The organism is Demequina sp. B12, assembly GCF_028823635.1.
GTDB lineage: Bacteria > Actinomycetota > Actinomycetes > Actinomycetales > Demequinaceae > Demequina.
In genome coordinates this window covers 228174-284787 of record NZ_JAPEHU010000002.1, presented here as the reverse complement: position 1 = coordinate 284787, position 56614 = coordinate 228174, and the positions used below count along the sequence as shown (strand labels likewise).

The following is a 56614-nucleotide window of genomic DNA, read 5'->3' as shown; positions in this document are numbered from 1 at the left end:
ATAGCGCGGCATGGCAGGCCAGAACACACCGCGGGCGTGCTTGCCACCGATGAGCAAAAGGGCCGGCAACAGAGTCAGTGCCGCAACCAAGGCTGCCGCGATACCCAAGGCACCTGCCGGCCCGAGCGCAGCGTTGGACTTCAAGTCGCTCAGCAACAGGACCAGCAGTCCCAAGATCACGGTGATGGCCGATGCGGCGATCGGTTCGACCGACCGGCGCCACGCGCGTGCCATCGCGGTGTAGGGCGACGGCACGCGCAGCAACTCTTCGCGATAGCGCGCTACGAGGAGCAACGCATAGTCGGTGGTCGCACCGACGACGAGGATGAACATGATGCCTTGTGACTGACCGTTCAAAGTGATGATGTCTGCCTTGGCCATCGCGTAGACGGCGAGGATGGCGCCCGTCAAAGCGATCATCGACGTCGACAGGACCAGCAAAGGCAGCACGGGGCTGCGGTACACGATCAGCAGAATCACCAGCACGACGGCGAGCGCCACCACGAGCAAGATGCCGTCGATGCCAGCAAACGCTTCCAACAGATCAGCAAGGACACCCAGACCGCCAGTGAGGTGACCACTCAACTCGGTGTCTTGCTCTGCCCACGTCGCACGAATGGTGGTGGCGACAAGTTCGGCGAGGGCACTTTCACCCACGTTCTCCTCGGCGGCTGCCGCATCGACGCTGAAAGCCACCAGAACGGCCTCACCGTCTTCTGACGGGATAGCCTGCGGCATCTGCTCTACTGCCGACGGGGACAGGACGTCGCCCACGGTGCGTCCCTGCTCGTCACCTTCGATGGGAGCCGCGACCACGTCTTCAATGAACTGGTTGACCACGTCAAGATCTGACGCGGACTCAACACCGTCCACGACGAAGATCCCAGGTAGCGCCGTCACAGGCGAGAACTCGCTTTGCAGCTCAGCGGCACGAGTCGACTCTGCGGACGACGGCAAGAAGGCCGAGGCTTCGTTCTCCTGGACATCGGAGAGCTTGCCGAACGTCTGTCCGCCGGCACCTCCCACCGCAAGCCAAGCAACGATGACGACAAGAAGCGCGACGGGGCGCAACCAAGACAGACGCGAGTACATGGTCATAGCATGCACCAACGCAGACTTGCGAGGGATATTCCCGTCAACGACATCCTTCAGGCGGTATTAACCTGGTGTGTCATGGAGTTCGTCCCCCTCGATCTTGGAATGCACCTGACGCCGTACGCCACGGCGTGGGAGCTCCAACGTACGTGGCACACTGACCGCGTCGCCGGTCAGCGCCCCGACTCCGTCATGTGGGTGGAACACGAGTCGGTCTACACCGCAGGGCGACGCACCGCCACATGGGACCGTCCGGTGGATGGCACCCCTGTCGTGGACGTCGACCGCGGCGGACGCATCACCTGGCACGGCCCCGGACAACTGGTGGGGTATCCCATCATTCGACTTGCCGAACCCATTGACGTGGTGAAGTACGTCAGAGCCCTGGAAGAGGCCGTCATCGCGGTCTGTGCACACTACGGACTCGAAGCAGTCCGCGTGGAAGGACGCTCCGGGGTGTGGCTGCCCGCGACCCCCAGCAAACGAGAGCGCAAGATCTGTGCCATCGGTGTGCGCGTCGCAAAAGGCGTCACCATGCACGGCTTGGCACTCAACTGCAACCCCGACTTGGAAGCCTTCTCCCGCATCGTCCCTTGCGGAATCTCCGATGCGGACGTCACGTCACTCAGCCACGAACTTGGCCGCAACGTGACTATCCAGGAGGTCCTCCCCCTCGTGACCACCGCACTAGAAACGTCTCTCGCTCACGTACGCTGGGAGACTCAAGCGTCTACCGACGCCACCGTCACCGCACCACACAAGGAGACCGTGTGACCCTCGCACCCGAAGGCCGCCGCATGCTTCGCATCGAGGCCCGCAACGCAGAGACCCCCATCGAGCGCAAGCCCGAGTGGATCCGCACCAAGGCCACGATGGGCCCGGAGTACTCCGAACTCAAATCTCTCGTCAAGGGTGGCGGCCTGCACACCGTGTGTGAAGAGGCCGGCTGCCCCAACATCTTCGAATGCTGGGAAGACCGCGAGGCAACCTTCCTGATCGGCGGAGCGCAATGCACGCGCCGGTGCGACTTCTGCCAGATCGACACGGGCAAGCCCACTCCCCTGGACCGGATGGAACCCCTCAAGGTCGCCAAGTCCGTGCAGCAGATGGGTCTGAAGTACTCGACCGTCACCGGTGTCGCACGCGATGACCTGGAAGACGGCGGAGCCTGGCTGTATGCAGAGACAGTCCGCCAGATCCACGAGCTCAACCCCGGCACCGGCGTTGAGCTCCTCATCCCCGACTTCAATGCAGACCCCGATCAACTCGCAGAAGTCTTTTCCTCACGCCCTGAAGTCCTCGCCCACAACGTCGAGACCGTGCCGCGCATCTTCAAGCGCATCCGCCCGGCTTTCCGCTACGAGCGCTCCCTCCAGGTGATCTCCGAAGCTCAGAAGGATGGCTTCGTGACGAAGTCGAACCTCATCTTGGGCATGGGCGAAACGATGGAGGAAGTGCTTCAGGCCCTCCAGGATCTGCACGACGCGGGCACGGACCTCATCACGATCACTCAGTACCTGCGGCCAAGTCCCCGGCACCACCCCGTGGAACGTTGGGTGAAGCCTGAAGAGTTCGTGGACCTTTCCGACGCCGCGGAAGAAATGGGATTCCTAGGAGTCATGTCCGGGCCGCTGGTGCGCTCGTCCTACCGCGCCGGACGTCTGTGGGGTCAGGCCATGACCCGCAAGGGCCGCCCCATCCCCGAAGCCCTCTCCCACCTGGGTGAGCCTATGGAAGCCCGCCAGGAAGCATCGGCTCTTCTCAACCGGCCCGCGCGCCCCTCCTGCTAACTCCCGCACGGCTCTGCCCAGAACGAACGTGGGTCCACAAGGCCCTCGCGGGCGACTAGACTGTCGCGCATTATGGCGAAGGAACCTGAGAAGAAGCCGAAGATGCGCCACCTCATCAAGCAGGCGTATACCTCTACTGCCCCTGATGACAAGTGGCTGCTGCCGCTGCTGATCCTGATTCCGCTGGGAATCATTGGTGTGGGACTCGCGATCGGCCTGATCTCCGGCTCCACCTGGGTGCTCGTGTACTCGCTGATCCTCGCCATTCCGCTCGCGCTGCTGGCGGGCATGTACACGCTGACCCGCCGCTTTGAGCGCAACGCGTACATCCGGATGGAGGGCCAGCCTGGCGCTGCTGTCGCCATCGCACAGTCGATCCGTCGCGGATGGCTCTTCCAAGAGCAGCCGATGTCGGTGGACCCACGCGGCAAGGGCATCGTGTTCTACGGCGTAGGTAAGGGTGGTGTCGTGCTTCTCGCCGAAGGCGGCAACTCCGCCAAGAAGCAGGTCGAAGCGGCAACGCGCCGCATCACCAAGCTCGTCCCTGGGGTTCCGGTGGATGCCATCTACGTCGGCCCCAACGAAGGCCAGGTTCCGCTGAAGAAGTTGAACTCGACGATCAAGAAGCGCAAGAAGGCACTCAACAAGCACCAGCGTGAGCAGGTCATCGGACGCCTGCGCGCGATCGGCGGACAGAAGCTGCCGGTGCCGAAGGGCGTGGACCCCATGCGCGCACGTCCTGACCGTAAGGCGATGCGCGGACGCTAGAAGTCCGTGAGTCGACCTACGAGTCGGAAAACGTTAAGCGAAGGCGGCCGTCAACGACGGCCGCTTTTGCGTTGCTGAAGTCACCAATGCGGCGTTGCTGGTCAAGCACCTCGGAGCGCCCGCCTCCCACCACGACAACCTGACACCCTGCGGCCAGACCCGCACGGATGCCAGCATCGGTGTCTTCGAAGACCACGCAATCACCTGGCGCCACACCTAGGCGCCGTGCCCCTTCACGAAAACCCTCCGGGTCTGGCTTGCCGTGTGCCACGTCGTCTGCGCCAATCAGGACATCCGGCACATCAATGCCCACTGAGGCGATGCGTGCCCGAGCCGGTTCACGTAGCGCGGATGTCACGACTGCACAACGCTCACGCGGCAGCGAGTGGACGAACGCTCCCGCGCCTGGGATCTCCCGCACCACGTCGAACATGGTGGCTTCGAGGTGATGGATGTGATCAAGCCACCACTGGATCTGTTCTTCGTCGTCAAGGTGATGCGCAACAGTGGCGCGGGACGGGCGGCCGTGGGCGAACCTCCGCACCTCCGTCGCGTCAAGGTCATGCGCCGCAGAGAACTCATTCCAAATGACATCGACGAGTGCATTCGAATCGACCAACGTGCCGTCCATGTCGAACAGGACGGCGTCCACGTCAAGTGACCACGAGGTCATGAGGCGTCCTTGCGTGTGGACTCGACCCTGGTGCCCATCAGGCGGTCATGAAGTCCGCGGCCTTCCGAGTCCCACACCACAGCTGGAATCACCAACGCCAACAGCACGGTCCGGCCCGCTGCCTTGATGGGGCCCACGAAGCGTCCGCCATCCTCACGGACCACGCGCACTCCCGCGAGGCGGTGCCCGATGGTCGTGCCAAGAAGCGCGACCAGCACGAAGTGCTGCAGCGCCCAGATCGCCAAGGTCGCTAACGGGGACCCTGCCACCAGGATGCGCTCCAGACCGGTCGTGTCGACATATTCCGGCTGCACAAAGAACGCGGAAGAAATCACCAGGCAGAGGAACCAATCGAGGCCGATGCCCATGAGGCGGCGTCCCGCCAGAGCGCTAGCGGCATTGGTGGAGTCAGAATCGGTACGGTCGCTCACCGGGCAATCGTAACTGCGAGGGGTGTAGTGTCGAAAGCGACACCGATGTCGGCGCCTTCGTGGCGCACCCGGTGGCCCCATGAAACACTTTCGTAACATTGGGCGAATCTGAGGGAAATCCCATCGCCGTAGAGTGGCGCGTGCCATTCCAGGCCAGACCAATACTCACGAGGAGTACACGGATGTTCAAGAATGCCGAAGAGGCACTCGCATATGTGAAGGATGAGGCGGTCGAGTACATCGACATCCGCTTCTGCGACCTGCCCGGTGCCATGCAGCACGTCAACGTTCCTGCCTCGCAGTTCGAGACGGTGCTCGAAGAGGGTGCGGCATTCGACGGTTCGTCGATCCGCGGCTTCCAGGCCATCAACGAGTCCGACATGAAGCTGATCGCCGACCTCCAGACGGCGTACATCGACCCCTTCCGCAAGGCTAAGACCCTTGTCGTGAACTTCTCGGTCGTTGACCCCTTCACCAACGAGCCCTACTCGCGTGACCCCCGCAACGTTGCCATGAAGGCTCAGGAGTACCTGAAGTCCACCGGCATCGGCGACACCGCATTCTTCGCCCCCGAGGCCGAGTTCTTCCTCTTCGACTCGGTGCGCTTCGCGACCAACCAGCACGAGGGTTACTACCACATCGACTCGTCCGAGGGCTGGTGGAACACCGGTCGTGAGACTGAGCTCGACGGTTCGCCGAACCTCGGCTACAAGACCCGCTTCAAGGGCGGCTACTTCCCCGTCTCCCCCGGCGACCAGATGGCGGACCTCCGCGACGAAATCTGCACCGTCCTGGGTGAGGTTGGCCTGGACCTCGAGCGCGCACACCACGAGGTGGGCACCGCCGGTCAGCAGGAAATCAACTACCGCTTCAACACGCTGCTGCACGCAGCTGACGACATCATGAAGTTCAAGTACGTCGTCAAGAACGTGGCCTGGAAGAACGGCAAGACCGCCACCTTCATGCCTAAGCCGCTGTTCGGTGACAACGGTTCCGGTATGCACGTCCACCAGTCGGTGTGGAAGAACGGCGAGCCCCTCTTCTACGACGAGGCTGGCTACGGCGGCCTGTCTGACGTTGCTCGCTGGTACATCGGTGGAATCCTGAAGCACGCTCCGTCGCTGCTCGCCTTCACCAACCCGACCGTGAACTCGTACCACCGCCTCGTGCCCGGCTACGAAGCTCCCGTGAACCTCGTGTACTCGGCTCGTAACCGCTCCGCCGCGGTCCGTATCCCCGTCACCGGTTCGAACCCCAAGGCCAAGCGCATCGAGTTCCGCGCCCCTGACTCGTCCGGTAACCCCTACCTCGCCTTCGCAGCTCTGCTGATGGCCGGTCTGGACGGCATCAAGAACAAGATCGAGCCGCCGGCCCCGATCGACAAGGACCTGTACGAGCTTCCTCCCGAGGAGCACGCACAGATTCCTCAGGTGCCGGACTCGCTGTCGAAGGTTCTCGACGAGCTCGAGCGCGACCACTCCTACCTCACCGAGGGTGGCGTGTTCACGGAAGACCTCATCGCCGAGTGGATCGACTACAAGCGCAGCAACGAGATTGACCCGCTGCGTTTCCGTCCCCACCCGCACGAGTTTGAGCTCTACTACGACTGCTAAGTCTGTGTAGTCAGTAGCCCCCGACACCGCAAGGTGCCGGGGGCTACTGCTTTTCCCAGCACGTCGGCATTGAGGGTCGCTGGGATGCGGAACAATGTCGGCGTGGCACATACCTGGACTGGACACGGCGACTGGACTCTCTCCCAGGACGGTGCTCAGATCACCGTGACTACGCCGGACACGTCCGTGTCATACGCGGACGCGGAGCTGAGTCGTTTGAGCGTGCGCCGGCGCAGGCTACGCCTGCATCTCTTCTTCGATGCCACGCCTGTCCTTCATCTTGCCGGGCTCAAGACGCGGGAAGCGACACGTCTTCGCCGGACCTTGTGGCAACAGGCGACGCGGGCGCGTGTAGATTCCGCGCTGGAGGACACTGAGCGCTGCCAACAGGCTTTTGCCGCACTTCTTGAGCGACGTTCCAAGGAGGGCCGATGGATCGCCTACGACGACGTTGCAGCGGCACTTGACGGACTCCCCCGGCTGACCGACGTCACCGGTGAGTCGGCACTTGAGCGGGCCACTGTCGACAGGCTCCTTACTGACGCCGAGCGGGCCGCTCTCGCGTTCCTTGCCACCGACCACCGTGAGTTGGTTGCTGCGCGTAACCGGGAGATCATGGCGCGCGAGCTCAGGGACAACCGCGAGTTCTTCGCCAACGTAGAGAAGTCCCCGCTGACGGCAGAGCAAGCGCGTGCGGTGGTCACCTATGACAGCCGCGTCCGTGTGATCGCTGCAGCGGGCTCCGGCAAGACCTCTGTGATGGTGGCGCGGGCTGCGTACGCCATTGCGCGCGGCTTCACGACCCCGGATCGTGTCCTCATGCTGGCGTTTAATGCGGACGCCGCAGCGGAACTCCAGCAGCGTGTGGAGACACGGTTCGCGGCGCTTGGCTTGTCGTCTGAAGGGCTCAAGGCGGCGACTTTTCATTCGTTTGGTCTCGCCACCATCGGTCAGGCGACAGGGCGCAAGCCGCGGATCGCGCCATGGGTGGAACAAGGTAAGCAGGCGCAGAAGTTTCAGCAGATCGTCGATGAACTGCGCGACGGCGACCTCGACTTTCGGTTCAAGTGGGATCTGTTCCGCTTGCTGTATCGCAACGTCGCAGTCAGCCCTGACGGCGGCGAACCTGATTCGTACGACCGGGCTACCGCGACCGCAGGCTATGCGACCTACCGTGGCGAGACGGTGCGGAGCGAGGGCGAGCGACTGATCGCGGATTGGTTGTATCTCCACGGCGTCGACTACCGCTACGAACATCCGTACAGCCACGACGTTGCTGACGCGAGCCACGGCCAGTACCGCCCCGACTTCTACTATCCGAGCATCGACGTGTGGCACGAGCATTGGGCGCTGCGCGCTGATGGCACCCCGCCTGAGTCATTCGTGGGATATGCCGAGTCGATGGCATGGAAGAAACGTCTGCACCAGCACTACGGCACCACGTTGATTGAGACCAGTTGGCACTCGATCGTCGACCATTCGGGCTTCGAGGATCTCGCTCGCACGCTTGAGAAACACGGGGTGACGCTCGATTGGAACCCGGATCGCCCGATCCCTGGTGCGGAACCACTGGAGCATGAACGTCTCGCGGCAATGATGCAGTCGTTCATGAGTCACGTGAAGTCAGGTTCGTTGACCCCAGAGTCGTTGCGCGCACGGGTGGCAGCAAGCCCGGACCTCAACACCGTGCGCACCCGGCTGTTCATCGATCTCTACTGGCGCGTGCATCAACGTTGGCAGGCTGATTTGTACACGGCCGATGCTGTCGACTTTGACGACATGCTGGTGCGTGCCGCAGACCTCGTGGAACGCGATCCGCGCCTGGCGCGCTATGACCTGGTCATGGTCGACGAGTTCCAGGACACGAGCCGTACCCGTGCGCGGCTCACGAAGGCTCTGATCGCGAACCGTGGCACTCACCTGCTCGCTGTCGGTGATGACTGGCAAGCCATCAACCGGTTTGCTGGCGCAGACCTCTCAGTCATGCATGACTTTTCTTCATACTTTGGGCCGTCGCGAACTCGACGGCTTGAGACAACTTTCCGCTGTACCCAGACCACGGCCGATGTTGCTGGCAGGTTCGTCTCACGCAATCCTTCGCAGCTGGCGAAGGAGGTGCGATCCGCACACGGGGAGGGTGGCCCCGCGGTCACGATCGTCCGCGTGCCGTCATTCACAGCGCTGGCCGGTGCCATCGGCCGCCGTCTCGACGTACTCGCTCAGCGCTATCCGGGCGCTAGCGTGGACGTGCTGGGGCGCTATCGCGCTGACCGGGATGCGCTGCCCCCTCGACCACCATCGGGACTTCAGGTCGCCTTTCGCACAGTGCATCGTTCCAAGGGACTGGAGGCTGACCACGTCGTTGTGCCCCGTGTCACTCGCGGGCGCCGTGGTTTCCCCAGCACTATCGACGACGACCCGTTGCTGACGTTGGCGATGGCAAGCCCTGACACGTTCGCCCATGCGGAGGAGCGCCGTCTGCTGTACGTCGCGCTCACCAGGGCGCGACAGTCGGTGACGCTGATGACTGTCGTGGGATACGAGTCCCCGTTCATCCTTGAGCTCCTGGAAGATCCGGGCGTCATTGTGATTGACGGGGATGGCTCATCAAGTGAGGTGCGGGTGTGCGTGGCGTGCAGGCGCGGCACGCTGGTTCCACGGTCGGGAAAGTACGGCTCATTCTTGGGGTGCAGCGAGTTCCCCCGTTGCACGGCCACGGTCAAGACGTGAGTCGTCAGCAGTTGACGCGAGTAATCTCCACACGCCAGACGTCCGGGCCCTGCTCGCGGTACTCGAACATGCAGAAGCCGGGAACTTCCAGGTAGACCTCGTCGAGCAGTCCATCCATGGGTGCGTTGCTGGCCACGGTGACGCTCTCACCCGGAAGCAGGCTCGCGGTTTGCGCGAGGACGCGTACTTCGCGCTGGCGTGGAAGCAGATCCCGCAGGTCGATGTCGCGGGGCGCTCGTTGTCGCGCGGCGCGTGCTCCGCCTGGCGCGTGACCGAGGGCGATCAGGTCGATCTCGTCAATTCCGCCATAGGGAGCGAAGCCGGTGGCTGATACGCCATCAAGGCTAGGTCCGTGTGTGGTGGTGTCCATCATGACCTCCCTGCGACTTCATCACTCGCGAAAAGAAATCGGCGAGCGGCACAGTGTCCCCGGAGTGCCGCTCGCCACTTAAAAGATATGCCCGCGTCCTGGCGCTGGGACGGGACTATCGTCCCGTTTGGCCAGGAAAGTGCGCGAGGTTTCGCAGGTTTGTCACGATTCCATTGCAACCAGGTCGCGCAGCGGGATCCCGACCGCTGGTGGCTTGCACAGCGCTGTGCAAACGTTTACATTGGGCGTATCACCACGATGGCACCGGCGGTCTCCGCAGAACGCTTGGCGCACTTTGCTCAACGGAGAGGACGCGAGCCCCCATGACTTCCCCCGCCCCCGAATGGTGGCGCACAGCCGTCATCTACCAGATCTATCCCCGCTCGTTTGCGGACGCGTCTGGAGACGGCATCGGCGATCTTGGCGGCATCACCGCTCACCTCGATGACCTTGCAGAGCTCGGCGTCGACGCCATCTGGCTTTCCCCTTTCTATGTCTCACCCCAGAAGGACGCCGGCTACGACGTTGCCGACTTCACTGACGTCGACCCGCTGTTCGGCACTCTCGACGACTTCGATGCCATGGTGGACAAGGCCCATGCACTCGGCCTCCGCGTGATAGTCGACATCGTCCCCAACCACAGCTCCGACCAGCACGCATGGTTCCAGGCGGCCCTCGCAGCACCTGAAGGTTCAGCGGAGCGCGCGCGCTACATCTTCCGCGACGGCAAGGGCGAGCACGGCGAACTCCCCCCGAATAACTGGGACTCGGTGTTCGGCGGACCGGCATGGACTCGCACCACTAACCCCGACGGCACCCCAGGACAGTGGTACCTCCACCTGTTCGACTCCAGCCAGCCCGACTTCGACTGGTCGAATGAGGATGTCCTGAACGAGTTTGACCGCGTCCTGCGGTTCTGGCTCGACCGTGGCGCTGACGGCTTCCGCGTCGACGTGGCGCACGGCCTCATCAAGGCCGACGGTCTCCCCGACTTCTCGTACGACGACGACACCAACTCGATGGGTGGCGTCGAAGGCCCGACCGCGCCGTACTGGGCGCAGGAAGGTGTCCACGAGATCTGGCGCCGCTGGCGCCGCGTCATCGACGAATACGACGGCGACCGCATCCTCGCCGCCGAAGCCTGGGTAGTGCCGCTGTCACGCATGGCGAAGTGGGTGCGCCCAGACGAAATGCACCAAGCGTTCAACTTCGGTTACCTCGAAACCCCGTGGAAGGCCGATGCCCTGCGCACCATCATCGACGAGTCCATCGACGAGTTCGGCAAGGTCGGGGCGCCCTCCACGTGGGTGCTGTCCAACCACGACGTGGTCCGCCACGCAAGCCGCCTGGCACTGACTGCCGAAAATCCGCAAGGCCACGGCATCGGCCCGCTGTCCAAGGGCCTGCCCGACCCGGTCGTGGGTCTCCAACGCGCCCGTGCAGCGAGCACGCTCATGCTCGCCCTTCCCGGCAGTGCCTACGTCTACCAAGGTGAAGAACTGGGACTGCCAGAGGCCATCGACATCCCTGACGACGCCCGTCAGGACCCCACCTGGTTCCGCACGGAGGGTGAGCGCTACGGCCGCGACGGCTGTCGAGTTCCGTTGCCATGGCGCGCCGATGCGCCTGCCTACGGTTTCTCCGGCACAGGCGAAGCCTGGCTACCCCAGCCTGTACAGTGGGCGGAATACGCGCGGGATGCGCAGCGGAGCGATGACTCGTCGACGCTACGGACATACCAGCGGGCCTTGCATCTGCGCCGCGAACTCGGCCTCGCGACCCACACCCTGGAGTGGATCACGGATGCCCCTGCTGGAGTGGTCGCGTTCCGTTCAGGAGACATCGAGGTCTACTCGGTCGTCGATGCAGACGCTGCGATGACGTTGCCTGACGGCGAGGTTCTTCTGGCGTCCTCAGAGATCACCGATACGATTCCAGCGGACACGACTGTCTGGCTACGGCGCTAACTGTTACCGACCTACCACCGAGGGACCCTCACGATGGCAAAGATCCACAAGGTTGCGGAACTTGCCGGCGTGTCCACAGCGACCGTGTCGCGTGCCCTCGCCGGTAAGTCCACGGTCTCTGACGCCACCCGAGAGCGAGTGGAGGCAGCCGCCAAGGAGCTGGGATACGTTGTCTCGTCCTCCGCCTCCTCCCTCGCCTCGGGGCGCACCCGAAACGTGGGGATCGTGCTTCCCCACTTGCGCAGTTGGTTCTACATGGCGGTCCTGCGCGGGGCACAGTTGTCCCTCGCTGATGCTGGCTACGACGTCACGCTGTACCACTTGGCGGAAGATGACGACACGGCCGCCGAGGGGGACAACCCGCGACGCGCCCGCCTGTTCGACGAGTTCCTGCGCCGCAAGCGAGTTGACGCCCTCATCGCCATCAGTCTTGACCTGACAGAAAACGAAGTGGCACTCCTCGCTCAGTTGAGGCGACCCGTGGTAGGCATCGGCGGCCCGCTGCCCGGCATCCACACGATGAGCCTTGACGACACCGCTGTGGCGACCGCCGCAACGATGCACCTGGTGGAGCTTGGTCACCGCTCGATCGCCCACTTGTCGGGTGGCCCCAGCTTCGATGTGGGCTTCCACCCTCCGGCCAACCGTCGCGCGGGTTGGGAGGCTGCGTTGCAGTCCGCGGGGATCGAGCCTGATCCGCTACTTCTCCGTGAAGGCGACTTCACGATCAAGGGCGGCTACGACGCCACCGTTGCACTGCTCGACGACCCGCACGTGTCCCCCACAGCGATCTTCGCCGCATCAGACGAAATGGCCTTTGGAGCGATGATGGCGGTGCGCGACCGGGGCCTTCGAGTACCTGAGGACATGTCCGTCATCGGCATCGACGGCCATGAATTATCCGAGGTATTTGGATTGACCACCGTGGACCAGTTTCCCGAAGTGCAGGGCCGCCACGCGGCGGAGATTGTGCTGCACGAACTCGACAAGGCACACCACGAATCCATGGATGAGTCCCTGCCGTGGGAGCTGGTTGCCCGCCGCTCCACCGCTACCCGGCAGTAGTCCGGCGCCAGGGAACGGTCCGATGCAGGACGGCACACCTCCCGCGCCACGCATCCTCGTGGTGGGCCCGGTCGCGTGGAATCACCTCATCACGTTGCCGTGCCTGCCCGCGCCCACGCCGCACATGGAGATGGCATCACATGCCCGGTGGACGCTCGGCGGCACCTCCGCAGGAAAGGCGCTCAACCTTGCAGACTTGGGCGCCGACGTCCACCTCATCACGATGCGCGGCGACGACGAAGCCGGGCGCCAGGTGTCCCACAGCTTGCACCATCCACGCCTGACCGTGACATGGCTGGACTCCCCCACCACGGAATCCCACACCAACCTGATGACGCCACGCGGCGAGCGACTCTCGATCTACACGGCAACGCCAGGCGAGCCGTCCCCCACACAGGTCGCCCGCGTGGTGGACAGTCTGCAGGGAGCCGATGCCGTGGTCGCCGATCTGTCCCCAGTCACGTTGGCAGCACTGCCAGAGATCATCGCCAGCGGTCTCCCCGTCCTGGTGGATCTGCACGACTATGACGGAGACAACTCGTTCCATCGTCCCTTTCGTGACGCGGCAACCGTCCTCACCATGAGCAACGAGAAGTTGCCCCACCCGGAACCATTCCTGACCGACGTGGTGGAACACGGCGCCGCGCTCGCAGTCTGCACCCGTGGTGCCAGCGGTGCGGTGGGCGTCAGTAACGATGGCATCCACGAAACACCTGCCGCCGGCGCCCTGGTCGTCGACACGAACGGCGCAGGCGATGCCTTCGCCTCCGCCCTGTTCCTTGCATGGCTTGACGGAGCGACGCCTGGAACGGCGATGGAAGCTGGCGCAGCCCAGGCGGGGCGGGTTGTCGCTAGTGCGACTCTCCTGCCGTCGTAGCCTCTGATTCCTGCCGATCCTCCAACGTTGGCGACGGCTCATCGTCCTCCGTGCCGCCCGGAATGAACCTCAGGGCCAGCACAAACGCCAGCGCAATTCCGAGCGCCACAAGCCCCAAGGTCAGCAGGATGGTGGTGAGCGGCGCCAACGCGGCATCCGCGACAACGTCCTCAATCAACGTTCCCAAACCGCCTTCCGGACCACCAGGCACAAAAGCGGCAATAGTCCTGGGGCCCAGGTATTCCAAGGTCAGCGCGACACCCACGCCGATTGCTCCAGCGCCCACGAGCGCACGGGGCAGGAACCACTTCCAACGTGGCGCGATGGCGATCCCACCAGCGATGAGCGCCGCACCGATCCACCCGAACCAGTGCGCCGCCCACACCAAAGCTTGATAGCCGGATCGGACATCCTCAAATGTCTCCGCGTCGATGATGTCGACCGCAACCGGTTCAATGGTGATCTCCGGAGCCAACAGACCCACCACGGGGATCTCATTGATGCGGTCGTTCAACCGCGCACCGGGGTCGAGGTAGATGCCGAACGGAGCTGGCTCCCGCTCAGGGTCGGAGATCTCCGCCAGGAGCACGTTCTGCGCACGGTCAGCGCCTGTCAGCAACAGGTCCTGGAAGGCTTCTGACTCGACAGCATCCACAGTCAGATCGTGGATCTGCTGTTCGAGGAGGCCCAAGGCAAAGGTACCGATGCGGCCGTCAACCTGGTTTTCGAGCGCGAGCACTACGCCATTGGCGATGACCTCTGCTGTCTGCTCCGAACGCACCACGGACACCACCAGGTTCTCAGCGGCAGTGCCGTCCTCGATGCTGTCGGCGGCTTTCTGCGATAACGCCCACGCCACTACCAGCATGGACCCCAACACCACAAGGAAAGCCGAGGCGATACTCCGTACGTACTTCACTGGTGAACCCCTCCGGTAGTCCGCATGGGCCCAGGCTAGCGGCGAGAGCCCACGAGACGCCCCACCGCCGCCATCAGTACGCTCCCCGCGAGACAGGCAGCACCGATCAGCGCAGCACGGGTTGCCACCGAGCCCGCCTCATTCGACGTGACAGTGTCCTCCCACACCTGGCCGAGCATGCCGTCCAGGCCACCTGGTAGTACCGACATCACCGACTCCGGTCGCACAAAGGCCACCACAGCCGCGAACACCAGACAGAGGACACCCACAGCGAGGAGTGCCTTGCTCACAAACCACCGACGACGGTGGGACACCAGGACCCCAACAGCCAGGCATGCAAGGCCCGCCCACAAGCCCCAAGCAGCTAACCAGGCCGCGCCGGCGTACCCCTTCCTGGAGTTCTCCATCGCTTCTGCATTCAAGACCTGAAGCTCAACCGGTGCGACCGTGACATCAGGGGCAAGGTCACCGACTCGGCCGGCATCGTCAATGCGGGCGTTCACCAAGGACGACACGTCGACTGCAAGAACGAGTGGAGCCGGTTCTCGATCATCGGCAGTCAACTCGGCCAGGAACGAATCTTGGACCGCCGCTACCTGCACCATGACAGCGTCCTCGAATGCGGGAGATGTGACGGCACTGTCAACAGCCGAGCGCACCTCTCCCTCGACGCCAAGCGCATCGGCCTCGATCCCCCGCTCGCTCAAGGAATCGAGAGTCTGGTCCTGTACTTGCGTAGAGAATGCCGACAGCACGCCCGGCAGATCGAACGCAGTGGCAGCCATGCTTGTGAGCGCAGTGCCTTCCTCCACGGACCGCACCACGATGGAACTCGTGGCCCACCCCACAATCAAAAGCGCACCGGCAAGGATGCTGATCGCAGAAACCAGCGTCCGGACAAGCCTCACTCGCGGTCCTCCCAACCGTAGAACACGCGTTCAGTGACCGTCCGGGCATGGCGAGTGGTCCGCTCGTACCGGTCTCGCAGTTCCAGACCGGTCTCGGGGGTTGCCATGATCTCAGTCAAGATTGCCAACTCGTGAGGGTCGCCAGGAATGACGTCCGCCTGCTTCGCTTTGCCGCGCAACGCAAGCGCACCACGGATATCGGTGGCCAGGACCCACGCGCTCCGCAAAGTCTCGGCGTCGTCCGCCGCGATGAGTTCAGCGTCGACCGCCGCATCGAGAGCCGCGAGGGTGCGCGTTGTCCTCAGCCCCGGAACATCCCTGCCATGCTGAAGCTGCAGAAGTTGAACCGACCACTCCACGTCAGACAGCCCACCCGGGCCGAGTTTGAGGTGGCGCTTGGGGTCCAGGCCCCGGGGCAGACGCTCCGACTCCATCCGCGCCTTGAGTGTGCGCATCTGCTTCAGCGCATTCGCGGGCAGATCCTGCGGATAGCGGACCTCGTCGATCATGGCGACGAAGGATTCGCGGAGGGCGGTCTCTCCGGCACAGGGGCGAGCACGCAGCAGGGCCTGTGCCTCCCAGGGGTCGGACCACCGTCCGTAGTACTCGGTACAACTCTTGAGCGAGCGCGCCAAGGGTCCATTGCGGCCTTCAGGCCGCAGGTCTGCGTCAATCGGCAACGGTGGCTGACTCGACACCTTTTGCAACATCGATCGCACGGTCTGGGCGACCTTGACCGCGAGCGCCTGCCCGTTGTCAGCGTCGCCGTTCCAGACGAACTGTACGTCGGCATCGGAGTTGTAGCTCATCTCGGCGCCGCCGTAGCGCCCCATAGCGACAACGATCATCTGGATGGGCAGGTCGTCGACTCCTGCATCGCGTGCCACTTCCCACCTAGCGACGCGCAGTGCACCTTCGATCACGACGTCGGCGCAGTCCGTCACGGAGGCTGCGGCTTCGGTGGAGTTGATGAGTCCTAGGGTGTCGGCGGCCGCAACGCGGGCGAGTTCTCGGCGACGTAGCCCGCGCAAGGCTGCGCTGGCGTGCTCGGGGTCGTCAGTGCGGGTGAGGATCGCATCGGCTTCTTGCCAGAGCCGCTCGCGCGTGCGTGGGGTGAGGTCGGAGTCGTTGTCGAGCCACGTGATGTGTTCGGCGGAGGCGAGTAGAGCGTCGGTGACATAGGGAGAGGTCGACAGGAGCCGTGCGAGCCGTTCGGCAGCGGATCCGGAGTCGCGCAGGAGCTTGAGGTACCACTGTGAGTCCGCGAGTTGTTCCGACAGTGTCCTGAAAGCCAGGAGCCCGGCATCGGGGTCCGCGCCTTCGGCGAACCAACCGATCATGGCGGGCAGCAGCTGTCGTTGGATGGCGGCCCGCCGGGACACTCCGTCGGTGAGTGCCACGATGTGCCGTTGGGCTGCGGAGGCGTCGAGGAAGCCGACTGCGGCGAGTCGGTCACGGGCGGCCTTGTCGTCAAGTTTGGCTTCGTCTGCGCTCAGCGACGCGACGAGCGGCAGGATTGGCCGGTAGAACATGTCGAGGTGCATCGCGCGCACGTCACGTCGTGTGTCGTGCCAGACCTCGTCCATGTACTCGACGGTGGCGAATCCGGATGACCGGGCGAGGACACGCTTGCCGAGGTCGTCGTCTGGCATGACGTGGGTGCGTTGGAGCCGCCGGAGTTGGAGTCGGTGCTCCCATACCCGTAATTGGCGATAGGAGCGGTCCATCTTCGCTGCGTCCGGCCGGCCCACGTAGCCGCCGTCACGCAGTGCCCGGAGTGCAACCAGGGTGGTGCGCGACCGCAGGGACTCGTCGTGGCGTCCGTGGACGAGTTGCAGGAGCTGGATGGTGAACTCGACGTCGCGTAGCCCGCCTGCTCCCAGTTTGATTTGGCGGTCTGCGAGCTCTGCGGGCACGTGTTGTTCGACGCGCTTGCGCATGGCTTGGGCGCCTGCGACAAAGCCATCTCGCTCCACGGCGGTCCACACCAGCGGCCAGACTGCGTCGAGGTATGCCTGGCCGACGTGCTGGTCGCCAGCGATGGTCCGCGCCTTCAGCAGTGCTTGGAACTCCCAGGATTCGGCCCACCGGTCGTAGTAAGCCTTGTGGGAGGAGACGTTGCGGACGAGTGCGCCGTCTTTGCCTTCGGGGCGAAGGTTGGCGTCGACCTGCCATAGCGGTGCTTCTGCTGCGGGACGGTCGCATGCGCGCGCTGCTGCGGAGGCGAGGCGCGTCGCGATGGCGATCGAGACGTGGTCCTCAATGCCGTCTGCTGGTTCTGCGACGAAGATGACGTCGACGTCTGAGACGTAGTTGAGTTCGCGCCCACCGCATTTCCCCATCCCCATGATGGCGAGCCGTGTCTTCGCGTGCTGGGGTTCGTCGGCTCTGGCGATTGCTAGGCCGGCTTCGAGGGCGGCTCCGGCAAGGTCGGCGAGCGCTGCCGCAACGTCGGGGAAGATCTCTTGCGGCTTGGAGTGCCACAGGTCTTCTGCCGCGACCCTCATGAGGTGGCGACGGTATGCGATGCGCATGGCGCATACGCCTTCGTCACCGTGGAGCGTAGCGACGGGCACGTCTGCGTCGGGGTCAGCACCCACGGATGTGAGAAGTTCTCGCCGGAAGTCCACGGTCGTGAAGGACTGCCCCGGCGGCCATTGTGCGAAGTCCGCCACATACTGCGGGTGCCTCACCAGGAAGTCGCCAAGCGCCAGCGAACCACTCAGCAGCAAGCCCAAGGTAGCGCCCGCATCGGTGTGGCGTAGGCCTACGAGGAGGTCCAGGCAGTCAGCGTCGCGCGCAGCCTCGGCAAGCCTCAACAGTTGCAACAACCCGCCGTCTGGGTCAGCCGCATATGACAGCGCGTGTGCGGGGTCGTCGACTACAACCCCAGTGACGTCATAGAGCGAGGCCAGCAACTGCTCTGCGCGAGCGGTGTCGAGCACTCCGGCCCTACGCAGACGTGTCGCGAGGGATACCTCTCGCGTACTCATGGAGGCTCCGTCGCGCTAGAGGACCGGCAGGTACTGTTCGAGTTCGTAGGGGGTGACCTGTGCGCGGTAGGCCTCCCACTCGGCGCGCTTGTTGCGCAGCACGTAGTCGAACACTCGCTCACCCAAAGTCTCCGCGACCAGTTCCGAACGTTCCATGACTTGGATTGCCTCAGACAGCGACGCCGGAAGCGGCTCGTACCCCATGGCGCGGCGTTCTGCGGGGCTCAACTCCCACACATCGTCTTCCGCACCGTCGGGAAGTTCCAGGCCTTCTTCGATGCCCTTCAGGCCAGCAGCAAGCAATACCGAGAAAGCCAGGTAGGGGTTCGCAGCCGAGTCCATGGCGCGGTACTCCACGCGCGTGGACTGGCCCTTGCCCGGCTTGTGCGTGGGCACACGCACGAGCGCCGAGCGGTTGTTCGATCCCCAGCACACGAAGGACGGGGCTTCTGCGCCGCCCCACAGGCGCTTGTATGAGTTCACGTACTGGTTGGTGACGGCCGTGATCTCTGGGGCGTGCTTGAGCAAGCCTGCAATGAACTGGCGTGCCACGGGCGACAGCTGATGGTCAGCGCCGGCCTCGTAGAAGGCGTTCGAGTCACCTTCAAAGAGGCTCAAGTGCGTGTGCATACCGGAGCCGGGACCGTCCACCAGTGGCTTGGGCATGAAGGATGCAAAAATCCCCTGCTCCAGCGCAACTTCCTTGATGACGGTGCGGAACGTCATGATGTTGTCCGCCATCGACAACGCGTCCGCATAGCGCAGGTCGATCTCGTTTTGGCCGGGACCAGCCTCGTGGTGAGAGAACTCCACGGAGATACCCATGGATTCGAGCATGGTGATGGCTTCACGGCGGAAGTTGTGAGCGGTTCCGCGCGGCACGTTGTCGAAGTAGCCGGCTTTGTCGACGGGGCGCGGCGGCATGCCGGGCTCAGGCTTGTCGAACAGGTAGAACTCAATCTCCGGGTGCGTGTAGAACGTAAAGCCCTGCGCAGAGGCCTTGTCGAGGTTGCGCTTCAGCACCTGACGCGGGTCCGTCAGAGCAGCTTCGCCGTCCGGTGTCGAGATGTCGCAGAACATGCGTGCAGCACCCTGACGGGCACCACGCCACGGCAGGATCTGGAACGTGGAGGGATCGGGCTTGGCAATCATGTCCGCCTCGTAGACACGAGTCAGACCCTCAACCGCCGAACCGTCAAAGCCAATGCCCTCGGAGAATGCGTTCTCCAACTCCGCAGGCGCGATCGCGACAGACTTGAGCACACCCAGCACATCGGTAAACCACAGACGGATGAAACGGATGTCTCGCTCCTCCACACTGCGGAGCACGTATTCCTGCTGCTTATCCATGTCCCCATCCTGCCTTACCTACGTGTCCTTTGTGTAACGTCTTGCCGCGGTTCGCGCCACCGTGTCGCAGCCACCAAGCCCGGCACGCATCGGCCCCCGCCCCTACTACGCTTACACGCATGACGACGCTGCGCATCGCACTCGCCCAAGTTAACTCCTGTGTAGGTGACATCGCTGGTAACTCTGCACTTGTGGTGCAAGCGTGCCGTGATGCACAGGCGCAGGGTGCAGCGCTCGTCGTGTTCCCCGAGATGGTGATGACGGGATACCCCATCGAGGACTTGGCGCTACGCGGCAGTTTTCAACGTGCAAGCGCCGATGCCGTCGAGAAGTTGGCCGCCACCCTCGCCCATGAGGGGATGGCCGACCTCACAGTCGTCGTGGGCACCCTGGGGACCTCCGCTGAGGGTCGCCCGCTCAATGAGGCAGCGGTACTGCGCGGAGGCGACGTTCTGCAGCGCTACGCCAAGCATCACCTCCCCAACTATGGAGTGTTCGACGAACGCCGCATCTTTGCCACGGGGAACGAACCCTGTGTCATCGAGGTCGCCGGCAAGCGGGTCGGTATCGCAATCTGCGAAGACATCTGGGTCAACGGCGGCCCCGTCGCTGAACTCGCGGCGCTCGACATCGACCTGCTCGCCGTTCTCAATGGCTCCCCGTTTGAAGAAGGCAAGGGATACATCCGCACGGCACTGGTCCGGCAGCGCGCAAGCGAAGTAGGCGCACCCGTTGCCTACGTCAACCTGTGGGGCGGACAGGACGACCTCGTCTTCGACGGCCACTCTTTCATCGTCGACACCGATGGCACCTGGATGGCGAATGCCCCCGGATTCGAGAATGCGCTGCTGGTGTGGGACTTGCCCGACTCCGGCACGCCCGCATCACCCGGAAGCGTCGTGGACTTCGCCTCCGAAGACGCGCAGGTCTACCGTGCGTGCGTTACCGGGCTACGCGACTACATCGTGAAGAACGGGTTCCGCTCCGTCGTCTTGGGCTTCTCGGGCGGCATTGACTCGGCGCTCACCGCGGCCATTGCGGCCGATGCGATCGGAGGCGCCAACGTCGTGGGCGTGTCGATGCCCTCCGAGTTCTCCTCGGACCACTCCAAGGACGATGCTGCGGACCTCGCAAAGCGCTTAGGCGCCGACTATCGCGTGGAGCCCATTGCAGGCATCGTCGACGCCTTCCAACGTCAGCTTGCGCTCACTGGAGTCGCCGACGAAAACCTTCAGGCGCGCGTGAGAGGCGTGATCCTCATGGGTATCTCCAACCGTGAAGGACACCTCGTCATCGCCCCGGGCAACAAGTCCGAGCTCGCCACCGGCTACGCCACCATCTACGACGCCGGCTCGATCGGCGGCTTTGCTCCCCTGAAGGATGTCGACAAGACCCGAGTGTGGGACCTGTCGCGGTGGCGCAACGCGTATGCCCGCGAACGCGGAGAAGTCGAGCCCATTCCCGACAACTCCATCACCAAGCCACCCAGCGCGGAACTGCGGCCGGGACAGGTCGACCAAGACTCGCTCCCCCCGTACGAACTCCTGGACGAGGTCCTCGACGCATACGTGGAGCACGCGGAAGGACGCGAGGAACTCCTGGCGCGTGGATACGATGAGGCCGTCGTCGACAAGGTGCTGTCCCTCGTCGACCGCGCCGAATGGAAGCGCCGTCAATACCCGCCGGGCCCCAAAGTCACCGCACTAGCGTTCGGGCGCGACCGGCGCCTCCCCATCACCAGTAGGTGGCGCGAGCTGTCGTAGCGCACGGATTCTACGGGCAGTCCCCGGGCTCACCACAGGACCCCACGGGTAGGTAGCGGGAGGCGAAAAGCCTAGAGTGGAAGCATGAAGAAAGTTCGGATCCACCACTTTGCCGAAATGAAGCGGCGCGGCGAGAAGATCACCATGCTCACCGCATACGACTACCCCACAGCCCGCGCGTTCGACGCGGCCGGAGTGGACATTCTGCTGGTGGGCGACTCGCTGGGCGACAACATGCTGGGCTACGACTCCACCGTGCCGCTCACGCTCGACGAGATGATCCCCTTCGCCCGCGCGGTGTCGAAAGCAGCCGAACACTCCTTCGTTGTTGCTGACCTTCCCTTTGGGGCGTACGAGGTTTCCCCGCAGCAGGCCGTCGAGTCCTCGATCCGCATGATGAAGCTCTCCGGGGCTAACGCCATCAAGTTCGAAGGCGGCCGCCGCATTGCTGCACAGGTGAAGGCAGTCACGGACGCAGGCATCCCCTTCTGCGGGCACCTCGGGTTTACGCCCCAGTCAGAGAACGCTTTGGGCGGCCGGCGGATCCAGGGTCGTGGCGACGGCGCCTACGACGAGATGCTCGCCGATGCCCTGGCGCTCCAAGAGGCTGGTGCGTTCGCTGTGGTCCTTGAGATGGTCATCGCGCCGGTTGCGGAGAAAATCAGTGCCGCGCTGGACATTCCGACGATCGGAATCGGCGCTGGCGCTCACACCGACGGTCAAGTTCTAGTGTGGCTGGACGCACTCGGTGTTGGCGACTGGCACCCCAGCTTCTCCAAGCAGTTTGGCTCGATCGGCGCAGCAATGCGTGACGGCGCAGCCGCCTACGTCGCGGAAGTCAAGGGTGGCCAGTTCCCCACCGCAGACCACACCTTCGACGAGTAGGACTACTCGCCGCGCCACTCACGGTCGGCATCGTCCCACGCCTCTGTCCGCTTCTTCGCGGTCTCTAACGCGCGCTGCGCTTCTTCCCGCGTCGAGTAAGGCCCCATGCGGTTCTCCCACGAACTCATGGGGCCTTCTTCGACCTCACCGGTACTCGTGTTGAAGTAAAACTCTCGGTTACTAGGACTCTCGTTCGACATTCGCCTCGCCTCCACCAATAGACTGCCAGGCATGAGCCCCGTCCGCGAACCGATCACCAAGGGCACAGTTTCACCCCTGCGTGACGTGCCTACTTCCATTGCCCGCCCTGAGTACGTGGGCCGCACCCACGCCGCTACGTGGGAAGGTGGCGACATTCACGATGCCGAGACGGTCGAGAAGATCCGCATCTCCGCACAGATCGCCGCCCAGGCGCTTGCTGAGGTCGGCAGGCATGTCGCCCCCGGCGTCACGACGGACGAGCTTGACCGGATCGGCCACGAGTTCGTACTCGACAATGGCGCCTACCCCTCGACCTTGGGTTATCCCGGAGCAGCGGGACGGCCGCCATTCCCGAAGGCGCTGTGCACCTCGGTCAACGAGGTGATCTGCCACGGAATCCCCGACTCGACCGTCATTGAAGACGGCGACATCGTGAAGGTCGACATCACCGCGTTCAAGAATGGCGTCCATGGTGACAACTGTGGCTCCTTCATCGCTGGCGAAGGAAGCGACGAAGCCCGCAAGCTCGTCGAAGTCACCCATGAGGCAATGATGCGCGGCATCAAAGCCGCGCGCCCCGGACGCGAAGTCAACGTCATCGGTCGCGTCATCGAAAAGTACGCCGCACGGTTCGGCTACGAATCTGTCAGGAACTACACCGGACATGGTGTGGGACCCGCCTTCCACACCGGCCTCATCATCCCCCACTACGACGCCGCCCCCCTGCACGACGACGTCATCGAACCAGGAATGGTTTTCACCGTCGAGCCGATGCTGTGCATCGGCTCCGAGGAAAGCAACGAATGGGACGACGGTTGGACTGTCGTCACAGACGACCGTTCTTGGGTGGCACAGTTTGAGCACACCATCCTCATCACCGACGAAGGCGCGGAGGTCCTCACACTGCCATGAGCAAGAACATCGCCATCGGAGTCGATATTGGCGGCACTGGCATTAAAGCCGCCCCCGTCAAACTCAAGAGCGGCAAGTTTGCCGACGAGCGCTACCGCATTCCCACCCCCGACCCGTCGACGCCCGATGCGATTGCCCGCACAGTTGCGAAGTGCATCGCACGCTTTGAGCCGTCCCGAAAGACCGCTGTCGGAGTCGCATTCCCGGGTGTCATCCAAGGTGGCGTGGTGAAGACCGCGGCGAACCTCGACCAGTCTTGGATCGGAATCAACCTGCGCGAGCTCATTCGCGACTACGCAGGCCACGACGTGTACGTCATGAATGACGCCGATGCTGCGGGCTTTGGCGAGCACCACTACGGCGCGGCGCACGGCCGGGACGGCGTGGTCCTCATGACGACCCTGGGCACTGGCATTGGCACCGCGCTGATCGCGGACGGTCAGCTCGTGCCCAACACTGAGTTCGGCCACACGATGATGGACGGTGAGATCGCCGAGTACTGGGCGGCAGAGTCCGCCCGTTCACGCCTGAACCTCGACTGGGATGGCTGGATCGCAAATCTTCAACGCTTCTACTCCGAGATGGAGCGTCTGTTGTGGCCTGACTTGATCATTGTGGGAGGCGGCGTTTCGAAGTCGCACCACATGTTCTTGCCGCACCTCACGCTACGTGCACCCATCATTCCCGCTGAGTTGCGCAACGGTGCCGGAATCGTGGGAGCTGCCGGCTGGGCACATCAAGCAGCCAAGCGAGAAGAAGACCGCGTGAAGAGCGAAGCAAAGGCCGCTGCCAAGCGTGCGAAGAAGGCCGCTGAGGCGTGATCTAGCTGGCGCGTCCCTCGGGGGTCGCGTCGCGGCTCGTGGAGGGCTTGGGCTTGCGGACAAGCGAGGCCATCAGTTCACGTGGCGCCCATTCAATACCTGTGCGCGCACGGTGCGGTGCTGTGAAGGTGATGGCGCGCATACGCGGGACGATGCACGTGAGCGCCACCAGCATGAACCAGCCACCTTCGACCAGCATCTTGGACTCTGCCAACGCCTGGATGGCGAGTGCGCCCGTGAGCAACAGCCACCCCAAGGGCAGCCAGGTGTCCCCTGGACGTCCGTACTCGACTACACGCCACGCACGGGCAAGCAGGAACAACATCAACGCCACCAGGAGCACGGCGCCCGCGATCCCCATCTGCAGCCACGCATCTAGGTACGCGTTGTGTGCGTGAGTGGCGCGAGCCGTGGTGTCGGCGACAACCGCCGAGTACGGCTCTTCCCATATGGGCCACACACCCACGAAGCCCCAACCTTCGGGGCGCAGCGAGGCAATCTCCACGACGCGTTCCCAGATGTCGGTCCGGTTGGTCATGTCAGGATCGCGATTCAGCATGTCCAGGACGACGCCCGCCTTCGCCACCACGAGCCAGGCGACACCCATGAGCATCGCGACGAAACTCACCGAGATGGTGCGTTTGCCAGCGGGGTCGGCCTTGCGGATCACTGCGCCCAGCCCTGCCAGAATCAGCACGGCGACGGCAACCACCGTGACCGTCGCAGACATCGTGAGCAAGTGGACCGCGCCGGCTGATGCCAAGGTGATCCATGCGTTGCGGCGGCTAATGCGGCGCTCAAGGTAAAGAATGGCCGCCAAGATCGCCGTGAAGAGCGCGATCGCTCCAAAGGGGTTGCGATTGCCAACGAAGCCCTGGATGGGGCCACCTTCAACGAGGTTGTTCTCCGACCACATGAACGGCGAGGACTTACCTTCGAGTCCGGTGTACTCAGAGAAGTCGCCACCCAGCGGCCGGAGCTGGTCTTTCACGACGACGGTGACAAAGAGTTCGAAAGCGATTCCCAGAAGCAAGCACCACTGGAGCCCCCGGTAGAGCAAGTCGAGGAACCGTGGCCCCCCGGTCGCCTGCACTGACACCGCTGCAATCACCGTGGTGACGATGGTGATCACCACGGCCAGGAAGGTGACGAGTGGGGTAGCTGTCCAGATCATCGAGAGGGCTCCGAGCGCCACGAAACCCAGAACCAGAATGGGGAACCGGGTGCGCGGCAGAACTGCTTTGAAACCCACCCAGTAGGCGGCGATAGTGACGGCACACAGCACCATGAAGCCCGGCACGCCGAGCATGTAGCGGAAACCTTGGCCGGACATGAGCAGCACCACGGCCCACACGATCAGGGCTTCACGGCCCTGGCGCGTCACGAGTCGCTCAGCGACCGCGGCGCGTGCGGTGGACAGGGTGGTCATGACGTGGATCCTCGCCTTCATGAATGGACATTTCAGAAGTGGTCGGCGAGAGCATCGTCGGACACGCACACACTGCGCGCTCCAACATGGGGCACGAGTGGGACCACTGCGATAGTACCGGCGGGCTTTGCCATCGCGCCAATACTCAGTGGTCACGATTGTGATACAGCGGATTCGACCTGGCAAGCCGACACGACGTGGGTGGTGTGATCTTCACCACTGGGACCGGTCTCTACCTGGAGTTTCGCTAGTTGGCGCAACTTTTTGCTCCGGAAGGTGACAGGAGCCCCAAAGTCGTGGCATGATTATCCCGATGCGTTAATGCGCTCCGGTCCGCAAGGATTCGTGACGCGCTCGATGGCATCCGGCCCCGGCGTCGCTAGCCCCCCTTGCGGCGTCGGGGTCGTCTCATTTCTCCCGCAAACTCCCCCGGTGCGTTCTCACGACAGCACCGCGAGGCGGCGACAGACACCCTGCGGGTACGCGGGTCGGAGAACTACGCCACTCCACCCACATCGGTGCCCGGCTCGTAATTGCCGTCGGCGATGTCGATCCAGAACTGGTCGATCCGGTCAGGGTCAAGCAAGACCGTCGATCCCACACCGGCCACGTTGTAGCCAAGGCTGGTGATCGGCGGAGTGCCGGTCACTGCACCATCAGACATCGCCGAGTTCAGGACGAGCGCAAACTGTGCCAAGTCGAACACGCCAGTTTCGGTATCAACCCGGAAGGCATCCAGCGTGGCTGACGCAACGGGCACAAGGTGGAACGGGTTGAACACCGTTCCGGGGCTCAGCATTTCTTCGGCTACCGCAGATACCACTTGACGCTGCCGCTGGGCACGTCCAATGTCGCCCAGGGGATCGGAGTACCGCATGCGCGAGAACGCGAGTGCGGTCTCGCCGTCGACTACGTGGCAGCCGGCTTCCCACTCGAGTTGACTCTTCTCGTCGCTGACGTCCTCGTCGTAACACAGCTCGACGCCACCGACAGCGTCAACGATGTCCTCGACGCCAGTGAAGCCGATCTCCATGTAGTGATCGATCGTGAGACCAGACAGGTCCTCCACCGTCTCGACGAGCAACTGTGGACCGCCAAAGGTGAAGGCGGCGTTGACCTTGTTGGCGCCATAGCCGGGGATCTCCACGTACGAGTCACGGGGAAGAGAAATCAGTGCGGTCGGTCCGGACTCCGGCTTGTGCAACACCATGATGGTGTCCGTTCGTGCACCTTCGGTGGGATCCGTGGTGCTCCAGCCGTCACGAGAGTCGGACCCCACAATCAGGTAGGTCTCCCCCGGCGTGTCCGGAGCACCGCTCAGAGCGTCAACGGTCGTGATATTGGAGTTCACCCACACCAGGAACCACACGACCGCCACGACGATCAGCGCGAGCAACACCCACAGGACCCGGCAGCAGCCGTGCTTGCGCTTGCGTGGCGGCTGCGTCGGTTGAGCCGGCTCCACGGGAGCAGCATTGTGGGGAACAGCCGATGCCGCGGGCTGCGAAGAGCGCGCGTACTGGTCACGCGCAGGCTGGTCTGGACGAGGGCGCGGTGGCACACTCGGTGGCCGTTGCCGGCGTGGGGAGGACGGCTCCTGGGGTGCCATCTGTGGCGGCATAGCCCGAGTCGGTGCGACAGGTTCGGCATCGGGACGCGATGGCGTGACTTTCCGAGTAGAGACACGCTTGGGACTCGGAGGTACAGAAGGCGGCTTGGGCCGGCCACTGCTGCGCGGAGTCTCGCGGTCACTGTCGTCTGGCGTCACGTGCCGAGCGTATCGGCAACCCCGGCCCAAACCCGGGATCTTGAGGTCGCCAGAGTTCTTGTGGCGGTCGGAAACGGCGCCTTCACCGCGCATCGGCCCTCGTGTACGGGACCTTTGGTACCGCGACCACCCTGGCATTTCATGGCAGGGTTATGCCTATGACGGACCACAGTCAGCTCTTCCCGGGCAAGCAGTTCATTTCCACCGTGTTGGAAGCGCTGAACAAGAAAACGCACATGAGCGGCACCTTGGCGCGCGTCTATCTGATGCGTGCCGCCATGGCCGGCGCCATCATCGGCATCATGTACCTCACGGAGTTTGCCGTCTTCGGTGCGTTCGGCCACGGCGCTCTAGAGGGCATCGGCCACTTTGTGGGAGCCGCAGTGTTCGGCTTTGCCCTGGTCTTCATCTACTTCAGCAAGTCTGAGCTGCTGACTTCGAACATGATGATCGTCACCGTCGGTCGTTACTACCGGACTGTCAGCGCCCTTCGCGGAGCTCGCCTGTTGTTCCTGTGCTACCTGGGAAACTTCTTGGGTGGCGTCGCTGTCGCCTTGGCGGTGTGGGGCTCCACGCTCACCAACGGCGCCATCGGTGACGCCATGGACGCCACGGTCGATTCCAAGCTCGCCTACATGAGCGAAGGCATCGCAGGCTGGGGAGACCTCTTCATTCGGGCCATCCTGTGTAACTTCATGATCAACCTGGGCATGCTGATGGTTTACAACGGCATGATCAAGAACGACCTCATGAAGGCCGTCGCGATGATCTCCACAGTGTTTGTGTTTGCGTTCGTAGGCTTCGAGCACTCCGTAGCCAACACGGTGCTCTTCTCGATCGCCGCTTTGGACGGTGGCATCGCGTTCGGTCCCGCACTGGGCAACCTCATCATCGTGCTCGCCGGTAACTTCGTGGGCGGCGGACTCCTCATCGGCTGGTACTACGCCTACGCCAACGACTCTGGCCGCCTGCTCCACAAGACCGGTCGCGGCAACTTCTCCCACGACTAAACACGCACGCGGCGTACCGGTTCCAAGAAGCGGATGAGTTGGCCGGTACGCCGGGTTCTGTCCTGTGCGCCGCATTGCTGCCTGCGCACCGGGCGGTCATCCATCTAGGCCCTGGATTGCTCCAGGGCTCCAGCAACCTACCCGGGAACTCGGGCGGGCCGCCCTCAATCGTTCCCTGTCTGGTCTTGCTCCAGGTGGGGTTTACCGTGCCGTTCCCGTCACCGGAAACGCGGTGAGCTCTTACCTCACCCTTTCACCCTTACCACCAGCCGCGAGGCTGGCGGCGGTTTGCTTTCTGTGGCACTTTCCCGCGGGTCACCCCGGGTGGCCGTTAGCCATCACCTTGCCCTGCGGAGCCCGGACGTTCCTCGGGATCTTTCGATCACGCGACCGCCTGGCCAACTCATCCGCGTCTCAACTGTAGCGTTCGGGGACTTTCCTGGGGAACTCACAGCGATCTACGGCCAGGGCGCGTGGGCCCGCCAAAGCCCGCCGCGCTTTCACGGCCTGGGGAAGTGGGCCTTAGGCTGGTGCGCGTGCTGATCCTGCTCCCGCCCTCTGAGGGCAAGACCTCACCCCTGTCAGGCGACCCCGTGGACCTCACCGCGTTGAGCCACCCCGGACTCACCGCGGCCCGTGAGCGCGTTGGGGCCGCGCTAGTAAAAGTCAGTAGTCAACGCAACGCATACGAGGTGTTGGGCGTTGGGCCAAGCCTCGCTTCGGAGGTGGAACGCAACCTGACGTTGTGGGACAACCCCGCGGACGTTGCGGCACGTGTCTACACCGGCATCCTGTACGACGCTGCTGGAGCCTCCGCTTGGACCCCTGCCGAGCTGACGCGGGCGCACGAACGAGTGCGCATCGTTTCAGCCTTGTGGGGTGCGGTCTCCCCCGCTGACAGGATTCCCGCGTACCGGCTATCGATGTCGACCAGCCTAGGACGCATCGGGGCGCTCGCATCGTTCTGGCGGCAACACCTCGCATCCGAGCTGTCACACGACGCGGACGGGCGCCTCATTGTCGACTGCCGCTCAGCCGCGTACGTCGCCGCATGGCGTCCCTCGCACACTCCATGGCTGTCGGTCCGGGTGGAACGGGAACTGCACGGCAAACGTACGGTCGTGAGCCACATGGCCAAACACACGCGGGGCGTGCTCGCAGGCGCATTGGTGCGGGCCGATGCGCCACCAGAGACTCCGTCTGAACTCGCCGATGTGGCAAGGAGCCTTGACGGTGTCATCGACGTTGCCGTGAGCGACAGTGAACTCACGATTGTGGTGGGAGGCTAAGGCCGCGCGCCAAGCGCGCGGCCAACACCCTTAGGACGTGGGGGCTCCCACGCACAACACGTGACGTTCGCGAATCTGCCCGTCGTTCGCGATGTGGAGACGCAACGCGGTGAGCGACGCGGGCTGAGGCCAGATCGCGCCCCAGGTGCTGGCGTCCATGCCCAGCGACACCCCGACTGCGGACTTGATGGCCACGGCGTGTGACGCGACTGCCCACGTCCGGAGTTCGTCCTTGCCGTCGGCGGCCAAGGCGGCATGTTGCGCGGCGATGTCGCGTAGGAAGCTGTCCATGCGCTCACCTACCTGCGGGATCGACTCGCCACCTGGAGGTGCCAACTGCGCGAAACGCCACTGGTGGATGGCGTCGCCATAGCGTTGGGCGACTTCATCGCCGGTGAGGCCTTCCCACTCTCCAAAGTGGATCTCGCGCACCCGGTCGTCAGTTTCGACGTGCGCCCCAATGCGGCGTCCTATCGCCCCTCCAGTCTCCTGGGTGCGAGTCATGGGCGACGCGAACACCCGTGATGCTGGTGCGAGGTGCTCCCATGAACGCCTGCCCATGGAGTACACCGCGTCCGCGGCCTTGGCGACTTGGATCTTGCCCTGTGCGTTCAGGGATGGCCCCACCTCGCCGGAACCCGACAACGCGTGCGACAGCGTCATGTCGGTCACTCCATGACGCACCAGCACCACGGTGAGGGGGCTGACAAGGTCGTCAGCATCGGCCGCAAATGGTGAGCGACTGGGAGCGGCTTTTTCGGAGTCGTCGTACTCGGGCCCTACGGACGCACCGGTGTCGCGCTGGGCGGTCATGCGTCTGCCTTGCGCGAGGGTTCCTCGACCCGCACCAGGATGCAGCCGCACTCTTCACAGCGCACCACCTGATCGGCGGGGGCGTTGCGGGCAGCCTGCACGTCTCCGGGGTTAAGCGTCATGTTGCAGCCCAGGCAACGCGATCCGCTGAGCCGTGCAGCGCCGATCCCACCGTTCTGATCACGGAGACGCTCGTACAAGGACACGAGGCCCGCGTCGAGGCCTTCGGACTTGAGAACCCGTTCCGCTTCAATGTCAGCGATCTCGTCGGCAATTTCCGAGGCCGCGGCGGCACGCGCCGACTCCAGTTCCGCAATCTGGGCCGTGATCGCGTCACGCTGGGTGACGGCATCGGCGTGGACCTTCTCCGCAGTCTCAAGGCGTTCCATGGCCTCGATCTCGATGTCCTCAAGCGCACTTTGGCGCTTCGCCAGGACTTCAAGCTCCGACTGCAGTGCCTGCAAGTCCTTCGCGGAACCCGTTCCCGCGGTAAGACGCGCGTTGTCGCGTTCCGCCCGGGTACGGACCGTCTGCACGTCGTCTTCCGCCTTGGTGACCTCGCGCCGCAAGTCCTCCACGTCGGTGCCACGGGCGATCGCTTCCTCTTCAAGGTCGAAGGCACGGCCTTGAAGTTCTGCGATCTGCGCGATCTGCGGGAGGGTCTCCAAGCGGTGTCGGGACTGGCGCAGGCGCAGGTCTGCATCTTGGACGTCGAGCAGTCGCTGCTGGTCGGCAACGGGGGCGGTGGCCACAGGGGTCTCCTTAGGGGGTTGAAGCGTCTGGCGTGGTCGGCGACGGGAAGTGCGCAGTCCACGGATCGGTGTTGAGGGTGGACACTGTGGTGTCCACTCCCGCCGCGTCGGCGACATGTTCTGCTGCCGCGCGGAGCCAGGCCCACTCGGAAGCCGAGTGAGCGACGTCGATGAGGAATGGCCGACCATCGCCGAGGTCCGCGAGTTCGCGGAAATCAGAGGCCGGGTGGTGCCGCAGGTCTGCCGTGACGTAGACGTCAGCACCCAAGGCACGAGCATCGTCCAGGAACGAGTCGCCAGAACCACCACACACGGCAATCGTGGTGACGGTCGCGTCCAAGTCGCCGGCCACACGCACACCGTGCGCAGTGGGAGGCAGGGCGGCGGCCACATGCCGAGCGAACTCTGCGAGGGTCACAGGACCAGGAAGAGGGCCGATGCGCCCCGTCCCCTGGGTGCGATCCTCACCGAGCGGCCGCAACGGCGTCGACACCGTCACGCCGAGAGCTGCCGCGAGCGCTTCTGAGACGCCGTCTGTGGCGTGGTCGGCGTTGGTGTGGGCGTTGTACAGGCTGATGTTGTGGGCGATGAGTTGGTGCACCACTGCGCCCTTCCCGCTCGTGACGGGTAGCTGCTGCACTCCACGAAGCAGGAGCGGGTGGTGGGTGACGATCAGGTCAGCATCAATGTCGATGGCTTCCTGCACCACGGCGAGCGTGGGGTCGACTGCGAAGAGGACGCGCTTGACGTCCGCGGCGGGGTCTCCGACGGTGAGTCCGTTGACGTCCCAGTCTTCAGCAAGGTGGAGCGGAAAGCGCCGCTCGAGGATGTCCGCGATGTCCGCGACAGTGGTCATGGCATCAACGCTACTCAAGTTTCGCGGCGTTGATTCTCCAAAAGCTGGTCGACTTTGGCTTCCAGTGCCGCAACTTGGCTTTGAAGCTCTTCGTGGCGGCTGACTTCACGGGCTTCGTCGCGTTCCTCTTCGCCACCGCTTGTGAGCGCGACGAACCAGGCGGCGACGGACGCGGTGACGACACCGATCAGCGCGATTCCCACGAGCATCATGAGGACTGCGATGACGCGCCCTTCGACGGATACGGGTGCGAAGTCTCCGTAGCCGACGGTGGTGACGGTCACGAAGGCCCACCACAGCGCGTCCCCAAATGTGTTGATGGCGGAGTCCGAGACTTCTCGTTCGGCTGCGAGTACCGCAACTGATCCGATCCACAGGAGAAGGACCACGGACAGAATGACGGCTTGCATGGTTTTGAGCCGGCCAGCGGAGGATGCGAATGCGGCGCCTTGGGTGAAGGCGGTGAGGACCTTCAGGGGCCGGGCTGCGGGCACGAGCACGGCAATGACGTCGAGCGGGTGGGTCCAGAGGAATCGCCATGAGCGTTTGGAGATGACCGTGCGGATGATGATGTCGACCAGGAATGCGATCCAGATGACGCCCTGGATAGTCAGCATGGTGCCGCGAACACCACCGGGCAGGGAGTGGAAGAAGATGATGCGCCCGGACCACACCAGCAGGAAGATCAGCGCGAGTGCGGCCATCCATGCGTCTGTTCGCTGGGCGTAGGCGTCGTAGCGATCGCCCATGGGCTCCCGTGTTCCGATGGGTTCGACCACCATCTCGGCTCCCTCGTCGTTTTCAGGGTCGTCATACGTGCTGCGCCCCATGCTAGCGACCCGAACCGTCTTGACCAGGGAGCGCACGTGCATCTGCTGCACATCTAGTGGCAATACTGCACACCCCGGCAATAGCCTCCAGACATGCCCAGGCGCACTGCGCCTGAGGTGACACTCAGCCAAGTGAGGAACCTATGTCCGGGACACCCGTGATCGAACGGCTCAGCCAGCACCGTCTCTTGCCCGTGGTCGTGGCGTCAGGCGAACCCGAAGGGTTGGGAACAGCCGACGCACTCGAGTCCGGGGGCCTCCCTGTTGCCGAGTTCACCTTCCGTGTGCCGGGGGCGGCCGATGCGCTGGCAGCGGTCCGCGCCAAGCGTCCCGACATCCTGGCGGGTGCCGGCACCATCATCAACGTCGACCAGGTGGACCAGGCCGTCGCCGCAGGAGCGCAGTATTTGGTCTCTCCGGGAATCTCTGACGACGTTGTCCGCCGCGCAACCAGCCACGGCATTCCCATCGTCCCGGGTGTCGCCACCCCCACCGACATCATGCGTGCGCTCGACCTCGGTATCGACACCGTGAAACTCTTCCCCGCTGCAGCGCTTGGCGGCCTGTCCACCCTCGCGGCCCTCGCCGCACCATTCCCAGATGTGACCTTCGTTCCCACTGGCGGCATCGGCCCGACCAATGCCGCTGACTATCTTGCGCACCGGTCCGTCATCGCTGTCGGCGGGTCGTGGATGGTGCAACGCTCAGCCATCAGCCACGGCGACTGGAACGCCATCACCGAAGCCACCCAAGAAGCGGTAGCCGCGATCGCCGCCCTCACCAGGAAGTAGCGCCGTGACCCCTCCCCTGACCGTCCGCCCCGCCTTCGAATGCACCTACGACATCGTCTCGCTTGGGGAGGTCATGCTCCGCCTTGACCCCGGCGAACGACGCATTCGCACCACACGTGCGTTCGACGTGTGGGAAGGCGGTGGCGAGTACAACGTTGCCCGCGGGCTGCGTCGCTGCTTTGGATTGCGCGGCGCGATCGTCACTGCGCTTGCAGACAACGAGGTGGGCAGACTTGTCGAAGACCTCATACTTCAGGGCGGCCTCGACACCTCATACGTGCAGTGGGTCGACTACGACGGCATTGGACGCGACGTCCGCAACGGTCTTAACTTCACCGAACGAGGCTTCGGGGTTCGGGGCGCTGTCGGAGTTTCCGACCGCGGCAACACGGCTATTGCACAGATGACGGCCGATGCCGTCGACTGGGACGCGCTCTTTGGGCGCGGCGTGCGCTGGTTCCACACTGGAGGTATCTTCGCGGCGCTGTCGGCCACCAGCGCCGATGTCGCAGTCGCGGCAATGAAGGCCGCACGAGCCCACGGCACCGTCGTGTCCTACGACCTCAACTACCGGCCCTCCCTGTGGAAGGGAATCGGCGGCGTGGAGCGGGCGCGCGAAGTGAACCGCGAACTCGCACAGTACGTCGACGTCATGATCGGCAACGAAGAAGACTTCACCGCTTCGCTGGGATTCGAGGTTCCCGGGGTCGACGACAACCTCGACGAACTCGACACCGCGGCGTTCCGGTCCATGATCGATGCCGCAGCCGCGGCCTACCCCAACTTCCAGGTCATCGCCACCACCTTGCGGGAAGTCCACAGCGCCACCATCAACAACTGGGGAGCACTGGGCTGGTCCCGTGCCCACGGGTTCGCCCAGGCCACGCAACGGGACGGGCTCGAGATCCTGGACCGTGTGGGCGGCGGCGATTCCTTCGCATCTGGTCTCGCCTATGGGCTCATGGAGCTCGAGTCACTCGAAGCCGCACTGAACTATGGCGCGGCACACGGCGCCCTCGCCATGACAACTCCGGGCGACACCTCCATGGCCACTCTCGCGCAAGTGAAGAAACTCGCAGAAGGCGGCTCAGCGCGCGTCGACCGCTAACCACCGGCACCCAAGACAAAAGCCAGAGAGCCCCGCACCGCGGGGCTCTCTGGCGTGTTGGTGGACCCTACCGGACTCGAACCGATGACACCTGCGGTGTAAACGCAGTGCTCTAACCAACTGAGCTAAGGGTCCGCCGACTATTGTGGCGCATCATCGCCCAAACGCGAAACTCGCACGCAACATCGGCCCTCCGGTAACTGGGCGATTGCCTCGCGGTAGTCATCTACGTCACGCGCCTGACCCATGGGGCTGACAACCGACCATCGCAGCACGCCCTGAGCGTCAATCAGGAAACTTCCTCGCCCTGCAAGGCCTTTGTCCTCGTTGAACACTCCATACGCACGAGCGGCCTCACCATGGGGCCAAAAGTCACTCAGCAACGGGGCGTCATAGGTATGAACCTCACCCCACGCTTTAAGCGTGAACAACGAGTCACACGACACCACCGCAACCGCGACATCGCGGTCGTCGACCAAAGGTGCCTCGTCACGCAGATCGATCAACTCATTGGTACACGTGTCAGAAAACGCGAACGGAACGAACACGAGCAACAGCGGTTGCCCACGGAAGTCACTGATCGACGTGCGGCGGCCATTTTGATCCACCAACGCGAGATCTGGAGCAACGTCCCCAATCTGGGGTTCCGTCACTTCTGCCAGCCCTTATCCACCAGACGAGTGCACGACCACACATCGCCGATCATGAACGTCGACGTGCCATGGAGCCCAGCGAGAGACGCACCTTCTTGGACATCACGCGGCTGCACGTGCCCTGAAGTTCCGGCCTTAGGTGTCAACAGCCACACCGTCCCACCGTCGTCCAACAGCGACTGCACGTCCATCAACAGGTCAGCAAGATCGTCGTCTCCGTCACGGAACCACAACAGGACGCCGTCAGCCACGTGGCCGAACTCCTCGTCCTCAATCTGCTCCCCGGTGACCTCCTGGATGGCGTCACGCAGCGAAGCGTCCACGTCATCGTCGTAGCCGAACTCCTGCAGGACCATTCCCTTGGTCAAGCCGAATCGGGCGATCACGCCTTCCTCTACGGCGCTCGTCCCTTCTTGTGTGGCCACGGCGGTGGCACTCCCTTCGTCGATGTCGCTCATGCACGTCGTACACGAATGTCTCCACCACAGTAGAGCGCACCCGTACCCCCTGGCAATGCGAGAGGTACACCACAGGCCTAAGGTCCCGGCGTGACATTTGCTTCAGAAATCGACAGAATGAGCAGACGCGGCGGCACCATCTGCCCCCACCCCCAAGACACGGCGCTGCACCCCTGCGCCCCACAGGAAGGTCACCGGTGGCATCACACGGCGAGATTGACAAAGACCCGAACGAGACTGATGAGTGGCTCGAGTCGCTGGATGGACTGATCGAGACGGGTGGAGAATCCCGCGCCGAGTACGTCATCGACCGCATGGTCGAACACGCCGCGGCCAAGCAGCTTTCCGTTCCGCTCAGCCTCAACACCCCGTACGTCAACACGATTCACGCTGACGATGAACCGGAGTTCCCCGGTGACGAGGAAGTCGAGCGCCGCTACCGCGGCTGGATTCGCTGGAACGCGGCCGTCATGGTCACCCGCGCACAGGCAGAGGGCAAGGGCGTGGGCGGCCACATTTCCTCCTACGCCTCCGTGGCGACACTCTACGAAGTGGGCATGAACCACTTCTTCCGCGGCAAGGACCACCCCGGCGGTGGCGACCAGGTGTACTTCCAGGGCCACGCCGCTCCCGGTGTGTACGCACGTGGTTTCGTTGAAGGACGCTTCACCGAAAAGGACCTGGACTCATTCCGCCAGGAAAAGTCCGGCCCCGGCCGCGGACTCTCCTCCTACCCGCACCCCCGCCTCATGCAGGACGTGTGGGAGTTCCCCACGGTTTCGATGGGACTCGGCCCAGCCTCCGCGATCTACCAGGCCTGGACCAACCGCTACATGCACCTACGTGGCCTCAAAGACACGTCGCAACAGCACGTGTGGGCTTACCTAGGCGACGGCGAAATGGATGAGCCGGAAAGCCGCGGAATGCTGCAGCTCGCGGCCAACCAGGGTCTGGACAACCTCACGTTCGTCGTCAACTGCAACCTGCAGCGTCTTGACGGCCCTGTGCGAGGCAACGGCAAGATCATTCAGGAACTCGAAGCGTACTTCCGTGGTGCCGGCTGGAACGTCATCAAGGTGGTGTGGGGACGCAACTGGGACCCGCTGCTGAAGAACGACCACGACGGCGCCCTGGTGAACCTGATGAACACAGTTCCCGACGGCGACTTCCAGACCTTCCGCGCCGAATCTGGTGCGTTCATCCGCGATCAGTTCTTCGGTGGCGACCCGCGTGCCAAGGAACTGGTCAAGGACATGACTGACGACCAAATCTGGGCGCTCAAGCGAGGCGGTCACGATTACCGCAAGCTGTACGCCGCATACAAGGCGGCAACAACGCAGGCCAATGGCAAGCCCACCGTCATTCTCGCGAAGACCATCAAGGGTTACGGCTTGGGCTCGAACTTTGCTGCCCGCAACTCGACCCACCAGATGAAGAAGCTGGCCGCTGCGGACCTGAAAGTGCTGCGCGACACGTTCGACATTCCGTTCACCGACGAGCAGCTCGAAGCGGATCCGTACAACCCGCCGTACTACCACCCCGGCAACGACGACCCGGCCATCAAGTACATGCTGGACCGCCGCCGCGACCTTGGCGGCTTCGTCCCCGAACGCCGCGATCCCAAGACTCAGATTGCGCTGCCCGACAACAAGGCGTACGACCTTCTCGCCAAGGGCTCGGGCAAGCAAGAAGTCGCCACCACCATGGCCTTCGTGCGCCTGTTCAAGGACCTGGTCAGGGACAAGGAGTTCGGCAAGCGCATCGTGCCGATCATTCCGGATGAGGCCCGCACATTCGGTCTGGATGCGATCTTCCCGTCGGCGAAGATCTTCAACACCAAGGGACAGAACTACCTCCCGGTCGACCGCGAACTGATGCTGTCGTACAAGGAATCTGAAGCCGGTCAGATCATGCACACCGGCATCAACGAGGCCGGTTCTGCCGCTGCCTTCCAGGCTGTCGGAACTGCGTACGCCACCCATGGCGAGCCCCTGGTGCCGTTCTACATCTTCTACTCGATGTTCGGCTTCCAGCGCACCGGTGACCAGTTCTGGGCAGCAGGCGACCAACTCACGCGTGGTTTCATCATTGGCGCCACTGCCGGCCGCACCACGCTGACCGGAGAAGGCCTCCAGCACGCAGACGGCCACTCGCCGCTGCTCGCGGGAACCAACAGCGCGATCGTGCAGTACGACCCGGCATTCGGCTACGAAATCCGCCACATTGTGCGAGACGGCATCAAGCGCATGTACGGCGACGACGGCCGGGACCCGAACGTCATGTACTACCTCACGGTGTACAACGAGCCCTACCAGCAGCCCGTTGAACCGGAGAACGTCGATGTCGAGGGAATCCTCAAGGGCATCTACAAGTACGCGGACGCTCCCGCCGGCAACGGCCCAGAGGCACAGATCCTGGCCTCCGGTGTCGCCGTACCGTGGGCGCTTGAAGCTCAGGAACTGCTCTCGCAGCACTATGGCGTTCGGGCATCAGTGTGGTCAGTGACCAGCTGGAACGAACTGCGCCGTGAAGCCCTACAGTGCGAAGAACACGCGTTCCTCAACCCCGGCGAGGCTCCCCGCGTGCCGTTCCTGACGCAGAAGCTTCAGGGCGCGCAGGGTCCGTTCATTGCCACCACGGACTACGACCACCTCGTGGCCGACCAGGTCCGTGCCTGGATCCCTGGCGACTACGCGACGCTCGGTGCAGACGGCTTCGGGTTCTCCGACACCCGTGCCGCCGCCCGCCGCTACTTCAAGATCGACGGACCGTCCACGGTTGTCAAGGTCTTGCAGCAGCTCGCACGCCGCGGCCAGATCGAGCCCCACCTGGTGCAAGACGCGATCAACCGCTACGAGCTCCACGATGTCCGCAAGGGCACCTCAGGCAACTCAGGAGGCGACGCCTAAGCGTCAGCACTCAATCTCGGATAGAGAACAGAAGGGCAGCATGGCGTGCCCGGAGGGGGGGGCCCCCCCCCGGGGGGGGCGGTGGGCCCTTCTGTCGTAGCCAACCAATCTAAGAACGTGACTCCGGTTCTGCCTCGTCGCCAGCCACAGTGGGCTCGTTCGCCTCGTCCGCATCGGACTCAGGCTGAGGCTCCTCCCCCACTTCCGCAGTGTTCGCCTTCGGTGAATCTTCACTCGCAGGGTCAAGCTGTTCGTCCGCCGGGTCGCTCTCGTCTTCGGAAGACGCAGAATCTTCCTCCGGCGCGTCGGCGAGACTGTCTTCTACCTCTGGCTCCGGGGAACCGCTGACCGCTCCACCCGTGGTGGTCAGCGTGTCAGTAATCGGTTCCTTCTCTTCCCGGCGTGCCCGCCGCGCCACCACGACGGCCAGTGCCACGAGGCCGGCAACAGCCACGATCAGCACCGCCCACAGAGTCATCAACAGTGGGCCGGCAAAGGCGTGAGGCGGCGAGATTCGGAGATAGGCGTCCGCGACGCACTCGCCTGTCGCATAAGTCAAGGTCCCCTGGAAGTGGTAGATGCCGGTCAGCGTGAACCCGGCAGACTCGCGAATGTTGCTCTGCCATCGTTCAACGGAGTCGGTACCGGTCCATGCCTGCTCCCCGTCGGTGGAGACATCGACGCCATTCCAGACGGGGACCGGGACTCCTGCGACCATCAATGCCAGTTCAGGGCTACCTCCGTCTGCATCATCTGAGGTTGCTGCAACCCACTCGACAGTGTCGGTGAGAGTCATATCGAAGGGATCTGTCGCTGACGTTCCCTCCGGCGTCACTGGATCGGGCTCGAGGGACGAGCTCGCCTGTAGCGTGCACCCCGGAGTAAGGGAGCCGTGCGATACGTACTCTGGAATGCCAGTGAGCGCCGCTCCCGCGAACAGAACTGCGATGACACTTACAGTTGTCACCCGTCCCCGTGCCGCGCTCACTCGCTGCGTCAATGCGAGGGTGCCCACCACCAGCCCCACTGCAATTAGCGACAACAGCGGCAACCGATCAAGCGGAACTACACCCAGGACGCTGAGCAGTGCCGCAGTCAATAGGCCTATGACAAGTCCAAGTAACGCGCCGGTGATCGGCATAGGACGGAACTTCACGTGTGCCTCCTTCATTCGGTGACATCCACGTTAGCCATGCAGTTCTAAGAACATCGGTCAGACTTCTGAGGGATACTCGCGTCAGTTGTCCACAGGCCTTGTCGTGAATCGACTCATCACTTGTGGGTTTCCCACAATGCGCCCCTATGCTGACGACATGGCACATTCCGCTGCGCGTTCCGAGACTCTTCGCCGGCTCAGGGCCGCGACCGGACGGCTAGCCACTGCGGCGCTGCGCAACCTTGACGCCGAGTATCCGTGGTTCCGGAGCCTTCCTGCGCAGGAGCGTTCATGGGTGGGGACCGTTGCCCAGGCTGGAATTTCCTCGTTCGTGGCCTGGTACGCCGATCCCCAACACTCACACCGCAGCGCCACAGAGGTGTTTGCCGCCGCACCGCCTGAGCTCACGCGCTCAGTGTCGCTTCAACACACCTTGTCCATCGTGCGCACGGTCGTGGAAGTAGTGGAAAGCCACTCAGACGAGTTCGCATCCCCCGGGGCAGAGCAAGAAGTTCGCGAAGCGATCCTGTTGTACTCGCGGGAGATCGCGTTCTCTGCGGCTGAGGTGTATGCCCGTGCAGCGGAGACCCGTGGCGCATGGGACGCCCGTCTAGAAGCGCTCGTGGTCGATGCGCTCGTACGCGGAGAAGTTGACGATGATCTGCCGTCCCGTGCCGCGGCACTGGGTTGGAAGCCGGGGCCGACGCTGGTCTTGGTGGGCCTCACCGACGGGGCCTTGGGCGAGGTGCAAAGTGCCGAGTTGCGTCGCACAATCCGCCGTGCCGCTCCTGGTGCGCTTGTAGGAATCCACGGTGAGGACTTGATCGTGATCGCGCGCAGCGACGACGATCACGACGTCTTGGTCCGGGGGCTGTTGCACAGTTTTGGTCCCGGGCCCGTAGTCCGCGGCCCACGTTCCATCACGCTGATTGAGGTCGCACGCGCCACACGCGCCGCGGTGTCGGGGGTGCTGGCCGCTCCAGCCTGGTCACTTGCGCCGCGGCCAGTGTCTGCAGATGACCTGTTGCCGGAGCGCGTTTTGGTGGGCGACTCTGCTGCGCGTGAACGCCTCGTCACGATTGCATACGACCCGATCGTGCAGGCGGGTGGAGCGCTGTCGGAAACGGTGGCGTCCTATTTGGAGTGCGGGCGATCACTCGAGACCGCAGCGCGCAGCATGTTTGTCCACCCCAACACCGTTCGCTACCGCCTCAAGAAGGTGGCGGAGATCACGGGATGGGACGTTTTGGCGCATCGCGATGCCCACGTCCTTGAAATGGCCTTCGCTCTGGGTCGACTCCGCGACGCCTCCCGCGAGTCCTTGTAGGTTACCTACAAAAGTTCGCGGGCATTCCAGTGAACGTGACGCGCCGGCTTGGGCATGCGGTGCGCAATGCTAGAACCATGATTGCCGTACTTTGCCCCGGTCAGGGTGCCCAGACTCCCGGAATGCTCACCCCATGGCTCGAGCTTCCCGAGGTCGCACAGACCCTCACCGCATTGTCGGAAGCCACAGATGCAGACCTGATCGCGCACGGTACTACCTCAGATGCCGACACCATTCGGGACACTGCGATCGCGCAACCCCTGCTGGTCGCCACCGCGATCGCCACCGGTCGCGCACTCCTTGGCGACACCATTCCGGCTGTGGCCGCCGGCCACTCGGTCGGTGAACTCGGTGCCGCCGCACTGGCGGGCGTCATCACCGACGGCGAGGCCATGCAACTGGTCACAACCCGTGCCAATGCCATGGCAGAAGCAGCTGCAGCCTCAGAGCCCACCTCCATGGCCGCAGTTCTTGGCGGAGTGGAAGGGGATGTACTCGAAAGGCTCGAACAGCTGGGCCTCACCCCCGCCAATATGAACGGCGGCGGACAGATCGTCGCTGCGGGAGCCAAGTCCGCCATCGAGGCTCTTCTCGCAGATGCTCCCGCCCGCGCCCGAGTCATCGAACTCCAAGTCGCAGGCGCATTCCACACGTCGTACATGGCCCCGGCCGTGAAAGCGCTGGACACCGCAGCATCGGCCATCACGCCTGTCACCCCGACCGCGACGCTGCTGTCCAACGCCGACGGCGAGACCGTCGCGGATGGCGAGGACGCTTTGGGCCGTATCGTCAACCAGGTCGCGAACCCGGTCCGCTGGGATCTGTGCCAGGCGCGTATGCTCGACCTCGGCGTCACCGGCATCATTGAGCTCGCCCCTGGCGGTGTGTTGACCGGACTCGCCAAGCGGTCGATGAAGGGCATTCCTGCAGTCGCATTGAAGAGCCCTGACGACCTTGACGCCGCACGACAGCTGCTGGAGGAGCACGCGTGACTAGCCTCAACATCAAGCGCGGACCCGAGTTCGCTCGCATTCTTGGCCTTGGAGTCTTCCGGGGCGAGAACGTGGTGCCCAACGACGACTTGATCGAGCCGATTAACTCTTCGGACGAGTGGATTCGCAAGATGACGGGCATCAAGACCCGGGTGCGCGCTGCCGCCGAAACGTCGGTCATCGACATGTCGGAGCGCGCGGCACGCGACGCTATCGCCCATGCAGGCATCTCGGCAGACGAGATTGACGCCGTGATCTTGTCGACGATCACCCACCCGCACATCACCCCCGGTGGCGCGCCCGTGGTCGCAGACCGTTTGGGCATCACCGCCGCGGCGTGGGATATCTCGGCCGCCTGCGCTGGCTACACCTACGGCATCGGTCAGGCCGATGCGCTGGTGAGGTCCGGATCGGCACGCAACGTCCTTGTCATTGGCGCCGAAAAGATGAGCGACTGGGTAGACCCCAGCGATCGCTCCATCTCATACCTGTTGGGTGACGCCGCAGGTGCCGTCGTGATCGGCGGCTCGGACACCCCGGCGATTGGCCCGACCATCTGGGGCTCTGATGGCTCTGGTGCTCACCTGATCCGCCAGACCAACGACTGGATCACGGTCCGGGACAACCCTGAGGCAGAGTTCCCCACGCTGTTCCAAGAAGGCCCCAGCGTCTTCAAGTGGGCTTCGTTCAAGATGGCTCCCGTGGCACTCGAAGCCATCGAGGCTGCGGGCGTGACGCCTCAGGACATTCAAGCCTTCATCCCTCACCAGGCGAACGTGCGCATCATCGACCAGATGGTGAAGCAGATCGGGCTTCCCGAGCACGTGGCCATCGGCAAGGACATCACGGACTCGGGCAACACCTCGGCCGCGTCCATTCCCTTGGCAACGGAACGCTTGTTGCGCGACGGCGAAGCGAAGTCTGGCGACCTCGCACTGCAGATTGGCTTCGGAGCCGGTCTGGTCTACGCCGCGCAGGTCATCGTTCTGCCATAACGGCACCCAACACCAATAGAGTTCACTCGTGTCGCGCGCAGTTCAGCGTGACGTCACACCGACACCCCCGCCACACGCATAAGGAGAAACCCATGGCTGACAAGAACGAGATCCTTGCTGGACTTGCTGAGATCGTTGCCGAAGAGACCGGCCTCGACGCTGCTGAGGTGACCCTCGAGAAGTCCTTCACCGACGACCTCGACATCGACTCGCTGTCGATGATGACGATCGTCACGCTCGCCGAAGAGAAGTTCGACGTGCGCATCCCCGACGAAGAGGTCAAGAACCTGACCACCGTGGGCGACGCCGTTTCCTTCATCGAAGGCGCTCAGAACTAATCCGCGTTACCGCTTTCCCGACCATCACTGGAGCTGCACATGACTGACGTTGTCATCACTGGACTGGGCGCCACCACCCCCCTGGGTGGAGACGTCCCCACGACCTGGGAGAACGCCCTCGCCGGACGCTCTGGCGTGCGCACCTTCGACAACGACTGGGCCGAAAAGTACGACATCCCTGTCAACTTTGCAGGCCAGCTCGTGGTGCAGCCCAGTGAGGTCCTCACACGGCCCGAGACCAAGCGCATGGATCCATCCGCGCAGATGGCCATCGTGGCCGCCCGCGAGGCCTGGGCCGATGCCGGCTCGCCTGACGTGGACTCGGACCGCCTCGGCGCTGCCGTGTCCTCGGGTATTGGCGGCGTGTGGACCCTGCTGAACGGTTGGGACACCATGAAGGAGAAGGGCGCCAAGCGTGTCCTTCCCATGACGGTGCCGATGCTCATGCCGAACTCCCCTGTGGCCTACGTGTCGCTCGAGTTTGGTGCACGCGCTGGCGCACACGCACCTGTGTCTGCCTGTGCATCAGGTGCGGAAGCAATCGCCGCTGGCTTTGAAATGATCCAGTCCGGCCGGGCTGACATCGTCATCGCCGGTGGCACGGAGGCCGCGATCCACCCGCTGCCGATCAGCGCTTTCGCAGCCATGGCTGCGTTGTCCAAGCGCAATGACGATCCGGCTTCGGCGTCGCGTCCGTATGACACGTCCCGCGACGGCTTCGTCTTGGGTGAGGGCTCGGGCATCGTTGTGCTGGAGTCGGCTGAACATGCCGCCGCGCGCGGTGCGAAGGTTTATGGCCGCCTCCTGGGGCTGGGCATGACTGCCGACGCCAACCACATTGCTGCTCCCGAACCCAACGGTGCGGGCCAGACGCGGGCCATGGAGCTCGGTCTGGAGCGTGCTGGCTTGACTGCCGCGGACATCGCTCACGTGAATGCTCACGCCACCTCTACTCCCGTGGGAGACATGATTGAGGCGCGCGGCATTCGGGGCGTGCTGGGCTCTCATGCAGATCAGGTGTTGCTCAGCGCGACCAAGTCGATGACGGGCCACCTGTTGGGTGGCGCGGGTGCGCTTGAGTCGGTCTTCACCCTGCTGGCGTTGCACAACCGCGTGGCTCCGCCGACGATCAACGTGACTGACCCGGATCCGGAGCTTGAGGTGGATCTGGTTCGTGACACCCCGCGTGATCTGCCCGCTGAGGGCCAGCTCGCGGCGATCAACAACTCGTTCGGCTTTGGTGGCCACAACGTGGCACTGGTGTTCGGCACTGCCTGACACCCATCGCTGAAAGAAAAGCCCCGCATCGGTCATTGGACTGATGCGGGGCTTTCTCGTCTTGGGGCGCCGGAAGCGCCGACGCTACACGTCCGTGGGTGTGGCCTGGTGAAACCGCAGCTTCCACCGTCCGTCGTTGACCCACACGGAGGAACGGTGCGCTGCTCCCCTGCCGCGCGCAGGAACCGAGGTGTAGGTCACGAGCGCGACGTCCTCGCAGATAGCGACGGCCCGAAAGTCCCTTAGAGGGAAGGTGATGTCGATGTCGAGGGGGCGCAGTTCGAGCGTGTCGGCACGGGTGTAGGTCCGTCCGGACTGCCCCACTTCGTGAAAGTTCTCCGCGAGGATCGCGTCCATGTACTTGTGGTCAAACCGGGTATCCGGGCGCCACATGGCCTCTTCCATCGCTTGGAGCGTGAGGGCCTCGTCGTGTGCGAGTTCCATCATGTGCTGTGGCGCGCTTATCCCACCCGGTGAAGCCAGCGCACGGGAGCTCCTGCGCCTGCGTAGCGGAAAGGCTCAAGTTCTTCGTCCCAGGCGGTGCCCAAGGCAAGATCCATGGCACGCTTAAAGTCCGTGACAGTGCCGCCGTTGTCGAGTGCGGCACGGATCCGGTCTTCCGGCACCACGATATTGCCGTGGACGTCTGTCACGGCGTGGAAGATACCGAGCGAAGGAGTGTGCGACCAGCGGGCACCGTCGGAACCAAAGGACGGGTCTTCCGTCACTTCGTAGCGGACGTGTTCCCAGCCACGCAAGGCGGAGGCGAGGCGCGCGCCCGTGCCGGGCTGGCCTTGCCACGCGACTTCCGCACGGAAAAGGGACGTGCCGGCGGGCTGGTCGGTCCACTCGAAGGAACCGCGCGAACCCAGCACAGACTGGGCGGCCCACTCGATGTGAGGGCACATCGCGCGTGTCGCCGAATGCACGAAAAGTACACCGCGGGTAATGGCAGCCATGACCCTTCCTTCCTGTTGAGGTGCGTCTTCCCCTACGACCTCACCTGGAAAGGCGTGTCCGGCTTCAGCCCCGGTGTATGTCTATCGTGCCTGACATCGGAACAAAAGGCCAGTCGCGACGCGCCCACCGCGAACCGAATCTGTGCGACGCTAGGGCCATGTCAGAGTTGATCATGTCTGTCGCGGATGTGCGGGCGGCGGAAGCAGTGGCCATGCGCTCCGTCTCAGAGCCTGTCCTGATGGCGCGAGCGGCCGATGCTGTGGCAAGTGAGTGCGACACAGTCCTGGCCTCGACGCGCGGACGGGTCGTGGGAGCGCATGTCGCTGTCGTGGCAGGTACCGGGAAGAACGGTGGTGACGGGCTTCTTGCGGGAGCTCGCTTGGCCGCTCGTGGAGTACGCGTCACCGCAGTCCTGGTCGCTGGCTACTCTGACGCCGCCGCTGTCCAGGAATCCGAGGAAGCGGGATGCGCCGTAGTGGACGCCACCGAGTCGCCGGCTGCTGCCCTGCATGCGGTCGCGAGCGCCGACCTCGTGGTGGACGCGATCGTGGGGCTAGGTTCTGCCCCTGGGCTCAGGCGTCCCGCGGACGCACTGATCGCCGCGATCCCCACGTCCACGCCTGTTGTTGCGGTCGACCTGCCGAGCGGTCTCGACGCAGACTCGAGCGCAGCCGATCAGCCCCACGTGAAAGCGACGGTCACCGTCACTTTCACAGCGCTGAAGGAATGCCTCGCTCACGAGCCGGCACGAGCATCGGCCGGCCGGATTGTGGTGGCCCAGGTGGGGATCCCCACTCCCAACGCTCACTAACGCAGCGTTACACCTCGAGCGACTCGCGCAGCTCGCGCATGGCCTGCTTGCGGACATTCTTGGCAAGTCGGTCCAGATAGAGGTGTCCGTCCAGGTGGTCAACCTCGTGGTTGATGAGGCGTGCCCAGATTTCTTCACCTTCGATGACGACTTCCTTGCCGTCGATGTCGGTTCCGACGGCACGCGTATACGCGGGACGCTCGCAGGGGTACCACAGGCCGGGCACAGACAGGCAGCCTTCTTCGCCCAGCTCCTGGAGCTCGGTTGAGCGTTCCACGATCTCCGGGTTGAGGATGTAGCCGATCTCGCCGTCGATGTTCCACGAGAAGGCTCGCAGCGAGACGCCGATCTGGTTCGCGGCCAAACCTGCGCGGCCCTCGTAGTCGACGGTTTCGAGGAGGTCCTCGACCAGGGTCTTCACCTGATCGTTGATGTCCGTGATGGGATCACACACGGTACGGAGGACGGGGTCGCCGGTTACTCGGATGTCACGCATTGCCATGGGCGGCATTCTCTCACGCGTGGGGCGCACCCGTGGTGTTCTTCCTTCCCGGCGTAGCGGTGTGCCAAGGTGGGATCGTGAACGAAGAAGTCACCTGGGATGAGGGCTCAGTAGCGCGTCTATGGATGGAGCCCCGAGCCGACGACGATAAGTACTCGCGCGGAGTGGTGGGAGTCATCGCCGGCTCGGAGGCATATCCGGGCGCCGCAGCGTTGGTTGTTTCCGGCGCAGCGAGGGCGGGTGCTGGCATGGTCCGGTATGTGGGGCCGATGCGCGCTCAAGACCTGGTGCTGCAGCATCGTCCCGAGGCTGTGGTCCACGATCCCGGTGATGCGGCGGAGCGACTTCCGCGTGCGCAGGCGTGGGTGGTGGGGTCCGGCGTCGCTGACTATCCCGAGCAAGATGCTGCGATCGGTGCGGCCATGGCTTCTGGCACTCCGCTGGTGGTGGATGCAGGGGCGTTGGAAACGGTCGCAAAGGCCCGTGCTGCCGGTTCTCGGGAGGCGTCTGCGGACCGCGTGTTGCTCACTCCCCATGAGGGGGAACTGATGCGCACGCTGAATGCGTTGCGTCATGACGTCACTGTGACCGAGGTTCGAGCCGATCGCGCTGGCTACGCGCGTTTGCTGGCGGAGACTGCCCGAGCCGCGGTGCTGCTCAAAGGGTCGACCACGATCATTGCCTCACCTGGCGGCGGGGTGGTCACTCTTCCTGAAGCGCCAGCGTGGCTTGCGACGGCAGGTTCCGGGGACGTACTCGCTGGTGTGGCAGGAACAGCGCTGGCGAGCGGTCTTGCCGCATCCGACGCTGGCGCCTGTGCTGCGTGGATCCATGCGCGCGCGGGGGCGATTGCCGCCGGCATGACAGGCCCGGCACCCACGGTTCGGAGGTTCCACGGGCACCCGATCGTGGCTCTTGACATTGCACGGGCTCTGCCCGCAGCGATCGCGTCTCTTCCACGCGACTAGCGCCCGCCCAGGCCGCTGCAGCGCGCTGCGTTATGGAATAGACCGCCGGTGCGCAGGTGTTGACCCAAGCGTCAGACCGAACCGGAGCAGCAAAGGAGAACCATCATGAGTAACTCTGATCGACTCAGCAATGCCGCGGATGACGCCAAGGGCAAGATCAAGGAAGGCTTTGGCAAGGCGACGGACGACGAACAGCTCGAAGCGGACGGCAAGTGGGACCAGACCAAGGCGGATGCCAAGGACAAGGTCGAAGATGTGAAGGATGCCGTGGCTGAGAAGTACAACGAGTTCACGGATCGCGACGAAGACAAGCAATAGGTCTTCGCGGATCATCCACCGTCACAACGGGGCAGCACCCCACCTGGGCTATCTGGGGATCGGTGTTGCCCCGTTGTCACGCTCGTAGGCACTGAACACTGCCGCCGCAACCTCGGCGGCTGGCACAGCGGTGACGTCGACCATTGCGCCTCTCTCGTCAGGGCGTAGCGGTTCCAGCAACTTCATCTGTGATGGCACCAGCGATGCCGGCATGAAGTGCGTGCTCCTGGAAGCGGCGCGAGCGCTCAACGTTGCGGCATCCCCTGTGAGAACTGCGAACCATGCGTGAGGCACGTGAACGCGGATCCGGTCTCGGTAGTCGGCCTTCAGCGCCGAACACGCGAGAACACCGCCACCGTCTGCAGATGCCTCGCTGAGCCGCTGGCCAACAGCCGCAAGCCAAGGCCAGCGGTCGTCATCCGTCAACGCGGTGCCTGCGGCCATGAGCGTGCGGTTGCGCGCTGGGTGAAGGTCGTCAGCATCGATGAACGGGACATCCCAACGGGACGCAAGGTCCGCTCCCACGACGGACTTTCCTGACGCCGCCGGTCCTGCCACCACCACGCAGACGGGTCTCACGGGTCGATCAACTCGATTCGCACTGTCACGGAGTCTTCGATGTCCAGACCCTCAGCCTTACGCACGGCACCCTTGACAGGCAAGATGTGCGCGCCTTGCTCCTTGGACGGGAACATCGACGTCTCCCACGTGCTGCCGCCTAGGTGGACCCGGACCTTGACCGCACCAAAGCCACGCCGCGGCTCCTGTACGAGGTCTTCAATCTCATCAGAGAGGTCTGGTGGCAGCGTCACAAACGTCCATACCTGGTGACGGGCCTTCCACGGCCACAACCGTGCAGAGAACTCATGTGTAGGACTCATCGGTGTTCCTCCTGTCCTGGCCACGGTATCCGGAACCGGTGACATCGGCCCTGGTCACTGACGAAATTGTCACGACTGCCACCCGGTCCCGCTAGGGTGGAGACGCACTTTCCGCACCGACGCTCAAGGGGACACCGATGGGATTCATCAAGGCTTTTGCTGGCGCAATTGGGGGCACGTTCGCAGATCAGTGGCTGGACTTCCTGGTCCCACCCACCGGAATCTCCGCCACCGCCATCCTCTTCCCTGCCGTGGCGCAAGGCCAGAACGCGGGGCGCGGTGCGAACGTCAAGGGTTCCGAGAACATCATCTCCAACGGGTCCAAAGTCGTGGTGCCCGCCGGGTACGGCCTCATCACCTTCCAAGACGGCCGCATCACCAACTTCGTAGCCGAGCCCGGCGGCTACATCTACAACTCCGACGACCAGAACGCGCAGTCACTGTTCGCTGGTGATGGCATCGTCTCCCCCACCATTAAGACGTCGTGGGAACGCTTCAAGTTCGGCGGTCAGCCCGGTAGCCAGCACCTCGCTTTCTACGTCTCGCTGAAGGAAGTGCCAGACAACCGCTTTGGCACCCAAGGACCCATCTACTGGGACGACCACTACTTGGGCACTCAAGCTGGTGCCGTCACTCGCGGCTCCTACACGCTCAAGGTGATGGACCCCATCTTGTTCGTCACCAGCATCGTCCCGGCTCCCTTCATCTCCGCTAACGCTCAGGTGTTCGACCTGGCTGCACCTGGGAACCCCGTGGCGGACCAGTTGTTCAACGAGGTCGTGGGATCGCTGTCGGCAGCCTTCTCGAACTACACCAACGCCGGTGAACGCGGAAACCGCATCTCAAAGATTCAAGGCGATGCGCTGGGGTTTGCAGCGTCGCTGTCCGCTGTCATCGAAGAGAACTACCGCTGGGGCAGCGACCGTGGACTGGTGATTGACAAGGCGGCGCTTGTCGCAATCGAATACGACCAGCCCACTGCCGCACTGCTTGCGGACGTCCAGAAGGCCGATGCCCTCGCTGGCGCCCGTGGCGATTCGTTCCTACGACAGTCCGCAGCACGCGGCATCCAGGCCGCTGGCGAGACCGGCGGCGGCGACGGCCTCGCGTTCATGGGTATGGGCATGAACGCCGCTGGCGGCGCGCTCGGTGGACTCATGCAGAACCAGGGCGTCCCCCAGCAGCAGGGCATGCCGCAGGGCCAGCAGGCAGCGCCTGCACCGCAGCAGGCCGCACCTGCCGCCCAGCCTGCAGCACCCGCGCAGGAAGACCCCATGGAACAGTTGCGCAAGTACAAGTCGATGCTGGACGAAGGCCTCATCACTCAAGAGGACTTTGACGCCGTTAAGAAGAAGGTGTTGGGCCTGTGACCGCGGCGGGCGCTGAGGGGCAGCCCGCTCCACAGGTAGGACAGGCGTGGAACGGCCACGTCACCCACCTGGACACCACCACCGGCCAGGAACACGGCCACGATGACTGTCCCAAGTGCGGCTCCACCGAGGTGTCGCACAAGCCCGGCACGATGTCGCTGGTGTGTGGCTTCTGCCGCTTTGAGTGGTTCGGGAAACGACTCGAAGACACGTTGGGTCTGGGCGAGGGCATCCACGAGCTATCAGGCCGAACAGTGGCCTCGGGTGCCTCGCAAATCGAGTCCGAGCAGAACCTCGTCACCATGAAGTGCCAAGGCTGCGGTGCGGAAGTGACTGTTGATACGGGCCACGCCACCCAGTCGCGCTGCCACTGGTGCCGCTCCATCCTGTCGCTGAACGACAAACTCCCCAACGGTGCCGTCCCCGATGGAATCTTGCCGTTCGCGCTGTCGCGGGCCGATGCCGTGGCCAGGATCGAGAAGTTCGTGGGCGACCGCAAACTGCTGGCGCATCCGGAGTTCAAGGCAGACTTCTCGGCCGAGCACGTCAAGCCAGTGTTCCTGCCGTACATGGTGGTCGACGGCAACCTACACACGCGTTTGCACGGCGTGGGTGAGGTTCAGACGCGCCGCTACACGGTGAAGCACGGTGACTCGCACACCACCTACTACGACGCCAACGAGTACCAAGTGGTGCGACAGTTCGACCTCCACGCTGACGACCTGATCGTGGAATCTTCCGCGTCCAAAGCCGACTTCAAGACGGATATCTCCACCAACAACATCATCAACGCGATTCTGCCGTTCGATGTGAAGAACATGGTGGCGTTCGACTCCAACTACATGGGCGACATCCAGGCGGAGAAGCGCGACCTCGACATCGACGATGTTGCGCGCACCACGCACGAACGCTTCCTGACGATGGCACGGGAACGCATTCGTGCCGATCTCACCGGCTATGACCGTGGCGTGCGCTTCACCCACGAGGAGATGTGGGTCCGCGGCACCCGGTGGGCAACCGTCTACCTCCCGGTGTGGCTGTACTCCTACCCGCAGCGGTCAAGCGATGGAAGCCTCACGGTCCATTACGTTGCCGTCAACGGCCGCAATGGCACCACGATGGGCTCTGTTCCCATCTCCAAGAAACGGCTCCTTGCCGCGTCAGCCGGATGGGCAGTCGCCACCGCGGCCGTCGCGTGGCCCATCGCCTTGATCTCACTCTTCAGCTAGGGAGCATGTGACCGTGTCTTCTGTTTTCCATGCCACTGCTCTTGGTTCCAGCGGGCTTGATGCTGCGGTGCTTGCCTCGTCAGGGGGCGGCGATGACTTCGCCTTCATTGCGTTGTTCGCCTTTGTTGCCCCCTTCGTGGCGTTCTGGCTGGCCTACACCATGCTGTTCAAGCGCTACCGCAACCAGGACAAGCGGTACCAGTACGAGCACACCACCCACTCCACCATCGACGAGCTACAGCGGTGGGACACGTTCACTCGCGAGCGCAGGCGCCTGCGCAACCGGTTCATGGATGGCAGCAACCTGGACGACCCCGATCAGCGGGCCGGGTACGTGGACATCAAGGAGATGGATGGGCTGCCCCCTGAGGCGTCCGGTGACTCGGCTGCGGATGCTCCTGACGGCGGCTCTGACGACTCACGGCCGCCCTCGGGGGTTTAGCGGGTTTCGACGTACTCCTTGAGAGCACCGGGTTCGAGGTAGTTCACCTGTTCGTGGTCGATCAGTTCACCGTTGACCGCCACGCTGGGGGTTCCCGTCATCCCGCCGGTGAGAGCCGCCTGGGTGGCCTCAGCCACCATTGACTCAAAGGCGGTGCCAGTGATGGCGTCGGCTGTCTCCTGTGGTGCACCCAGGTCGAGCGCGAGTTGTGCCATCTGCTGTTCAGTCCAGCCGTCTTCTGGAAGGCTCTGCTGCGCCATCATGAGGGCGTCGTTGTAGGTGGCAAAGATCTCTGGTGCGGTCTGCGCCACGACAAACGCCGATGCGGCGGCACGCGTGGAGTAGGCGCTGGGGAACTTCGCGTCCAGGATTGCGACCGGGTGATAGGTCACGGTCACATCGGGATCCGCGGCAAAGTCCGCAAGGTCCTCGGCCGCAGTCGACTCAAAGAGCATGCAGTAGTAGCACGCGAAGTCGTAGTAGACGTCGATTGAGGTGGTCTGAGTGTCTCCGGACCAGGCTGAGCCGTCGCCCAATGCGACGGAGCCGTCTTCACCCACCGTGACCGCGCCCGCCGTGTTCGGTCCCCACGGGAGTCCGGTGGGGGTGACCTGGGGCTCGCTGGCTGACGCAGAGGCATCGGCGTCGCTGGCCTCGGACGATCCCTGGGACACCGCGCATCCGGTGAGGGCTACAAGCGCCACTGCACCTCCGATCATCCACCAGGTACGGGACTGTGACACGCCAGCAGACGGCATAGAACTCTCCAAGAGGTACGGGGGGACGCAGCGAAGTGAACCTCCATTGTCTCCCGAACCGCGACTGCCCACGCACACCCCGCCGGGGACACTTCACGGTGGGCCAGGCGGGGCTCGAACCCGCGACCGATGGATTATGAGTCCACTGCTCTAACCGGCTGAGCTACTGGCCCGCGGCCCCACCAGTCACAGCACAGAACGCTGGTCGTGTTCATGGGGCGCGCGTCAGTCTAGCGGGCAGCATCCGGGACACGGCAATGCCGACACACGCCGCGTGACCGAAGTCCTCAGAGTGTCACCGACAGGCCCAAACATCATGTAGAGTTTCTTCTCGCAATCCTCCATAGCTCAATTGGCAGAGCAGCCGACTGTTAATCGGCAGGTTGTTGGTTCGAGTCCAACTGGAGGAGCTCGTCAAGGCCGGTCCCACGGGACCGGCCTTTCACGCTACGACCAGGTGCTACTGACAATTCTCAGGCAGGCCTGCAAGCGTTCATCGACTTCATGTTCAGCAGCACGGTTCTGTGCATTCCTCACCCCGCCGATCCACAGGTGCTGTCTCCTAGCACTTGGGCGAATGGATAGAATCCTCTCCTCGCGACAGGGGCACGCATTGAGTTGGCAAGGCGTCACGCTCCGGCACTCCTCGGAAAGTGTTGACGATCACCGGCTCAACCCGAAACTCATCTCAGGAGAGATCCGCTAGCCCAGGGAGCTATCACTAGATTGATGGCAGTAGCATCAACTCGCCAATCAATGAGATAGAGCCGGGGGTTCCTGGAGCAGCGCTTGCGTCCCCAAGGACTCACCACATTTGGGTGCGAGTAAGCCGTACGGGTTTCACTGAGGATCCAAGAGGGGGCCTGACGAATGTCGCACATCGAGAAGGCGGGACTAGAAGACTGGGACCCAGTCACCGGTACCGGCTCGGTTGTCACGAACGATACTGGTCGGCACGTGTGGATTCATTACTCCATGCATGACGCAAACCTGGACCCGCTCTCGCTCAGCCTTGGCGACGAACTCCTCATCGCGTACCAGGCAACCGTCGACCAAGATGGTTTCGTTTGGATAGGCGTCAGAGTGAGTCACACGCAGGACTAAGCTCAGTTTGGACGGCACTTCCCGTCAGCCAGGGTGTGACGGACGTCTAGTGGTCACGCTGAGGGAACAGTCGGTGGCGAGGAGCCGCCGTCAAGGCTCCGGCGGCTCTTGTGGAATGTAAGCTCTACCGTCGTCGCCCAGTTCCCAGTACGGGTTCACGGCGAGTTCCCACACGTGTCCGTCCGGGTCCGCGAAGTAGCCGCTGTTTCTTCCCCACGGTGCAGCGGTGGGTGCCTTGAGATGAGTCGCTCCTGCAGCGATGGCCGCTTGGAGCCGCTCGTCGACCTCATGCTCGGTCGCATAGTTCTGGACTGTTGACTTCAAGTTCGATGGCGACGAGCCCGGCTCTGCGAGCAAGATTGTCTCCATCCTCGCCGATGCACACCCGGGAGTGCACCGGCAGGCTCGTAGAACGCTGCATCACCGCCGAGCGTCTCAGCGACCACCTCGACGACCTCGACGACCTCGTCGCCGTCCGCGGCGCTCCCGTTGTCTCGCGCTCGGGCATCAGCCAGGCAATGGCTGACCGGGCCGGCACCCGCACCGGCCTGTTCTACATCCCTCCCGGCTCGCCATGGCTCAGCGGCTACGTCGAGTCGTTCAACTCCCGCATCCGCAACGAGTACCTGAACGTCAACAGCTTCTACCCGCTACTTCACGCCCGCGTCGTCATCAACGACTGGACGAACGAGTACTACGCCGTGCAAGGCCACTGAGCCCCGGGCTGACAAGCCCCGCCGACTATGCTCGCCACTGCACGCACGAAAACGAAACCGACGGCTCACACACAGACCGGACTCACCAACGGGGCGGCCCATGAGCACCCTACCGGCCGTGCCGTGCAGTTGGCTTGCGGCTAGCGCGGGCAGGCGGTGCCGCCCCTAATACCAATCGACGCCATCTGCAGGAGCTGATTCGTGCTCGCGTCTCCGCTCGGCGACACGCAACTCTTGAGTCTCCGCGCGGTTTGCACGAACACTTGAAAACAACACTAGATCGTTGAGGTCCAAGCGCCGCGACAGGTCAATTCTCACAGCATTGGCCCCATCGGCGGCCTCTATCTTCATTGCTGGCGCGTTGGGACCCATATGGACGTTCGCGGGGAGCCATGCTGCAGACCGGTCAACGTAGTGCGCGAGCCGTTGCCGGCCGGATGCGGTGAAGACATCGCCCGCGAAGGCGATGCCCTCTCCTGCAACGGCTGCAAAGTAGTTGGGCTCTGCAATGTGTTGGTGGTTGGAATAAGGTCCCCGGCGTTCCACGGTTCGCGTGGGGATCGGTATCTCTTGCGAGTCCACGCCGGTGCGAAAGCGCTGCTCAGCAGCCTCGGTCGCAGACTGGCGCGACTTCGGATCCTCCAAGAAGCGCAAGAACCGGCGCCGCGGTCCCGTCTCCCTGTCAGACGTGTCCGCTTCGACCGAACTGAAGCCGGAGTCGCCATCGATCTCGACGGAGTCAAAGTCACGCACAATTGTCTCGAGCGCGTGACCGAGCCAGCCTTTCACGTAGACCGCACGCGCAGCGGCCGCCGTGCTCTGAAACGGCAGGTCGACATTGCGATCGATTCCCGCAACGCCCATGGACGCTGGCAGCGCCTCGACCACAGCATCGGACATTTCCCGTGGAGCTTTGGGCACTCGGTTCCACGGGCGGTGAACGATGTCGCTCAGGATGTAACCCCAGTCCGTCATCGCAGTTTCCTGCGCCTCTAGCCTCGCGATCTGGCCTTTGCACCAAAGTGCGCGTTCAGTAGCCGCGCGTTGAGCCGCGATGTCCCGGGCCAATTGCGTTTCGTAGCGGCGGACAGCGCGATAGAACAAGTGGTTGGACGCAACAAGGACCAGCAACACGACACCGATGGTGATGCCCGCATACGTCAGTAGCTGCGTCCAGGTGTGACCGGCCCGCCAGCCGAGGAACAACGAGACACCCAGCGCAATAGCGCCCAGGGCCAGTGCGAGAACCCATATCACCCGGACGACCTTCTGACGCTTCATCAGTCGCTCGCGCGGTGGTACGCGAGGCTCCGAGTCCTCGCGTTGCTCGTCCTGGGTCAAGTACGCACGACGCTCGGTAAGGTCGACAAGGAGGTACCGCACATACGAGTCCTTCGATCGCAGCCACTCGGCAAACTTCAACTTCTCGTCCTTCAGAACGGACAGTTCGTCTGCCACTTCTGCAAGCTTGGTCTCGATTTCATGGAGCTTGGATTCCAAACGCGCGAGCTTTGCCTCAACCTTCCGCACGCTCCCCGTCAGCTTCGCAACCTTCTTGGCGCCAGGGGCTTTCGCAGTGACCTTCTTCTCAGACTCGGACCCGCTCTCGTCGGCTTCCACCCCGTCAGACTCTTCAGCCTTGGCCGCCTCCAACTTCTCCCGTAACTCCTGA

The 56614-nt window shown here is 63.7% G+C and carries 55 protein-coding genes, 3 tRNA genes, 1 other RNA gene and 1 pseudogene (2 of these 60 only partly in view); 31 read left to right on the top strand and 29 right to left on the bottom strand.

Features of this window, described 5'->3' with window-relative positions; translation table 11 throughout:
* Positions 1-1098, bottom strand: the beginning of a protein-coding gene (locus ON058_RS05870) for an MMPL family transporter (RefSeq protein WP_274668097.1). 1110 nt of this gene lie to the left of the window's left edge; 1098 of the gene's 2208 nt are visible here — the first part of the coding sequence; its start codon is at positions 1096-1098; the stop codon falls past the left edge of the window.
* A 75-nt stretch (positions 1099-1173) separates the two neighbouring features.
* Here ON058_RS05870 and lipB point away from each other — a divergent pair, with 75 nt between their 5' ends.
* From lipB to ON058_RS05855, 3 genes are all read left to right on the top strand, one after another.
* Complete coding sequence (gene lipB / locus ON058_RS05865; RefSeq protein ID WP_274668096.1) at positions 1174-1869, top strand: lipoyl(octanoyl) transferase LipB; 696 nt, start codon at positions 1174-1176, stop codon at positions 1867-1869.
* A complete protein-coding gene (gene lipA, locus ON058_RS05860; RefSeq protein ID WP_274668095.1) occupies positions 1866-2885 on the top strand; it encodes a lipoyl synthase in 1020 nt (339 codons plus the stop codon). The genes lipB and lipA overlap by 4 nt, the downstream gene beginning before the upstream one ends.
* A gap of 72 nt (positions 2886-2957) precedes the next feature.
* Positions 2958-3653 carry a DUF4191 family protein gene (locus ON058_RS05855; protein WP_274668094.1) on the top strand — a complete coding sequence of 232 codons (696 nt, stop codon included), beginning with the start codon at positions 2958-2960 and terminating at the stop codon, positions 3651-3653.
* A 16-nt stretch (positions 3654-3669) separates the two neighbouring features.
* Here ON058_RS05855 and ON058_RS05850 read toward each other — a convergent pair whose 3' ends face one another.
* Both ON058_RS05850 and ON058_RS05845 read right to left on the bottom strand, forming a co-directional pair.
* A complete protein-coding gene (locus ON058_RS05850) occupies positions 3670-4326 on the bottom strand; it encodes an HAD-IA family hydrolase (protein WP_274668093.1) in 657 nt (218 codons plus the stop codon).
* Entirely contained in the window at positions 4323-4757 is a 435-nt protein-coding gene (locus tag ON058_RS05845) for an RDD family protein (protein ID WP_274668092.1), read from the bottom strand. The genes ON058_RS05850 and ON058_RS05845 overlap by 4 nt, the downstream gene beginning before the upstream one ends.
* Before the next feature lie 182 nt (positions 4758-4939).
* On the opposite strand from ON058_RS05845, the gene glnA (ON058_RS05840) reads away from it, so the two are divergent.
* Both glnA (ON058_RS05840) and ON058_RS05835 read left to right on the top strand, forming a co-directional pair.
* Positions 4940-6370, top strand: coding sequence for a type I glutamate--ammonia ligase (glnA, locus tag ON058_RS05840; RefSeq protein ID WP_274668091.1), 1431 nt, complete (start codon positions 4940-4942; stop codon positions 6368-6370).
* Between the two features lie 102 nt (positions 6371-6472).
* Positions 6473-9100, top strand: coding sequence for a UvrD-helicase domain-containing protein (locus ON058_RS05835; protein WP_274668090.1), 2628 nt, complete (start codon positions 6473-6475; stop codon positions 9098-9100).
* 4 nt (positions 9101-9104) lie between these two features.
* On the opposite strand, the gene ON058_RS05830 is transcribed toward ON058_RS05835, so the two are convergent.
* Positions 9105-9470: a DUF2249 domain-containing protein gene (locus ON058_RS05830; protein ID WP_274668089.1), complete on the bottom strand. Its 366-nt coding sequence runs from the start codon at positions 9468-9470 to the stop codon at positions 9105-9107.
* 323 nt (positions 9471-9793) lie between these two features.
* On the opposite strand from ON058_RS05830, the gene ON058_RS05825 reads away from it, so the two are divergent.
* The 3 genes from ON058_RS05825 to ON058_RS05815 are packed head-to-tail and all read left to right on the top strand — an operon-like array spanning position 9794 to position 13379.
* Positions 9794-11437, top strand: a complete 1644-nt coding sequence (locus tag ON058_RS05825; RefSeq protein WP_274668088.1) for a glycoside hydrolase family 13 protein — start codon at positions 9794-9796, stop codon at positions 11435-11437.
* 33 nt (positions 11438-11470) lie between these two features.
* Positions 11471-12502, top strand: coding sequence for a LacI family DNA-binding transcriptional regulator (locus ON058_RS05820; RefSeq protein ID WP_274668087.1), 1032 nt, complete (start codon positions 11471-11473; stop codon positions 12500-12502).
* Between the two features lie 22 nt (positions 12503-12524).
* The gene (locus tag ON058_RS05815; RefSeq protein ID WP_274668086.1) at positions 12525-13379 is read left to right on the top strand and encodes a carbohydrate kinase family protein; all 855 of its coding nucleotides are present in this window, start codon (positions 12525-12527) and stop codon (positions 13377-13379) included.
* Here ON058_RS05815 and ON058_RS05810 read toward each other — a convergent pair.
* Genes ON058_RS05810 through glnA (ON058_RS05795) form a run of 4 tightly spaced genes read right to left on the bottom strand, consistent with a single transcriptional unit; the run spans position 13354 to position 19549 of the window.
* A complete protein-coding gene (locus ON058_RS05810) occupies positions 13354-14298 on the bottom strand; it encodes a hypothetical protein (protein WP_274668085.1) in 945 nt (314 codons plus the stop codon). The genes ON058_RS05815 and ON058_RS05810 overlap by 26 nt on opposite strands.
* A 35-nt stretch (positions 14299-14333) precedes the next feature.
* Positions 14334-15206, bottom strand: a complete 873-nt coding sequence (locus ON058_RS05805) for a hypothetical protein (RefSeq protein ID WP_274668084.1) — start codon at positions 15204-15206, stop codon at positions 14334-14336.
* On the bottom strand, positions 15203-18199 hold the full coding sequence (locus ON058_RS05800) for a bifunctional [glutamine synthetase] adenylyltransferase/[glutamine synthetase]-adenylyl-L-tyrosine phosphorylase (protein ID WP_274668083.1): 2997 nt from the start codon (positions 18197-18199) through the stop codon (positions 15203-15205). The genes ON058_RS05805 and ON058_RS05800 overlap by 4 nt, the downstream gene beginning before the upstream one ends.
* Before the next feature lie 15 nt (positions 18200-18214).
* On the bottom strand, positions 18215-19549 hold the full coding sequence (gene glnA / locus ON058_RS05795; RefSeq protein WP_274668082.1) for a type I glutamate--ammonia ligase: 1335 nt from the start codon (positions 19547-19549) through the stop codon (positions 18215-18217).
* A gap of 119 nt (positions 19550-19668) precedes the next feature.
* Between glnA (ON058_RS05795) and ON058_RS05790 the strand changes: the two genes are divergently transcribed.
* Together ON058_RS05790 and panB are read left to right on the top strand one after the other, a co-directional pair.
* Positions 19669-21312: an NAD+ synthase gene (locus ON058_RS05790; RefSeq protein ID WP_274668081.1), complete on the top strand. Its 1644-nt coding sequence runs from the start codon at positions 19669-19671 to the stop codon at positions 21310-21312.
* A gap of 84 nt (positions 21313-21396) precedes the next feature.
* On the top strand, positions 21397-22197 hold the full coding sequence (panB, locus tag ON058_RS05785; RefSeq protein ID WP_274668080.1) for a 3-methyl-2-oxobutanoate hydroxymethyltransferase: 801 nt from the start codon (positions 21397-21399) through the stop codon (positions 22195-22197).
* Positions 22198-22199: 2 nt separating this feature from the next.
* Here the strand turns inward: panB and ON058_RS05780 are convergent, their stop codons facing one another.
* Positions 22200-22397 carry an SPOR domain-containing protein gene (locus ON058_RS05780; RefSeq protein ID WP_274668079.1) on the bottom strand — a complete coding sequence of 66 codons (198 nt, stop codon included), beginning with the start codon at positions 22395-22397 and terminating at the stop codon, positions 22200-22202.
* Between the two features lie 31 nt (positions 22398-22428).
* On the opposite strand from ON058_RS05780, the gene map reads away from it, so the two are divergent.
* The gene (map, locus tag ON058_RS05775) at positions 22429-23310 is read left to right on the top strand and encodes a type I methionyl aminopeptidase (protein WP_274668078.1); all 882 of its coding nucleotides are present in this window, start codon (positions 22429-22431) and stop codon (positions 23308-23310) included.
* Positions 23307-24131, top strand: coding sequence for a polyphosphate--glucose phosphotransferase (gene ppgK / locus ON058_RS05770; RefSeq protein WP_274668077.1), 825 nt, complete (start codon positions 23307-23309; stop codon positions 24129-24131). The genes map and ppgK overlap by 4 nt, the downstream gene beginning before the upstream one ends.
* Before the next feature lies 1 nt (position 24132).
* On the opposite strand, the gene ON058_RS05765 is transcribed toward ppgK, so the two are convergent.
* A complete protein-coding gene (locus tag ON058_RS05765; protein ID WP_274668076.1) occupies positions 24133-25560 on the bottom strand; it encodes an O-antigen ligase in 1428 nt (475 codons plus the stop codon).
* Between the two features lie 496 nt (positions 25561-26056).
* Positions 26057-27121: an LCP family protein gene (locus ON058_RS05760; protein WP_274668075.1), complete on the bottom strand. Its 1065-nt coding sequence runs from the start codon at positions 27119-27121 to the stop codon at positions 26057-26059.
* A gap of 365 nt (positions 27122-27486) precedes the next feature.
* Between ON058_RS05760 and ON058_RS05755 the strand changes: the two genes are divergently transcribed.
* The gene (locus ON058_RS05755) at positions 27487-28338 is read left to right on the top strand and encodes a formate/nitrite transporter family protein (RefSeq protein ID WP_274668074.1); all 852 of its coding nucleotides are present in this window, start codon (positions 27487-27489) and stop codon (positions 28336-28338) included.
* Between the two features lie 30 nt (positions 28339-28368).
* Here ON058_RS05755 and rnpB read toward each other — a convergent pair.
* An RNA gene (gene rnpB, locus ON058_RS05750) (RNase P RNA component class A) lies at positions 28369-28744 on the bottom strand.
* Between the two features lie 130 nt (positions 28745-28874).
* On the opposite strand from rnpB, the gene ON058_RS05745 reads away from it, so the two are divergent.
* The gene (locus ON058_RS05745) at positions 28875-29627 is read left to right on the top strand and encodes a YaaA family protein (RefSeq protein ID WP_274668073.1); all 753 of its coding nucleotides are present in this window, start codon (positions 28875-28877) and stop codon (positions 29625-29627) included.
* A 30-nt stretch (positions 29628-29657) separates the two neighbouring features.
* Here the strand turns inward: ON058_RS05745 and ON058_RS05740 are convergent, their stop codons facing one another.
* From ON058_RS05740 to ON058_RS05725, 4 genes are read right to left on the bottom strand one after another with little or no spacing between them, the layout of a single operon-like run.
* Positions 29658-30440: a histidine phosphatase family protein gene (locus ON058_RS05740; RefSeq protein ID WP_274668072.1), complete on the bottom strand. Its 783-nt coding sequence runs from the start codon at positions 30438-30440 to the stop codon at positions 29658-29660.
* Positions 30437-31192, bottom strand: coding sequence for a zinc ribbon domain-containing protein (locus ON058_RS05735; protein WP_274668071.1), 756 nt, complete (start codon positions 31190-31192; stop codon positions 30437-30439). The genes ON058_RS05740 and ON058_RS05735 overlap by 4 nt, the downstream gene beginning before the upstream one ends.
* A gap of 10 nt (positions 31193-31202) precedes the next feature.
* Positions 31203-32048, bottom strand: coding sequence for a Nif3-like dinuclear metal center hexameric protein (locus ON058_RS05730; RefSeq protein WP_274668070.1), 846 nt, complete (start codon positions 32046-32048; stop codon positions 31203-31205).
* Positions 32049-32062: 14 nt separating this feature from the next.
* Complete coding sequence (locus ON058_RS05725; protein ID WP_274668069.1) at positions 32063-32878, bottom strand: potassium channel family protein; 816 nt, start codon at positions 32876-32878, stop codon at positions 32063-32065.
* A 143-nt stretch (positions 32879-33021) separates the two neighbouring features.
* Here ON058_RS05725 and eda point away from each other — a divergent pair, with 143 nt between their 5' ends.
* Together eda and ON058_RS05715 are read left to right on the top strand one after the other, a co-directional pair.
* Positions 33022-33669, top strand: a complete 648-nt coding sequence (gene eda, locus ON058_RS05720) for a bifunctional 4-hydroxy-2-oxoglutarate aldolase/2-dehydro-3-deoxy-phosphogluconate aldolase (protein WP_274668068.1) — start codon at positions 33022-33024, stop codon at positions 33667-33669.
* A gap of 4 nt (positions 33670-33673) precedes the next feature.
* Positions 33674-34777: a sugar kinase gene (locus ON058_RS05715; RefSeq protein ID WP_274668067.1), complete on the top strand. Its 1104-nt coding sequence runs from the start codon at positions 33674-33676 to the stop codon at positions 34775-34777.
* Positions 34778-34835: 58 nt separating this feature from the next.
* Here the strand turns inward: ON058_RS05715 and ON058_RS05710 are convergent.
* The 3 genes from ON058_RS05710 to ON058_RS05700 form a co-directional block, all read right to left on the bottom strand.
* Positions 34836-34912, bottom strand: a tRNA-Val gene (locus ON058_RS05710).
* Between the two features lie 5 nt (positions 34913-34917).
* Positions 34918-35430 carry a peroxiredoxin gene (locus ON058_RS05705; protein WP_342452993.1) on the bottom strand — a complete coding sequence of 171 codons (513 nt, stop codon included), beginning with the start codon at positions 35428-35430 and terminating at the stop codon, positions 34918-34920.
* The gene (locus tag ON058_RS05700; protein ID WP_274668066.1) at positions 35427-35888 is read right to left on the bottom strand and encodes a DUF3052 domain-containing protein; all 462 of its coding nucleotides are present in this window, start codon (positions 35886-35888) and stop codon (positions 35427-35429) included. The genes ON058_RS05705 and ON058_RS05700 overlap by 4 nt, the downstream gene beginning before the upstream one ends.
* Positions 35889-36085: 197 nt before the next feature.
* Here ON058_RS05700 and aceE point away from each other — a divergent pair, with 197 nt between their 5' ends.
* A complete protein-coding gene (gene aceE / locus ON058_RS05695; protein ID WP_274668065.1) occupies positions 36086-38797 on the top strand; it encodes a pyruvate dehydrogenase (acetyl-transferring), homodimeric type in 2712 nt (903 codons plus the stop codon).
* Positions 38798-38906: 109 nt separating this feature from the next.
* On the opposite strand, the gene ON058_RS05690 is transcribed toward aceE, so the two are convergent.
* Positions 38907-39953, bottom strand: a complete 1047-nt coding sequence (locus ON058_RS05690; RefSeq protein WP_274668064.1) for a hypothetical protein — start codon at positions 39951-39953, stop codon at positions 38907-38909.
* Between the two features lie 157 nt (positions 39954-40110).
* Between ON058_RS05690 and ON058_RS05685 the strand changes: the two genes are divergently transcribed.
* The 5 genes from ON058_RS05685 (at position 40111) to fabF (ending at position 44883) form a co-directional block, all read left to right on the top strand.
* Complete coding sequence (locus ON058_RS05685) at positions 40111-41280, top strand: CdaR family transcriptional regulator (RefSeq protein WP_274668063.1); 1170 nt, start codon at positions 40111-40113, stop codon at positions 41278-41280.
* Between the two features lie 77 nt (positions 41281-41357).
* Entirely contained in the window at positions 41358-42272 is a 915-nt protein-coding gene (locus ON058_RS05680) for an ACP S-malonyltransferase (protein ID WP_274668062.1), read from the top strand.
* Positions 42269-43267 carry a beta-ketoacyl-ACP synthase III gene (locus ON058_RS05675; protein WP_274668061.1) on the top strand — a complete coding sequence of 333 codons (999 nt, stop codon included), beginning with the start codon at positions 42269-42271 and terminating at the stop codon, positions 43265-43267. Before ON058_RS05680 ends, ON058_RS05675 begins: the two co-directional genes overlap by 4 nt.
* Before the next feature lie 92 nt (positions 43268-43359).
* A complete protein-coding gene (locus ON058_RS05670; RefSeq protein ID WP_274668060.1) occupies positions 43360-43605 on the top strand; it encodes an acyl carrier protein in 246 nt (81 codons plus the stop codon).
* Positions 43606-43644: 39 nt separating this feature from the next.
* Positions 43645-44883 carry a beta-ketoacyl-ACP synthase II gene (gene fabF / locus ON058_RS05665; RefSeq protein WP_274668059.1) on the top strand — a complete coding sequence of 413 codons (1239 nt, stop codon included), beginning with the start codon at positions 43645-43647 and terminating at the stop codon, positions 44881-44883.
* Between the two features lie 84 nt (positions 44884-44967).
* Here the strand turns inward: fabF and ON058_RS05660 are convergent, their stop codons facing one another.
* Together ON058_RS05660 and ON058_RS05655 are read right to left on the bottom strand one after the other, a co-directional pair.
* A complete protein-coding gene (locus ON058_RS05660) occupies positions 44968-45330 on the bottom strand; it encodes a nuclear transport factor 2 family protein (protein ID WP_274668058.1) in 363 nt (120 codons plus the stop codon).
* Between the two features lie 14 nt (positions 45331-45344).
* Complete coding sequence (locus tag ON058_RS05655; protein ID WP_274668057.1) at positions 45345-45842, bottom strand: DUF3145 domain-containing protein; 498 nt, start codon at positions 45840-45842, stop codon at positions 45345-45347.
* Between the two features lie 158 nt (positions 45843-46000).
* Between ON058_RS05655 and ON058_RS05650 the strand changes: the two genes are divergently transcribed.
* Positions 46001-46654 carry an NAD(P)H-hydrate epimerase gene (locus tag ON058_RS05650; RefSeq protein ID WP_274668056.1) on the top strand — a complete coding sequence of 218 codons (654 nt, stop codon included), beginning with the start codon at positions 46001-46003 and terminating at the stop codon, positions 46652-46654.
* A 7-nt stretch (positions 46655-46661) separates the two neighbouring features.
* Here ON058_RS05650 and def read toward each other — a convergent pair whose 3' ends face one another.
* Positions 46662-47156, bottom strand: coding sequence for a peptide deformylase (def, locus tag ON058_RS05645; RefSeq protein WP_274668055.1), 495 nt, complete (start codon positions 47154-47156; stop codon positions 46662-46664).
* Positions 47157-47233: 77 nt separating this feature from the next.
* On the opposite strand from def, the gene ON058_RS05640 reads away from it, so the two are divergent.
* Positions 47234-48124: an NAD(P)H-hydrate dehydratase gene (locus tag ON058_RS05640; RefSeq protein ID WP_274668054.1), complete on the top strand. Its 891-nt coding sequence runs from the start codon at positions 47234-47236 to the stop codon at positions 48122-48124.
* A 105-nt stretch (positions 48125-48229) separates the two neighbouring features.
* On the top strand, positions 48230-48442 hold the full coding sequence (locus ON058_RS05635; protein ID WP_274668053.1) for a CsbD family protein: 213 nt from the start codon (positions 48230-48232) through the stop codon (positions 48440-48442).
* A gap of 48 nt (positions 48443-48490) precedes the next feature.
* On the opposite strand, the gene ON058_RS05630 is transcribed toward ON058_RS05635, so the two are convergent.
* Positions 48491-49021: a gluconokinase gene (locus tag ON058_RS05630; RefSeq protein WP_274668052.1), complete on the bottom strand. Its 531-nt coding sequence runs from the start codon at positions 49019-49021 to the stop codon at positions 48491-48493.
* Positions 49018-49323, bottom strand: a complete 306-nt coding sequence (locus ON058_RS05625; RefSeq protein ID WP_274668051.1) for a DUF1905 domain-containing protein — start codon at positions 49321-49323, stop codon at positions 49018-49020. The genes ON058_RS05630 and ON058_RS05625 overlap by 4 nt, the downstream gene beginning before the upstream one ends.
* Before the next feature lie 137 nt (positions 49324-49460).
* Between ON058_RS05625 and ON058_RS05620 the strand changes: the two genes are divergently transcribed.
* Genes ON058_RS05620 through ON058_RS05610 form a run of 3 tightly spaced genes read left to right on the top strand, consistent with a single transcriptional unit; the run spans position 49461 to position 52364 of the window.
* Entirely contained in the window at positions 49461-50693 is a 1233-nt protein-coding gene (locus tag ON058_RS05620; RefSeq protein WP_274668050.1) for an SPFH domain-containing protein, read from the top strand.
* Entirely contained in the window at positions 50690-51922 is a 1233-nt protein-coding gene (locus ON058_RS05615) for a TFIIB-type zinc ribbon-containing protein (protein ID WP_274668049.1), read from the top strand. Before ON058_RS05620 ends, ON058_RS05615 begins: the two co-directional genes overlap by 4 nt.
* A 13-nt stretch (positions 51923-51935) precedes the next feature.
* Positions 51936-52364: a hypothetical protein gene (locus ON058_RS05610; protein WP_274668048.1), complete on the top strand. Its 429-nt coding sequence runs from the start codon at positions 51936-51938 to the stop codon at positions 52362-52364.
* Here the strand turns inward: ON058_RS05610 and ON058_RS05605 are convergent.
* Positions 52361-53122 (bottom strand): thioredoxin domain-containing protein, encoded by a 762-nt coding sequence (locus ON058_RS05605; protein WP_274668047.1) that lies wholly within the window; start codon positions 53120-53122, stop codon positions 52361-52363. The two genes, ON058_RS05610 and ON058_RS05605, sit on opposite strands and share 4 nt — an antisense overlap.
* Positions 53123-53221: 99 nt before the next feature.
* Positions 53222-53295 (bottom strand) — tRNA-Ile (locus ON058_RS05600).
* Between the two features lie 164 nt (positions 53296-53459).
* Here ON058_RS05600 and ON058_RS05595 point away from each other — a divergent pair.
* Both ON058_RS05595 and ON058_RS05590 read left to right on the top strand, forming a co-directional pair.
* Positions 53460-53532, top strand: a tRNA-Asn gene (locus ON058_RS05595).
* Positions 53533-53992: 460 nt separating this feature from the next.
* Complete coding sequence (locus ON058_RS05590) at positions 53993-54226, top strand: hypothetical protein (RefSeq protein WP_274668046.1); 234 nt, start codon at positions 53993-53995, stop codon at positions 54224-54226.
* Positions 54227-54316: 90 nt separating this feature from the next.
* Here the strand turns inward: ON058_RS05590 and ON058_RS05585 are convergent, their stop codons facing one another.
* The gene (locus ON058_RS05585; RefSeq protein ID WP_274668045.1) at positions 54317-54595 is read right to left on the bottom strand and encodes a VOC family protein; all 279 of its coding nucleotides are present in this window, start codon (positions 54593-54595) and stop codon (positions 54317-54319) included.
* Between ON058_RS05585 and ON058_RS05580 the strand changes: the two are divergent.
* Positions 54534-55046 (top strand): annotated as a pseudogene (locus tag ON058_RS05580) (integrase core domain-containing protein); the annotation flags it as partial. The gene ON058_RS05585 and the pseudogene ON058_RS05580 overlap by 62 nt on opposite strands.
* A 61-nt stretch (positions 55047-55107) precedes the next feature.
* Here the strand turns inward: ON058_RS05580 and ON058_RS05575 are convergent.
* Positions 55108-56614, bottom strand: partial view of a hypothetical protein gene (locus ON058_RS05575; protein WP_274668044.1) — the 3' portion only. It continues 1481 nt past the right edge of the window; only the last 1507 of its 2988 coding nucleotides appear in the window; its start codon lies beyond the right edge, outside the window — the gene reads right to left on this strand; its stop codon occupies positions 55108-55110.

What these genes read in the sequence shown, in the direction of transcription:
- lipB (WP_274668096.1), top strand. Translation starts at nt 1,174, where the DNA reads ATGGAGTTCGTCCCCCTCGATCTTGGAATGCACCTGACGCCGTACGCC.
- ON058_RS05855 (WP_274668094.1), top strand. Translation starts at nt 2,958, where the DNA reads ATGGCGAAGGAACCTGAGAAGAAGCCGAAGATGCGCCACCTCATCAAG.
- ON058_RS05850 (WP_274668093.1), bottom strand. Translation starts at nt 4,326, where the DNA reads ATGACCTCGTGGTCACTTGACGTGGACGCCGTCCTGTTCGACATGGAC.
- glnA (WP_274668091.1), top strand. Translation starts at nt 4,940, where the DNA reads ATGTTCAAGAATGCCGAAGAGGCACTCGCATATGTGAAGGATGAGGCG.
- ON058_RS05830 (WP_274668089.1), bottom strand. Translation starts at nt 9,470, where the DNA reads ATGGACACCACCACACACGGACCTAGCCTTGATGGCGTATCAGCCACC.
- ON058_RS05825 (WP_274668088.1), top strand. Translation starts at nt 9,794, where the DNA reads ATGACTTCCCCCGCCCCCGAATGGTGGCGCACAGCCGTCATCTACCAG.
- ON058_RS05820 (WP_274668087.1), top strand. Translation starts at nt 11,471, where the DNA reads ATGGCAAAGATCCACAAGGTTGCGGAACTTGCCGGCGTGTCCACAGCG.
- ON058_RS05815 (WP_274668086.1), top strand. Translation starts at nt 12,525, where the DNA reads ATGCAGGACGGCACACCTCCCGCGCCACGCATCCTCGTGGTGGGCCCG.
- ON058_RS05800 (WP_274668083.1), bottom strand. Translation starts at nt 18,199, where the DNA reads ATGAGTACGCGAGAGGTATCCCTCGCGACACGTCTGCGTAGGGCCGGA.
- glnA (WP_274668082.1), bottom strand. Translation starts at nt 19,549, where the DNA reads ATGGATAAGCAGCAGGAATACGTGCTCCGCAGTGTGGAGGAGCGAGAC.
- ON058_RS05790 (WP_274668081.1), top strand. Translation starts at nt 19,669, where the DNA reads ATGACGACGCTGCGCATCGCACTCGCCCAAGTTAACTCCTGTGTAGGT.
- panB (WP_274668080.1), top strand. Translation starts at nt 21,397, where the DNA reads ATGAAGAAAGTTCGGATCCACCACTTTGCCGAAATGAAGCGGCGCGGC.
- ON058_RS05780 (WP_274668079.1), bottom strand. Translation starts at nt 22,397, where the DNA reads ATGTCGAACGAGAGTCCTAGTAACCGAGAGTTTTACTTCAACACGAGT.
- map (WP_274668078.1), top strand. Translation starts at nt 22,429, where the DNA reads ATGAGCCCCGTCCGCGAACCGATCACCAAGGGCACAGTTTCACCCCTG.
- ppgK (WP_274668077.1), top strand. Translation starts at nt 23,307, where the DNA reads ATGAGCAAGAACATCGCCATCGGAGTCGATATTGGCGGCACTGGCATT.
- ON058_RS05765 (WP_274668076.1), bottom strand. Translation starts at nt 25,560, where the DNA reads ATGACCACCCTGTCCACCGCACGCGCCGCGGTCGCTGAGCGACTCGTG.
- ON058_RS05755 (WP_274668074.1), top strand. Translation starts at nt 27,487, where the DNA reads ATGACGGACCACAGTCAGCTCTTCCCGGGCAAGCAGTTCATTTCCACC.
- ON058_RS05740 (WP_274668072.1), bottom strand. Translation starts at nt 30,440, where the DNA reads ATGACCGCCCAGCGCGACACCGGTGCGTCCGTAGGGCCCGAGTACGAC.
- ON058_RS05730 (WP_274668070.1), bottom strand. Translation starts at nt 32,048, where the DNA reads ATGACCACTGTCGCGGACATCGCGGACATCCTCGAGCGGCGCTTTCCG.
- ON058_RS05725 (WP_274668069.1), bottom strand. Translation starts at nt 32,878, where the DNA reads ATGGGGCGCAGCACGTATGACGACCCTGAAAACGACGAGGGAGCCGAG.
- eda (WP_274668068.1), top strand. Translation starts at nt 33,022, where the DNA reads ATGTCCGGGACACCCGTGATCGAACGGCTCAGCCAGCACCGTCTCTTG.
- ON058_RS05700 (WP_274668066.1), bottom strand. Translation starts at nt 35,888, where the DNA reads ATGAGCGACATCGACGAAGGGAGTGCCACCGCCGTGGCCACACAAGAA.
- ON058_RS05685 (WP_274668063.1), top strand. Translation starts at nt 40,111, where the DNA reads ATGGCACATTCCGCTGCGCGTTCCGAGACTCTTCGCCGGCTCAGGGCC.
- ON058_RS05680 (WP_274668062.1), top strand. Translation starts at nt 41,358, where the DNA reads ATGATTGCCGTACTTTGCCCCGGTCAGGGTGCCCAGACTCCCGGAATG.
- ON058_RS05670 (WP_274668060.1), top strand. Translation starts at nt 43,360, where the DNA reads ATGGCTGACAAGAACGAGATCCTTGCTGGACTTGCTGAGATCGTTGCC.
- fabF (WP_274668059.1), top strand. Translation starts at nt 43,645, where the DNA reads ATGACTGACGTTGTCATCACTGGACTGGGCGCCACCACCCCCCTGGGT.
- ON058_RS05660 (WP_274668058.1), bottom strand. Translation starts at nt 45,330, where the DNA reads ATGATGGAACTCGCACACGACGAGGCCCTCACGCTCCAAGCGATGGAA.
- ON058_RS05655 (WP_274668057.1), bottom strand. Translation starts at nt 45,842, where the DNA reads ATGGCTGCCATTACCCGCGGTGTACTTTTCGTGCATTCGGCGACACGC.
- ON058_RS05650 (WP_274668056.1), top strand. Translation starts at nt 46,001, where the DNA reads ATGTCAGAGTTGATCATGTCTGTCGCGGATGTGCGGGCGGCGGAAGCA.
- def (WP_274668055.1), bottom strand. Translation starts at nt 47,156, where the DNA reads ATGGCAATGCGTGACATCCGAGTAACCGGCGACCCCGTCCTCCGTACC.
- ON058_RS05635 (WP_274668053.1), top strand. Translation starts at nt 48,230, where the DNA reads ATGAGTAACTCTGATCGACTCAGCAATGCCGCGGATGACGCCAAGGGC.
- ON058_RS05625 (WP_274668051.1), bottom strand. Translation starts at nt 49,323, where the DNA reads ATGAGTCCTACACATGAGTTCTCTGCACGGTTGTGGCCGTGGAAGGCC.
- ON058_RS05620 (WP_274668050.1), top strand. Translation starts at nt 49,461, where the DNA reads ATGGGATTCATCAAGGCTTTTGCTGGCGCAATTGGGGGCACGTTCGCA.
- ON058_RS05605 (WP_274668047.1), bottom strand. Translation starts at nt 53,122, where the DNA reads ATGCCGTCTGCTGGCGTGTCACAGTCCCGTACCTGGTGGATGATCGGA.
- ON058_RS05590 (WP_274668046.1), top strand. Translation starts at nt 53,993, where the DNA reads ATGTCGCACATCGAGAAGGCGGGACTAGAAGACTGGGACCCAGTCACC.
- ON058_RS05585 (WP_274668045.1), bottom strand. Translation starts at nt 54,595, where the DNA reads ATGGAGACAATCTTGCTCGCAGAGCCGGGCTCGTCGCCATCGAACTTG.